Consider the following 57,671-nt stretch of genomic DNA (forward strand, 5'->3'; position numbering starts at 1 on the left):
GCTGCAGCTCAAAAAATGCCAATCACCGCAATTGTTTTGATCATTGAATTTACAGGGATCAATTTTAGCTTTTTCATTCCGATACTTTTTGCGGTTGCTGGATCAGTAAGCATGTTTAAATATTGTGACATGAAACATTTGGTTACTCTTATAAGTCGATAATTAAAACACTTGCCCTCTTAATACGTTCTTCAGTAACGCTACACTTTCTTTATACTTTGAGTCAAAACACTTCCATTTGAAAAATTAGGCATTATTCTTTTTCCTAGATCAAAATCTTTTCCACTGCGCAAATATATAGTCTTTTTTATGTTATCAGGAGTTGGTTGTTCTATTTTAGAAAAAATGCTTTTTAATAAAAAATCTAATGGCAAAGTCGCTAGATCATAACCCGGCTCATTAAAAGGGCTTTTTACCACAAAAAAAGCACTATAATTCTTGATAATATTCTCTGGTGTAAATTTATAGTTTAGTCTGATATCCGGTTCTTCTATTCGAGAACCATGATCACCGTGGATTACAATAATACTATTTTTAGTATTTTCATTTATCTCCAACGTTTTTAAAAATGTTCCAATTAATTTGTGTGTGCACTCCAATTGATCAAAATATGCCTTTGTCTTATTTTGACTTTCGCCAATATATTCACAATTTTTATTAAATACATAAGGAGCATGCGGCAAGAGTAAGTGAATAAAATAAGCATTATTTATTTGTACCGACTTTGCTAATTTCTCAACCTCGTTAAACGCTTGGTAAGTGGCTGTAGATGGAGTCAATATACTTTGATTTTCCGATTGTGGTAAATGAAGCATAGACCAGATTTTACTTTTCTTAAGTTTGGAAAAATCAAATCGCAATTTAGAAAATACTTGCTCCAATATTGCAATAGACTTTGTGCTAGAGCGAAGCGCAGGATTTACAGGTACAGGAGCGGTATGTTTATAAGTTATACAGTTTGCCAAATTAAAGTTTTCACTTTTTGCACACAAATCTAAATAGGAGCTTTGTATAACGTTGATATCATATCCCTTGTTTGAAAGAGTTTCAAAAAGTGCATTTTGGGTGAGAATATGCCTATCTTCCTCATAGTTATGTAGAATATAATCTTTTAAGTCATCAATGGGTTTGAAATTTAAAAAACTTGCAAATGAAGCGATAGAGCGAAAATCTCGGCTATAAGCTTTACCATATACTCTAAAACCTAGCTTGATATATTTATCCTTTAACACAGAGGCAAGATTATTCTGATCGTCTTTAGGAGATATTCCCTCCAGGCCAATATGCTCATCTAAAACAACTTCAATATAAGGAGGAAGTTTCAAATTTGCATGATTTTTTGTTTGACTAAAATTGTGTACTGTCACTAAAGGATGTTTGGAAATAAAAAAGCTTCCTACCCATAGTGTTCCAAAAAAGACAAACAATAGTTTGTCTAAATAATGACGTAAGCAATAGAAAATGCAAGCAATAAAAATTGCAGCCAAGAGTATTATATAACGGTATTTTAATCCATAAGGTAAAGCAGGAAAACTTTTTATTTGACTTATTATAAAAAAAAGCACAAGAAGCGTTGCAGCTAAAATTCGGATGTACACATTCGAAAAAACCATGATGCATCCGGGTATAAGACTTATTAGTATTAATATAAAATAACTAAATAATGCTTCGGAGCTTAGTATATTTATACTATTATCCGCTAAAAATGCGGTGAGTAAGGCTGTTAAAAAGAAAGTGGTTATGAATAAATAGCGCCAGTTTTTATATAAGGTATCTAACATTTATTTTTCTCATTGGGATAAAAGTGTTTCATTTCTATGTTCTAGTATTGTCCTATTCTGGCCAAAAAGTAATGCACTTAATTTAAACAGCAATTAAAAACGAGGGAGGTATCTTAACATATCCGGTAACAACTTTGTTGGGCTAAATATTTCAAAATTAATTAACCTACCCAGTCTACTCAAGGTTCTAGTAAAATAAAGCCAACCCATGCATAATAAGAGGCCCCCCTTAATTATGTACAAATTTATTTTCTGCAATTTGACACCAGATTGATATAAGTAGTGGCGGTGCTTACGGATATTATAATGTCATACAATTTATTGGATAATTTATGTTTCACGTCATAGTCCAAGTATTCTTTTTTACGATTTTTTTTCTTATTGCATTCCTAAGCGTACTTCCTTGGAGAGCATTATTTCATATTGTTGATACGGGCCGCAATAATGAACAATCCCTGGAAGGATTAAGAGGAATGGCTGCTTTGGCTGTAGTAGCATGTCATGTTAATCAATTTTTATTGTCTTACTTGCATATACCTGGAATTCCTCTTACAGGTAACCGAATAGGAGGACTTGGTGTTCAAATGTTTTTTGCTTTGACCGCCTATTTATTTACTAAAAAAGCCCTTCAAGGTGGAATTAATCCTGCAGTTTTTTATAAAAAACGTATTCTTAGAATTGTTCCTCTTTATATTTTCTTGTCCGTATGTACCATTTTATTAAGTTTGCATTACATGGGAACTCCTGTATTTATTTGGGATACTTTTATCCGATGTATCAATGTCCTAAGTTTCGGTTTCATTGGTCACAATACTGATTTGTATTTACCTAATTATGATCTCCTCGTTTTCCAAAAATACAATGCAATGGAATTGATTGGAATTGCATGGTCATTAAGCTATGAGTGGAGGTTTTATTTAGTTTTACCTGTCTTATACTATATATCTTTATACTCGACCAATAAGAGAATCGCCATACTGATTATTGTAATTATTTTGGCAATGCGCGATTTTTACATTTACAGTTCGTCTAAAGTGGTTTGGCCGTTTTTTATTGGGGGTAGTATTGCTGCTTTAATAGTACATTATTCTCCTAATCTTTCTGTTAATATCAAGTTATCGAAATTTTTCTCTTGTCTTTCATTGCCTTTGTTAATAGGCTCAATTTTTACCCCAGATGTTTATAATTACAAACATTTCCTTTTAACAAGTTCTCTTTTTATTTGTATTGTTTTAGGAAAGCCCAAACTATTGCAATCTAAAGCCTTAGTCGCATTAGGACAAATTAGCTATAGCCTTTATCTAATGCAATACTTAGTATTAAAACTGGTGAATAATGCAGTGTATCCTAATATTTTATATTCTGATCTTGTCCCTAAATTTTTAGTGAGCTTTTTAATGATAGGGCTTCTTATTCCAATCGCCTCATGTACTTATAAGTTTATTGAGCTACCAGGGATGCAGGGAGCATTTTTTAAACAATTCAATTTTGCCTTAAAGAAAGTTAAAAGATCATACTCTATACAAAGACAGTAGATTTCTGCCCAGAAAAATAAGGCATTGGATTATTTTAATATCTTAAAAGCACTTTTCTAGAGGAGTAAAATAAGCTGCCGCAGGTTTTTTCCCATAGACAGACAGCATAGGTGGCTCATTCTAAATCTCAAATATCAATGACAAGAATAATTTGATATGTCGAGAGTTACCTGATTATCTTCTTTTCATTAAAAAAATTGTCCGGCACGTTTCTAAAACAGGACATTCTTCTAAGATAAGGTAATAGCGTAAAAAGTATTTTTTAAATGAGTTGATCTCATATTGTGGAAAAATATCCTCTCTACTTGCTAAAAGACGCTGAACTTGAGAATCCTCTTTAGGGACAAACTCAATAATTAAATACTCACCTAAATTGGAAAAATACTCTGCAATACGCTCTAAAGGTACATTATTGGATATAGCTAAGTGATGTATAAGTGCTAATGCCATCACTAAATCAGCATTTGCTCTTTCTTGTAATCCGCCTCGCTCATTTTGTTCCCAGCCTAATGCAGGGCTTGGATTGGTTAAATCTTGTATGAGGGGTAAGAGAAGTCCACTCTTATCTTTTTTTACTTTTTGATAATTCGTTTCCACTGCAACTGGGTCGATATCGAAGCATATAGCATGTGCGCCCAAGCTTGAGGCGATTCGGCTATAATAACCATTATTACCTCCCAGATCCCAAACCAATTTTGCCTGAGTTTGTGCAATAAATCGTTCGATAATCTTGGCCTTATGCTTTGTTGCCGCATCAGAGTAATTCGTCTGATTATAGTAGTCTCCCCATTCTGTTTTAATAGGGGACCATTCTAATTTTTTAATTAATGAGTTCAGGTTCTCCAATAAGCCTAATAAACCTAATTTTGTTATTTTACGTTTGCTAATTTTAACAGTACTGATATCGCCATATTTCTGCTGTAATTTTGCATGCGCATGGATATGAGCAAATATAGAAGGAGAAAACTTACTTTTAAAAGGCAACATCTGGCTAGCGAAGTCAAGAGGGATGCCATCAATATACTGTTTCATCGATATGCCAAGTCGAATATCCACTTTTGCCATGAGCAACAAGGGAGCTAAAAAATGCTTACAAAATTGGTTGTAAGCGCTCCAAGGAGTCCCTTCCTCATAGAGTGTAAAAGAACCTGTATCAATGAAAATCGGCTTACCCTGATGAAACTGAATATTATAAGCACTTGCATCCTTTAGAATCATCCCATATTGAATGGCAATTTTTGCAACTGCAAGCGTCAACAACGCCGCATCTTTAAACTGTGAAAAAGACCATTCATAACAATAAGAAATGAATGCAATTTTATCGGGCTTTAAAACAACTAATGCGTGCTCATCTAAGGCAAAATCAATTGAAACTTCACGGTGTGGAATAAGATAGTTCAGTGACTGGAGTTTATCATAAAGTCCTGATTGCATTAATTGTTGGTAATCAGAGTATCCTGACTGATTAATTTGACGATAAATCTCATGGTTTATTTTATAAACCTGATTACCGGGATCGCGGAACGATGATTTATGCGCATTTTTTTTATAAACCTGCTCACTGCAATTATTCACCATCATTTGCATCTTTAGCTTTTTCCCTTTTTGAAAATAACTTTGCCTTCAGCTTATGCCAATATGTTTTTAGTATAAAAATCCCTCCAGCGATTGCGGCGATGGTTGACTGAATAAATAAACTGCCTGTTCCTGGATCTAAATATGCATAGGCATCAGTAAACCAGATGAGAAATGAGAATGCTAAAATAAATTGCATACTATGCACCTTTAATAAATCTTAATAAAATACGTAATGGTAACATCAAACCCATTATAAATCTTTAATTTTATTTTTCGCTGTTAGACCATCAGGCCCCTAATTTTTAGACCATACGGTACGATTGATGTAATCGATATAACTTAATACAATCCTAACTACCTGTTTCGATACGGCCCCTCTATCCTGGTAATCAGAAACTACAGGGATTATGCGCTGTGTGGAATCGTTTTGACTGGTGACTACGCGTACCGCATCCAAAACCTTGTCTTTTTTTAATCCACTCATAATCAATGTTCCAGCGTCCATTCCTTCCGGCCGCTCATGTGCATAACGAATCATTACTGCGGGTAAATTCAGCAGGGAAGATTCCTCAGTAATCGTGCCGCTATCGGACAAGATACAAAAAGCATTCATTTGTAACTTAATGTAATCAAGAAAGCCAAAAGGTTTAACAAAACGAATTAATTCATGATCCCTATAGTCACTAAAAGCCTCTAAGCGTTTCTGTGTGCGTGGATGGGTGGAAACAATAATTGGATATCTATAGGTTTCAGCAAGTGTTTTTAGGGTTTCAAGAAGATCATGTAAGTTTTCCGGAGTATCTACATTTTCCTCTCGATGTGCGCTCACAATAAAATATTTATTTTCTGTTAAACGCTCACGAACTAAAACATCTGAAGCCAGAATTTTGGACTTATAATGCTCCAATACCTCGTGCATATGGGAGCCGGTTTTAATTATAGTTTCTGGTCTGATGCCTTCAGAAATCAGATAACGGCGGGCATGTTCAGTCAAGACCATATTGATATCACTTAAATGATCAAGAACTTTTCGATTTAATTCCTCGGGAACTCGCTGATCAAAACAACGATTACCTGCTTCCATATGAAAGACGGGTATTTTTTTTCTTTTGGCAGCAATTACTGCCAAGCAGGTATTGGTATCCCCATAAAACAATACAGCATCGGGATTTTCTGCTGCTAACACATCATCTGCTTTAGAGATGACATCAGCAATTGCTTTGGCTGCAGTTTCACCTGTGACTCCCAAGAAATAATCTGGCTTACGTATTTCAAGGTCCTCAAAAAATATTTGATTTAATTCATAATCATAATTTTGACCTGAGTGAACTAATATGTGCTGAACTTGATTATCCAATTCTGCAATAACCCGACTCATTTTGATTAATTCAGGCCGTGTACCGACTATACTCATTACCTTTATCATAGAAGTTCATTCCTAACATAATCGAGCTGTAATAGCAGTTTCTTTATACCTTCTACATCCAATCTCTCAGTATTATGAGACGTGTAATCATCCGATTCAGAAATATGCTCTTCGCCTTCAACAAAGTATTTCTTATAATTCAAATCGCGATTATCAGCAGGGATGCGATAATAACGTTGTAAATCTTCTGCTTTGGCCATTTCTTCTCGTGAAACTAATGACTCATAAAGCTTTTCGCCATGGCGTGTACCAATAATCTTTATCGGCTTATCGTAATTAAATAATTCTTTTAATGCCTGAGCGAGCTCGCCGATTGTGGAAGCGGGTGATTTTTGTACAAAAATATCGCCTTGTTGGGCATATTGAAATGCATACAATACTAAATCCACAGAGTCTTCGAGTGACATCAGAAAACGAGTCATATTCGCATCAGTAATGGTTAAAGGTTCTCTGGATTTTATCTGATTAATAAAAAGAGGAATGACAGAGCCTCTGGACGCCATTACATTACCATAGCGGGTTGCACAAATGAGGGGGCCTGAGTCAGGTATCATCCGCGATTTCGCAATCATAATTTTTTCTGCAATTGCCTTGGACATTCCCATTGCATTAATTGGATATACTGCTTTATCTGTACTCAAAACCACCACACGTTTTACGCCATTTGCAATCGCTGAGTTTAGAACATTCTCAGTTCCAAGGACATTCGTTTTAACTGCTTCCATGGGGTAAAATTCACAAGAAGGAACCTGTTTTAATGCTGCAGCATGAAATATATAATCTACCCCTGCTGTCGCATGTCTCAAACTTTCATAATCACGTACATCACCAAGATAAAATTTGACTTTATCGTTGGATAAAGCAATGCGCATATCTTCTTGTTTTTTTTCATCTCGGCTAAAAACGCGAATTTCTTTTACATTTGTATCCAGGAAACGCTTAAGTACAGTATGCCCAAACGAACCCGTTCCCCCAGTAATCATTAATATTTTATTGTCAAACATGAGATTTATTATCCAAAATTTAAACTGTTAAAAGCCTTCATTTTCAAAATTAAATCCGGCCAAGAAGGAGGAATGTAGCCACTAGCCTCTTTAAAGCGCGTTGAATCAAGTGAGCGGTCAATACATAACTGCTCATCAGGTATAATATCAATTACTTTTCCGTAGGTCTCTGCTACTAATTTAAGTAAGGTATATTTGTCAATTGGATCTGCTGATACATGGTATAAACCTGAAAGGTTATTATTTGGCAGAACAAATTCAGCAATCACTTGAGCTAACTCGATTGTTGGTACACCAGAAAAAATTGCTTTTTTATATCCTTTTATGCTTCCCTGTTGCGATAAAAACCAATCAATTAATGCGTAATTACTATTTAATTCATGGCCAATGATGGATGTCCTAAGTGTAACGGCATTTGAAAAATCATTTAATTCGCCAATAAATTTAGATTTTCCATATAAATCTTCAGCATCAGACAAATCGGTTTCTTTATACATCCCTTTTTGTCCAGAAAAAACACAATCAGTACTTATATGGATTAAACGTGCGGCGGATAAAGTACATAATTTAACCAGGCGATGTGGCAATAATGCATTGATAGGTAGTGTTATTAATGGATCCTTTGCCGTAGCGTGTTGTTTAATTAAGCCAATGCAATTAATGACAACATCAGGATTAACTTTGGCAAAGACATCCATCAACGCATCATTATTAAGTACATCTACATTAGTTATGATGTGATCGTGTAATCCAGTTTCAAAAAAGCGTTTGTCGTGGGTATTACGCATTGTTGCGAATACTTGAAACTGTTGATTGGCACTTAAAAATCTAAATACAGCATTTCCCAGCATTCCTGTAGCGCCTAAAACTAAAATCTTTTTGTTCATCATTTTGCTGTTTTAATCCTCTCATTTAAAATCTCAATTAGCTTATTTGCTTGAGTTGGCATGTTAAAGTTCTCGAGAAAATAAGCTCTTCCTGACGCTCCCATTTCATTACGCGCTACTGAACTCAGCTTATAAATCGTCCGGATACATTGAGCAAGCCCTTGGGAATCTTCAGAAGGACAGGTCAAACCTGCTTTCGCTCTTTCAATAACACGTGCAGCCTCCCCATCCAGAGCTGCAATGATTGGCTTTCCTGCAGCCAAATAAGCCTGAATTTTACTTGGGATGGTATAAGAAAAGATTTCATCCTTTTTTAAACTTACAAGCAATGCTGCTGCACGACTGAATATATGCGGCATTTCCACGGCAGGAAATCTACCTGCTAGTATCATGTTATCTAGCTTTTTTTCTTTTTTTTGCTGACTGAGCCATTCAGACATACTACCGCTACCTACAAAAACCAAACGAAAATCGGGTAAATCCTGCAATTGCTCTGCTGCATCTACTAAAGTAGGCAATGACTGAGCAATTCCCAAGTTTCCTGCAAAAACAACACAAAATTTGGAGTTCAATTCGTCCGACAGATTTTCTGGTATTTGTGGTACGTCCTTTGTTGTACTACTGGGAGCATTATACGAGTTAGGATAATAAACTATTTTATTTTCTTTTGCATAGCGTGAAATAGGTGCTTTGAATGCGTGCGACTGGGCTAAAATCGTATCCGAACAAAAATAAATTGCGCGCACCAAGTGTCCAACAAGCCAAAGTAGAAATGGATTTCGAATAAAACCAGTGGCTTTTAAACTCTCTGGCCATAAATCTTGAATCCATACAGCAAGGTGACTTTTCAAACGCCATTTTAGGAAAATGGCGGGTATTATCGAGGTGATGGGGGATAAACCAAAAGCGAAAACAACATCGTATGATTCGCCTTTTATCGCAGAAGGAAAAAAACGCAATCCATTAATAACAAACGACAGGTAATTTAAAATAAGATTTTTTGCCCCGCCTTTACCGCGGCCTCGTAGTGGTACCCTAAATACGGTAACACCGGGTATAAAACTTTCAGAAACAATTCCTTTTTTTGTATATCCCTCAAAGATTTCTCCATTAGGATAATTTGGCTTGCCCGTTAATACCTTTATTGTATGACCTTGATGAGTTAAAGTTTCAACTAACTCATTGATAATAAATGTTTCAGGCCAAAAATATTGTGAAATTAATAATATCCTCATTAAATCACTTATCCAAATTTAATAAAAAGAAGCTATATAGAGCTCAATAAAGTAGGCACATACTAGAAATAAAACCATCAAAAAACAAGCCCTAACCTTTAAAATAGAAGCAGTCATAGCATACTATTTTTTGAACCCATAATAATCAAGGAAACATAACACGAGCTTTAATGTTGTAGTCATAGTGAGCACAATTCCCGTAAATTCTTTATTTATCCGCTTACAAAGATTTTTACTCATCAAAATTAACCCAAAGATACATTGTAAAGTGAAATACTTACTTGAACTATGGAGTCACTCAGTATACCCTATCCCCCTGTTTTCTGGGTAAAGAGATTTTTGATATATGGACCGTTTAAAAGGACGCGTTAAGTTTTACCTTTTTTTTCGTTCTTTTCTTGAAAGAGTTTTTTCTTTGTGCATCTTAATTCTATTAAGCCCTGTCTTTTTCATTATTTCTTTTATTATTTTAATTACTATGGGGCGTCCTATTTTCTTTATCCAAGACCGAATGGGTAGAGGCAATCAAGCCTTTAGAATGTATAAATTTAGAACGATGCGAAATGACAATCAAAAAGTCGTTTATGCCTCAAAAAATGACCCCAGGGTAACTAAGTTTGGCCAAATTATTCGCAAACATCGGCTTGATGAATTACCGCAGTTTTTAAATATATTAATAGGGAATATGAGCTTAATTGGCCCTAGACCTGAACCCATGCAACTTGCTGAAAAATATAATGAAACCATTGCAGATTATAATGTAAGACACCTCGTTAAACCCGGAATAACTGGTTATGCCCAAGTTAAAATGGGGTATGCGGATTCTGAAGATGCCACAAAAATTAAAGTATCTTACGATTTAGAATATGTGAAGAATTTGTCGCTTTTATTGGACGCTCAAATCATTTTAAAAACCATAAGAGTTATATTCACTGGTTTTGGAGCAAGATAATGAAAACAGTCATTATTGGACGAGGTAATCTTTCGAATGCATTACTAAAAAAATTAGGCAAAACTCATTGTGTGTTGCTTTCTTCAGCCGACATTGTAGCGACACCATTATTATTAATTGAGCATATTAATAACGCGGATCGTTGTAACGTCATTTTAAATTGTTTTCAAAAGTCAACGGAACTGTTCACAGTAAACGCCGAGACAATAGTAAAAAACTCCATTACACGCCTTGCAATTATTTTGGACATTCTTAGTGCCAATGCAGCAAAAATTAACAAAATAATTTATACAAGCAGCAGCTCCGTATATGGCGCTAATTCCAATGAAAATTGCCTTGAAACAATGTCTGTATCGCCTATGAATATACATGGCGCTTTAAAATTTGCTTGCGAACAATTAATTTCATTTTATTGCAACAAATATAAAATTGAATATACCATTGCGCGAATTTTCAATATATTCGGTGGGCAAGATGATACCTTTTCAATGATTTATCGCTTAATTGATGCCTACTTTTCAGAAAAGAAAATCACATTATTTAATAAAGGGCACGCCATACGTGATTATATTCATGTTGATGATATCGTTTGGGCTTATGCACGATTAGTTAGCGTAACGGGTATTCCTGTTTTAAATATTGCCAGCGGCCAAGGCATTTCAACAAGTACACTGATTGCAGCGTTACAAAGTAAAGGTATTTCTTTGAAAGTGGATTATGCTGATAATGTCAATGAAATAAGTGTTTCTGTAGCGAATGTTACGTTAGCGGAAAAATGTCTTGGACAACATCAATACATCTCAGCTTTTTCATATTTGGAACAGCAACTATTAAGTAAGGTTAGCTTATGCTAAAGAATAAGTTCCTTTTTAATTTTTCAGTCTCATATCTGGGCGGAGGGGTAAACAGGCTTGTCGCTTATGCAAAGTGGTTTAACCAAAATGGAGGCGCTTACTTTATCATTCATCCGCTCTGTCAGTATTTGGTGAAACAATTCCCTAATAATCAGTACATCATTATAAAACAATCAAAGTTGCAAAGGTTATTCAATGATTGTTTTTATTTAAAAGACTTTCAAAAACAAATAGGGACCCCAGAATTTTATTATTCATATGGTATTCCTATATATTATAAATTTGGAAAAATAAATTGGTTTCATTTAAGTAATATTTTACCTCTGTGCACGCGTAATATTCCATTATCTTTATTTGACAAATTGAAATTTACCTGCCTAGGTGCAAGGATTAAAAAGAATTTCGCACATGCGGATGTAATTTCTGCAGAATCAAATTTTTCTTTAAGTTTTATTGATGATAAATATTCATCAAGAAAGTTTTTATCCATGAATGGCAGTGATAAAGAGCTATCATTTTTAAATTTAAAAGAACTACCAAAAGAAAGAGACAACATTGCAACGGTTATTGGAACCTACCGCTATAAAGCGGTAGAAGATTCGTTCCATGTATATGAAAGCCTTAGAAAAAATAATCCTGAATTGAAATTGATAATAATTGGTGATGAAAAGTCTATTCCTGCCAGTCTGAAATCGAATAAGAATATTATCATCAAGGGTTTTGTACCAAGAGAAGAGGTGCTCAATAGTCTCTTGAAGACAAAGTATTACATTTCAACCACTCACATTGAGAACTCTTCTAACGGTGTATCAGAAGGAGTCTTCCTTGCCGATGAATCATATATTTCAGATATAGGTCCTCATAGAGAATTATTGAAGGGAATGAGTTTTGAAACGCTGTCTATTGAAAATTTGCAAAGAACAATGCTTCATATTAAAAAAGAGAATATTTCTGCTCGCCATTTAAAAACTTGGGATGAAGTTGTTGAAGAGATGTTATTTTGGGGAAAAAAACAGGATAATTCCCACGAAAATAACTGTGTTTAAAGAGGATTTCCTTGTAAACCACACTACAGGGGGATACCTATGATAGATTCCAAGAGATCGTAAGATGAAAGGTAAATTAGTCCAAACATCAATTTTATCGGGTGCTTCTACATTTATTAAAGTTCTCATCGGTGTTCTATCTTTGAAAATAGTGGCTCTTTATACTGGTCCAAAAGGGGTTGGTGTATTAGGGCAGTTTATGGCTATTGCTAATGTTATTTCAGTAGTGGCTGGAGGGGGGCTTACATTAGGAGTCATTAAATACGCCGCGGAGTATACTAATTTACCAGAAAAGTTTTATCCATTTTTATCTACAGCTTTTTGTTATACTCTACTTTGTTCCTGTCTGGTAATCGGCTCCACCCTTCTTTTTGGCTCTTCTCTTGCGCATCTATTTTTAGGGGCAACAAATTATCTCTATGTGTTTCAATGGTTATTGGTAGCGCAAGCTTTTACTGCAATGTATCTCTTGATAACGTCTGTTATTAATGGGTTGGGCAAAATAAAATTATTGGTTTGCGTCAATGTGTTAAGCAGTATTGTGAGTCTCATTCTAATTGCTTTCTTTACACACTATTATAAGCTAAAAGGGGCACTCGGTGCTTTTGTTTTATCTCAGGGCATAACTTTTCTTATTGCCTGTGCTTTTGTCTATCGTGAACAATGGTTTCGCTATTTATTTTCATTTCGCGTTGAAAAAGAACAGTTGGTCAAATTATTGAATTATTCGCTGATGACCATTGTAAGTACGCTAACTGTCCCATTATCCCAAGTATTTGTGCGTAACGACATTCATGCCTTATATGGATGGGATGCTGTTGGCATTTGGCAGTCCGTGCTCAGATTATCGGATGCTTATTTATTGTTTGTTACAACGATTCTCACGACTTATTATTTACCAAGATTGTCTCAATTAGAAGACAGTATTGTTTTAAAAGAAGAAATGCGGCGAGTTCAAAAGATATTGTTTTCCTTAATTGCAGTCATGCTGTCTATTATTTATATTTCCCGCAAAGTAATTCTCTTAATATTTTATGACGATACATTTATGCCTGCTGAGAATTTATTTTTGTATCAACTAATCGGTGATTTTTTTAAAATAGCAGGGTGGACCTATACGTACTTATTTCTTGCAAAATCTAAAACGAAAGAGTACATTGCTGGTGAATGCATCATTGGGTTAATATTTATACTTATTGGCCATATTTTTTTAAGACAATTTGGATTGGTAGGAGTGACTTACGCTTTTGCTCTAACCTATTTTATTTATTGGTTGTTTATGATGAGTATTTCTTTGTTTTATTTTAAGGGTAGGGAGAAATCATGGGTGATAATGCAGAACAGTTAGTTTCAATAGTTATACCTGCATACAATGCCATCCCTTATCTTGAAGCGGCAATAGAAAGTGTTTTAGCTCAAGATTATCCTAATATAGAACTGATTGTATTGGATGATGGTTCTACAGATGGAACAGCTGATTTTTTAAAAAAATATCATGGCCGATTCTTTTATGAAACGCATGAAAATATGGGACAAGCTCGAACCTTGAATAAAGGATGGGCAATGAGTAAAGGTTCCATTATTGGGTATTTGAGTGCCGATGATACGCTGGAGCCGAACGCAGTAAGTCTTTCAGTGCTTGAGTTCAATAAAGATTCAAACATAGTATTAACCTACGTTGATAATCTTTTGATTGATAATCAATCCAAGGTTATAAGAAAACTTACTACACCTGATTACGATTATTATCAAATGCTTATTCGTGGTGGAACCCCAATTGCTGTCGGATCTTTTTTTCTGAAATCTGCATTTAATAAAATTGGTGGTTGGGATAGTAATTACTCTTTGATTGGCGACTTTGAATATCATACAAGACTGGCGAAACTAGGAACTTTTAAAAGGCTGCCTATAGTTCTTGGATGTCATCGAGTGCATGAACAATCAGCAAGTTTTGCAAGTACCTCACTTGATCGCGCGAATGAGTTTGTAAAATTAATGTCAACTATTTTAAATGACACTACGGATAATAGATTGTTGGAGTTAGCGCCATTAATTCTAAGCCAGGCTTATTTAATTTCTGGAAGAACACATTGGCGATCAGGGAGATATAAATTGGGGATAAAGTATTTTTTGCAAGCTATAAAACTGGCTCCCCAGAAACTTACAAAAATAAATACATACCATATCATTTTTAATGCACTTTTTAATAAAAGTTTGCATCGATGTTTTAGGGTAATAAGAAATATATTTGATCAAGGCATAGGAAAATTGCTGTTAGCAAAGAAAACTGGAAACTGAGGTATAGAAACCCCGCAACAGTATATGACTTACATGGATATTCTGAAGATCGTGAGCGTGCGTGCAATACCAATATAAAATCATTTAAGGATTATTTCCTAGTTTCACTGACGCACTTCACGAAGTGAGATGGAGAGAAAAAATGCAAAGCAAATTGATATCAATGAAGTATTCAATCATTTTAATAATGGTTTTGTTTTTTTTCTCTTTATTTGGTGTTGCCAGTTACAAAGGGTCTGACTTTTATTATTTCGTATTTGACGTCATGTGGCTGACAGTATTAATTTCAAGCTTATCTCTTTCGCAAAGCTATATATTTTTCTACTTAAAAATCATGTTATTTTTGGGCGTTTGGCTGAAGTTAATGTTTTATTTAGTGCTAAGAGTGGAATTTGTAGAGCCTACCGGTTTTTGGAACGATGTTCATAACTTGGGATTATATTGGGACAATGCTTTAATGGTTGCAAGTTATGCAGCTTTAGGTATTCTTGCAGCCGATTTTGTTTTTTATCTCTACCGTCGCTTTTATAGCAATCATGGAATTCAGTCATTAAAAAACCAAGTAGAAGTGCCTGGATGGTATCTGAAGAGCCCCAAAAAAATTTGGATTTTATTACTTTCTATTAGTTTAGGAATAAGCTTCATTAATTTCAAAACTCATTTTTATATGATAGGCCTTTCGCCTGCGGTCATTTTTCCTTGCCATATAAATTTTCTGTTATCCTGGGCCTTAATCTTTTTTTTACCTTTATTGCTAGCCTATCTTATGGGTTTGGATGCTTTAGCACAAAATTATAGAAATTGGCATTATGCAATAATTATTGCATGTTTGATCTCAATAACTACTTTAAGCCGCTCTATTTTAATCATGTGGATAATTCCTTGCTTTTATATCTTATTTAAAGAGAATTTTTCGTCTCTATTCACCCAATATAAAAAACTAGTAATCACGTATTTTGTCCTCGCAATTATCTCATTGGGTGCTGTGAGCATGTTACGAAGTTATTATTTTTATAGCCCCTCATCGCATAAAACGACATCTACTGTCAAAAAAGCGAATAAATCAGAGAGAAATGGTAAAGCGAGTAAAAACGAGAACAGAAAAAGAGCAAGTAAGCCCAAGAAACGCTCTGATCAATTAACACTTAAAAAATTGATGGTACATAATAAATCAAATCTGAAATTCCAATTGCAACAACTAAAGTCCCTACCTATTAGCCGATGGGTAGGAATAGAAGGTATTTTAGCTACAACTGCTTATCCACATACTGGATGGGATTTGTTTAAAAAGGCAATTGTTCAAAAACCAACGCAAAAAGTCAGTCTTTATTCAAAAGTATCTCAGAGTTATCTGAATTTAAAGACAGGAACAAAGTTTTCTTCTTTACCTGGCTTGATAGGCCTTTTAAATTATTCTGATAGCTACCTGATAGTATGTTTGGGTACTTTTATTATTTGTTTATTGACGTGTTTTATACAGTTTTTCTATTATCGATTGGGATTAAATATTTATTTCTTATCACAGCAAGGTTTTTTGCTGGCATTTTTTCTGACAGAGTTAAATATCCCTTATTTAGGTGTAATTAACTTCTCTGAATTTATTTTAGCTTCATTATTGCTACTACTAATTCATAAGTATCATGTTTTGTTTCCCATCGCTACTGTTATGCGGCGAGGAGAACTAAAAATTGAGGCACAAAATAGCTGTTGAAAGCGTGTAAAGCCCGGCAATGGAGTTCGAATTCATGTTGGGCTGCACTGTGCTTAGCCCAATATGAATAATTTTGTATCACCCCAATTTTTGGGGCAAGTCAGTTAGAACGCGACTCCCAGTACAAAACATAGCGACTTTTAATTCATACTCAATTGTTTGCATACATAGGCTCACTTGTTCAGAAGATTCTAGGGCAGCTTCGAGCAAAGGCCGTGCATAGCCAACGCTTGTTGCACCAAGCGCAAAAAGCTTAGCGGCATTTAAGCCATTTACGACACCACCTGAACCCCAAATTTCGAAAGAAGGTTTTAGTGCTACAGCTTGTTTTACTGAAGTTACGGTATCAATTCCCCAGTTGCGAAAGGTAACTGCGGCGTGTTGACGAATTGGGTCATGAACGGCTCTCCGTCCCTCAATTCGTCCCCAGTGCGTTCCTCCCAGGCCGCCTACATCAATCGCAGCGATGCCGATCTCATTTAAGCGCATCATCGTTGCATGAGAAAAACCACAACCGGTTTCTTTAACGATGATCGGTCTGGGTAGTTTTTTAACTAAGTCTGCCAAGGCCTGCCAGCACCCTTTATAGGTAGTCGTGCCTTCGGGCTGCATGCATTCTTGTAGTGGATTACAGTGGATTATTAATGCATCGGCTTGCAAGGCATCCGTTAAGCGCTGAATCTCATTAATTGACGTAGTGATTAACTGTGCTATTCCTAAATTGCTGTACAAGCTCACTTGAGGGAAGTTCCTACGCAAATCTTGCCACTCAAATGCCGCTTTAGGATCAGTAAGTTCGCGTCGTTGTGAGCCTACCCCCATCGCCCAACCATTCAATGCACATGCCTCAATCAGGTTATGGTTGATGTGTTTTGCACGGCGATGGCCGGCAGTCATGGAGCTAATAAGAAAAGGTTTCTCAACTACTTGACCAAATCGGGAGCCTTTGATGCTGATTTCATCAAAATTCAAATCAGGCAAGGCATCATGAATAAGATTGATGCTATCAAAAGTACTCAGTTCTGTGGTTTGATTTTCAGGCATTAAGGCCAATTTGATGTGATCTTGTTTGCGTTGCTCAAACTGCTCATAGTTATTCGTCATCGGTTATATGCCTGTTTTACAATAGACTTAATGTTTGGTGCAATGAAATAGCGGCGTTGGCTACATCGACACCTTTATGCCCACCTTTCCCCCCTAGTCTGTCCCATGCCTGTTCTTCATTATCTGTGGTAAGTACGCCAAAAAGAACGGGAATATTATATTCCAATGAGACCTGCAAGCATCCTTGACTTACCATATTACATACCAGATCATAATGACTGGTTTCGCCACGAATCACTGCGCCTAAGGTAATAATTGATTGTACTGTTTTTTGCATGGCCAGGCGTTTTGCAACTAATGGAATCTCTACCGCTCCTGGAACTTCAAATGACTTGATGTCTCTTTCATTAAAGCCACGTTTTAAAAGCTGAGCTATTGCTCCTTCTTGCAAGGTTTTTGTAACGTGTCGATTAAAAACACTAGTGATGATCGCAATGGGAAAAGAACTTACAATGGATGTGTCCTCTGCGATCTCTGTATTTTGCATAATTTCTCTCTCTTATTTCTTGCTGTTAGCAGTAAGTAGTGCAATTTACCTCTTTATGTCCCTATTTTCCACCTATTTGCTTTGTGACGTTTCAACCCATGGGAAATAATTATACTGTTTTTAACGCGGAAAATATAATTAACTCTGTCATGGGGACAGTGAGTCGGCTAAAATAGTAGCATGATTTTATTTGCCAATTTTAGGATATACAGTTTTTAGCGTATCCTGGCCAAACGAATACTCAAGGCATGAAGGAATGCAGCATGAATGAGGATTTTTTTCGGTATAAAACACGATTTATCACGTTTGTTCTACTTCTTGGCTATGCCTATATGCATGTTAAGCTGACTGGAGTTTTTTATAAGGTTGAATTGGACAAGGTAGTTAGTTTTTCAGCCCCCATGCCTTTTGGGCAACGCTTACTTGTTCCGCTGTTGGTTAATTTTATAGCCTATTTTCTTCCTATTGAGCTGGAAAAATTATTTTTCTTAATCGAGTGGATGTTTACCGGTTTATTATATCTTTCCCTGTTGAAATTATTGCAATATGAATTTAGCCTGCGGCAATCGCAATTGCTTAGCTGGTTATTTCTTCTGTTATTACCCCTAACCACAGTGGTTAATTACCGGTATACTACAGATGGTCCCGCGACATTTTTCTTTTATTACGATACCCCCACTCTTTTTTTTCTCACTATGGGATTATATCTTTGTCTTCGTTCGAATTGGCTTTATTTTATTCCTTTACTATTCATAGCCACGATTAATCGTGAAAGCAGTCTTTTGTTGGTACTAATTATTCCGGTCCTGCATTGGAAAAACCTGCATTTGATTTATAAACAATTGATTTTTGCCCTCATAGCGTATGCTCTCGCTCGTTGGCTCGTCTTGTCCTTTTTGCATGGTACTCCAGGAGTACTGTTAGAATGGTACTTTAGATCGACTCATTATACCCATTTTCAAGTAAATTTGTTTTGGTTATTAAACTTGCAACATATTTTATTGTTTATGTTTTGTTTTGCAGGACTGCCTTTATTTTGGTTTGCCTTTTATGATTATATACCTCTTCAATTCAGGCCCTTACGCTATGTTTTATTGCTTTATTTTATAGCTTTACTCATGATAGGTAATTTTCCTGAGATACGCTTGTTTGGTGAAATTGTGCTATTACTCTACCTTCCGGTATGTATTGCGTTAAGGCGTTGGCTTTGTAATTTAAAACCAATTATTCCTGAAATAAGTTCTGGGGTTGTTTATTATATGGATCGATATGTTGTCTTCATTACCCTAATATTGATTATGATTTTTCGCCAGCCTTTAAATAAATGGGTTATTTGGTTATCTCATTTGTAAAATAGACCTTTTTTCCAAACTGGCTGGGGACGCGGAGCGGAGAAATGGGAGAGCGTACACAGTGCATGAGGATTTGAGCACCGCAGCGACGCAGCAATTCATCTCCTCAGTAGCGAGTGGGAAAGAAGCATAATGAGAATCCAGGCAAGCAGATACACCACTGAAGCTAAAATCAAGGTGATGCTGTAACCAAACATCATGGATGTTGCCATTGCAATGATTGATCCTAAAACCGAAAAGGCACAATTCAACGCCCAAAACCAGGGAATGCTTTTTGTGTTTTGATAACGAGCTAAGCGCATACCAGAAGGTAAGGCAATTCCCATGCATAGTCCTAAAGGAAAAAGAATGAGAACAAATAGAATTAATTTTAAATACCAGTTGTACCCAAAAGTAACCTGCATTAACCAATGAAGATAAAAAGGCAAAACCAGAGCTAAAAGTACTACCATAATTAAGCCTCTTTTTAAAACGCGATCAGTCTGTTTGGGCTGAGGAGAGTTAAATAAAATACTTCCTAGGCCGCCAAAAAATAACAAACAAAACAAGCCTACGGCCAGCCCATAGGTTGGTCCTCCTAGATAAACTGATCCAACTTGTAAGATAGGCATTTCTATTAACATAAAGCCTATGCCTAATGCCGAAAAATACAATCCCCATGAGAGAGGCGGCTTAGCCGAAGTATTAGATAACAACAGCGGCAAAAAATAGAATAATAGAACCAATATTGTAGAAGTAATGAGTAAAACAAAGACTATGCTTACTCCATAATAATTAAATATTTGGCCCGTGATTTTTTTCTCTGACAATAAGTCTTTAACCTTGGAAAAATAGAACATCTGAAAGAAAAACGGCCTATCATCGGTAGTTGGCCTAATATCATAGTAATAATTCTCTATAAACTGATTAAGATTTTTAGTGGTTAGTGCCGTTTGGAAGAGGGTTTCATTGTTATTCCCGGAAGGAAGATAAACAATGTCAAATGCTAATTTATGGGTAATTTCTTTAATCTCATTTATTTCTTGTGCCGTGAATGGCTCTTTTTTAGCCAATACTGTTGCTACATCAATATTATTATTTCCTTTATTTTTAACGATGACTATATTTTTTTCTGGAGAAGAAATACCGCTTTGTTCAAGGGCAACCCGAGCAAGTAAAACGATTTTGATTGTCTGATTGTCCGGATTAAAATAAAAGCGGGTAACGCTTAAGATGCCGGAAGGATTTAAAAATTTTAAATAGGTTTTAAATGCTTCAACAGTGTAAATGCTATTTTCTGCCATAGCAAAAGCACCTGCTACAGTGGCAGCCCAGCTATCAATTAAAGGGATTTGGATAATATCATAGGTTTTTTTCTCAACTTCGAGATAACTGCGGCCTTCTGAAACGGTAACGTGAACCTTATCCTTGTTATAAATGTTTCCAGCATATTGAGCATATTTATTTTTAATCAAATCAATCATTACTGGATGAATATCCACCCCTGTTATTTGTTTGTTATCAAAAGCTAGTGCGGTTAATACATCACGGCCACCACCTACGCCCAGGATAAATACATTTGCATTTTTTCTTAAATAATAAGGCAGGGAAGTTATATCATATTTTAAAAAGTCCACTTCCCTGTAATCACCATGAAAGGGAACAATTGGCGTACATGCGCTCGCATCTTGTTGAATCCACAATTGTTTAAATTCATGTTTGGGTTTATAGATACTGCTTAAGCCCCAACCGAAGGGTGACTCATCATGTAAGCCTCTAAAATATATTTCAGATGAGACTGTAATGCGGGACAGGGGGGACCACTTTTCATAAAGGTTAACGTATTGCAATTCTGAATAATTTTTGGTTTGCGTCACTTTAAATAAAGAATTGCCAATGAAAACAAGCAAAAAGCTGGCAACCAGAAGTACTAATGAATAACTACGAATTTTTGGCAATTCAAATAAAATGGCTGCAACAACACTGGTTAAGCTGGCAATCAATAAGACCTGTGGTGCTGTAAAATAACTAATCAATAGCACACAAGCAATGCAACCAATTGCCGCACCTTGTAAATCAAAACTGTAAATTATGTTTGCCTTATCGGGCAAATTTAAAAACAATAAGGAAAGGATCATGCTACTGAAGACAAAAGGTGCTGTGCATAATAAATACACACCTGTAAATTGCACTATGCTGTGCCAATTGATCGCCCTAGGTAAATGATAAGCAATGACAGCATACAGGCTTAAAATGATACTCAAGGAAAGAATAATGCTGAGGATGTATAAATTTTTTTTAATGGAGTATTTAAATGGTTCTTCTAAATGATAGACTAACATTCCTCCAAATCCCATACCAAACATTGCTAAAGAGATAACAAAATAAGAGTAGTGGTACCATAAGGTAACAGAAAATATCTTTGTTAAGGTGATTTCCAAGACCAATATGGAGAAGCTGATTAAGAACACACCAATTAAAGTAGGGTAATTAATTTGTTTCATACATGAATTCTTTTCCTGTTATTCCCTATTTTTTCATACGGGTAATTGGTGTTTGCATCATAATAGATCTTGGAAAAAATAAAAATGGGAGGAGATATAATGATTAAACTAACAATAAAGAATTGCTCAGTAAATGAATTATTAGGTTTTGTTGACATTTCCTAGTGGCTTCCTAGTTATATGAAATGTCAACAAACCTGAGCGAACTAGCTAGTCCTCAGTATCTGACTCAGTGGCGGCTAAATGAGGGTTTTGGCATACGACGCCTAACTGAGCTTTTGTCCAGGAATCAGGTTCACTACTTGTAGGTTTAGTGGTAAATGCGAAGTCACCAGGGTCGCCAATGCTTCCCACAACTAATTCTATATTTGAAGTACTTTGCGGACTTATATCACCTACGCAGCGGGCCATTCCTTCAAGGAAACTATTAGGGGCAAAGGCTTGAACTTTAAAGCCGGTATTACTACTGGTGTTACTAGATGCTTCATTGACAGCAGCTGCGGTCTTTCCAGGTGCATGGGCAAAAAGACCTATTTGTGTGCTTTTTGTGCAATTCGGTACATCTATTTTTAATGTATCGTTTTCCGGATATTTCCCATAAAATAGTAACGGTCCTCCAACCACTTCTTTAACATCAGGATTAGAGATATCTGTAACAATAATAATCCAATTTTTGAAATTAGCCCATTTCGTATTAAATTTTAAATTGAAAGTACATGTATCTGCAAAAACGGTCGAAGTAACTAGGAGACAGGAAGCCAATAATAATTTTTTCATAAAGCACCTCATTACATTGAAGGTCTAGTAACATACATTATGGATTTTAAATAGTACCTCATCCAACTTAAGGCTCTATTAACATACATTATGGCTTTTTAATTCTCATATTTCAAACCATTTATAAGCAGTTCCCGCCAAAAAACGAGCTTTCGGCTGTTGACAACTCAAAAAAAAATTGTGGAGACACTAACTCTTCATCGCTTTTTCTAGGCGCAACCCCCCAAAATAATTAATTGCGATGGCGTATTAAAAAGAGCTATATCATTTTTTATTCCTTAATTTAGAATGCTTAGAATAGGTTACGCTATACGTTTTGTGGACAATTAGCCTTTAGTATTCAACGCAACCCAATCTGCATAAGCTTCCATAAATTTTTGCAAGAACTTTCGGGTGTCTTCTTTTTTGATGTTTCCCTGCTCGTCAAACAAATCTGCTGCCATACCTATGTAGGTTTCAGGCTGTTGCAGGGTTGGAATATCCAGAAAGACAAATGATTGTCTTAAATGATTGTTTGCTCCAAATCCTCCAATAGCTCCAGGAGAAACGCTGATCACTGCACCAGGCAACTTGCTCCAAATACTTTTACCATAGGGGCGAGAGCCTACATCAACTGCGTTTTTAAGCACACCAGGAACTGAGCGATTGTATTCCGGAGTAACAAACAATACACCTTGATATGTTTTCATTTGCTCACGAAATTGCACCCAAGCAGCGGCAGGTCTGTTTTCATCATCCAGATCTTGGTTATATAGCGGCAAATCACCAATTTCCACAATTTGAGGATTTAACGACTTAGGGGCCAGGGAGATCAGCACTTTGGCCATTTTTCTGTTGTAAGATTCCTTGCGTAGGCTTCCAACAATAACCGCGATTTTTTTACTCATATCACGAACTCCTTGTATTTTAGGGGCCTTCATAGATCAGGCGCCAGATTCCTTATTCAAAATATCCCCGGGTTCTTTGCAAGAACTCTTCTGGGATTGGCTTATTACTTTGAACATAATTTTGCGGGCCAATGAGTTATAAGCCTCACTCACTTGATTGTTTTTTAATTTCACCTAATAACGCATTAATTTGTGTCATTTTATTATTACCTATTTTATTAATTATTCCAGTCACTTCAGCAACAGGATCACAAAAAATGTCCATGCAGCCAGCATGGTTTGTATTGTGTTCATCAAACAGAGGACGCATAAAGTTCACAAAGTGAATAGGGAATGAAAAAGAAGCAAATCTTAATGTATAGGATTGAGGGGCAATTTTTTGCCTGAGGACTTATTTTTATAAAATTATAAGTAAAAAACTCCTTATCCGCTTAAATACTGTCATATTTAAGCGAATAAGGAGTTTCAGCAAATGATTTAGACTACTTCAACTTCTTCAGCTTGAGGACCTTTTTGTCCGTTGCTTGGCTTGAACATTACTGTTGCACCTTCAGCAAGAGTTTTAAACCCGCTGCCTAGAATTGCACTGAAATGCACAAAATAATCTTTACCGCCACTTTCTAAAAAACCGAAACCTTTGGACTCATTGAACCACTTTACTGTACCACGAATTTTATCTGACATGTTAATTTCCTAAATTGTTACCAGGACATTGTAGCATTATTTTATTAATTGTGCTGTTTTTTTATTAAATATTTTAAAGTTTTTTTACATTTAATATGAAAACAGGAAAATAATGCCCTCATATCATAGGGTATTTTGTTTAAAAATTCTAATCTTTTGCAATCTTTTAGCCGTTTTCCTATAAAAGGAGACAGGGTGGGTCTTGAGGAGCTAAAGAAGTTATGGGAATCAATGTTCAGGGATTTCAATTAACTCAAGACCATCTTCTTTCTTTAGAAAAATAAAAATGATCCCTGAAAAAAAAGTAAGAATTCCAAGCATTAGAAACGCATCATGGAATATCTGGATGGATAAAACATGATCTTCAGAATACATATAGGTGAAAAGACTCAGTAAAATTGCTGATACTGCAACACCAAAGCTTTGGGCCAATTGTTGTGTCGTACTCATAATGCTGGTTGCTGCACTCATATTGCTTTCTGTAATGTTTGCATAAGCCAAAGAATTCATTCCCGTATACTGAAGTGCAATTAGAAATCCGTATGCAAAAGTCAAAAAGGCAATGCCATATATGGAGGAGTGTTGATTAATGGAAAAAAAAGACCAGAGGGAAATACTGACTAGCATTGTATTTAAGATTAATAAATTTTTGTAGCCAAACCAACGTAATATGTAAACTGATAAAGGTTTAACTAAAAAAACACCTAATGCAATAGGAGCGAGTAATAAACCAGATAGCTGTGGTGAATAGCCTAGCCCAATTTGTAATAACAGAGGCAATAAAAAAGGGACTCCCCCAAAACCTAGACGGGCTAATAAATTACCTATAACCGAGACAAAAAATGTACGTATGTGTAAAAGTTCTACTCTAACAATAGGATGTTTTCTTTTATAGGAGTGCTTGGTGTATCCGCCTAATAGAAGAAGTGCAACAAAAAAAGCAGAGACGATTTGTAACATCGTAACATTTGATTCGCTGACCATAGATAAACCAAAAGTTAAGGTGGCTAATCCACTGCCAAAAAGAAGAAAGCCCAATTTATCGAGCGGAGGAACCGTACGAGGAGGCATGTAAGGTAATAATTTGCTTGATAAAATTACGGCAAGTATCCCAAAAGGAATATTGACCCAAAAGATCCAACGCCAGGAAAAACGCTCGGTAATAATTCCACCTAGTAAAGGTCCAAGCATTAATCCCAAAGAGGCAACCATTACTACGATACTCATTTTTGCGATTAATTCATGTCGCTCACAAGTCCGTAAAATAATGAGGCGACCAATAGGCATGGTGAGGGAACCCCCCAAGCCCTGCATAATGCGTGCACATATTAATTCTTCCAAGCTATTAGTGAATCCACACCAAACAGAACTTAAGGTAAAAACAGAGATCGCCGTAATAAAAACGATTTTCATGCCAAATTTATCAGCGATCCAGCCGCTGATCGGAATAAAAATTGCCAAACTCATAAGATAGCTGATCAGTGCTAATTTCAAATCAACTGGATTGACGTTTAAACTCTGCGCCATAACAGGGATAGCAGTGTTAATAATGGTTGTATCAACTGCCTCCATAAACATGGCAAAAGAGACAATGAATAAAATGATATTTTTTTTCATAGATTCAGTATAGCAATCGGGAAGAGCCTCTGCATAGAGTTGTATTTTTAAGCCTGGTTGCTTGCAACCACGATATTTTCAGAATGTTCCCGTTAGTTTCCGGCTGGAAGTAGCCAGGCTACATAGGACAAGATCTACGGAAAAGTAGCACCCTGTGTTTTACCATGTTGTGTTGAAGTGTCATAATTTGTATCCCAGGTATTATGTTTCTTCACGATACCTTGAGTTGTACTTTCAATGGTCGATTGCAGTATCTGACAAGAAGACATAGGTGGGATCTGTAATAAGGCTTCTTCTATTTCAGTGGCCACTTCCTTACCATTATTTCCGTGCCCCTCTTCATGTTTACTCAAATTAGCAAGGTAAGTTTCCCACTTTAATTGAGACTCAGCACTTCCATGATCCTTGTCTTCCCATTCAGGCAAGATGGTCACAATATTCGCGCTTACATTGATTTCGGTAATATAACAAGGATTTTGCGTGGGATTATCATAATGCCATCGATAGCTCCAATTGATATGCCACGATGTTTTTGCATCGTAACGTTTATCTGTAGAAAAAGGCCCTAACTCATTAAGATGGTTACGCAATTCTTGTTCCGTTGTTCCGGTTACTTTATAAAAAGTCTGGGTAGTATAGATAGAAGGTGTTGCAAAGATTTTTGCATTAAAAATCATAAGCAGAAGTAAAACAAAGGTAAGTTTTTTCATTGTTTATTACCTTATAATCGAATGAGCGACCTTGTTGAGCCAATGCTCAACCTACAGAGCGAACGCACTACTTCGCAATACATTGTTCATTTATTGAGCAATTATAAATGATTATCCTTAAATTATTATTAATCAAAATAGCCCAACTGTGTGAGGGGTATTGCGTCATTCAATTCTGGCCTGTCATGAAAATCAAAATAACAAAGGGATTTAAACGGTACCCTGGGGGAAGCGCAGCGTAACCCAGGATTGAAAAGTTCATTCATGTCCATAACCCGGGTTTCGCTACGCTTCAACCAGTATCTACATTAAGCTCAAATCACGATTCACTCAACAAACTTTTCAATCCTGCTAAATGTGATTTAGCCAAGTTTTTTGATTGCTCTTCGGACCGTTCGCTGTTTTTACCAAACCATTCTAAATGTTCCGTAGGCAATTCATCTAAAAATCTGCTTGGCAAACAATCTTGCAGCTCACCAGCACGGCGTCTTTGCTTGGCTAAGGTAAAACACAATCCTTTTTGTGCTCGGGTAATTCCAACATACGCCAAGCGTCTTTCTTCTTCAATTTGATCTTCGTCAATGCTCACACGATGGGGTAATAACTCTTCTTCCATACCCACTAAATAAACGTAAGGAAACTCCAACCCCTTTGATGCATGTAACGTCATGAGTTGTAAGGACTCAGTATCATATTCATCTGCTTGCTCCAGAATATCGATTAAAATTAATTTATTAATTACTTCTGCTAAAGTCTGTTCTGAATTCTTTGCTAATAAACGCCCAATCCATTCTAACAACTCCCAGACATTGTCCATCTTCTTTTGCGCCTTTGCGGGAGTATCGCATTGTTCGTAAATGTAGGCTTCATAACCACTGTCTTCTACCATTTGTTTCAAATGCTCAATAATCGATCCTGTAGTTAATCGTTTTTTTATTTCTTCTATCCAGGATTTAAAAACAAGCAACGCCGCACGGGGTTTATCTGCAATACATTCACTAAGCGCCAGGTGGTCTGCTGCAGTGTAAAGGCTTACTCCTCTACTTTGAGCATAATGACCTAACGCATCAAGGCTGGCCTCGCCAATGCCGCGTTTGGGGGTGTTAATCACTCTTAAAAAAGCCGCATCATCTGCTTCATTGCACAGTAATTTCAGATAGGCAAATACATCTTTAACTTCAGTTTTGGCAAACCACGACTGGCCGCCGCTGATTGTATAAGGGATACTATAATGACGGAGTACTTTTTCAAATACGCGCGACTGATGATTGCCACGGTATAAAATTGCATAATCGCCATATTGGGTTCTTAAGCGCAATTTATGGCTGATTAAATCAGCAATTACTTGTTCCGCTTCATCATTTTCATCCTTGCAACGAATAACGCGTAAGAGTTCTCCTTGACCAAACTCGCTCCATAACTTTTTTTCAAACAGATGCGGATTGTTTGCAATAAGGTGGTTGGCAGTGTGTAAAATAATGTTAGTCGAACGGTAGTTTTGCTCTAACTTGATAATTTTTAACTGTGGGTAATCATGCTGTAATTGTTTCAAATTTTCAGGTTTTGCACCTCGCCAGGCGTAAATGGATTGATCATCATCACCCACTACAGTAAAGCGTGCTTGGATTCCGGTTAATTTTTTTACCAAGAGGTATTGGCTGGTATTCGAATCTTGATATTCATCTACCAATAAATGGCGAATTTTATTTTGCCAATACTCTAATACGGAAGGATGTTCATTCAATAGACTGACCGGAAGACGAATTAAATCATCAAAATCAATCGCATTATATGCCTTAAGTGCTTGCTGGTACCGTGGGTACAACAATGCAGCTTCTTCATAAAAAGGAGTGTCTGATTGATTTTTAATGACGTGCTCTGGGGTAAGAAGATCATTTTTCCAGCGCGAAATTTGTTGTTGAATCTGGAAAATAAACTCACGTTCAGTTGCTTTATTTGCAGGTAAAAAGCCACGTAAGATTTGCAAACAATCTTCACTGTCAAAAATAGAAAATCCTTTTTTCAGATCACATAAGTTATAATCACGCTTGATAATACTTAAGCCTAAGGTATGGAAGGTTGCTATTTTTAAACCGCGACGACTGGCTGCCGGCAGAACGGCGGCAACGCGAGTACGCATTTCATTGGCTGCTTTGTTAGTAAATGTAACTGCACATACTGTATTGGCGGTATAGCCGCACGTGTTAATTAGATAGCCTATTTTTTGCGTTATTACTCGTGTTTTACCGCTTCCAGCCCCAGCAAGTACTAATAAGGGTCCGTCTATATAACGTACTGCTGCCATTTGTTGGCCATTCAACATCTTAAAGATTTCTCACTCAAAAAAAGAGAGCGATTATTGCCTGCTTAGGTAGTATGAATCAACTATTAATTAATAGACCGTTCAACATCAAATTCTTCTTCTGTATCTATTTCAATAAAGTCAGGTTTGGTTTCTGGTTCTTTTGGTTCTTCAATACCAAAAAAGACTTTATCAATTGTTTTGAATAAAGGTGCAAGGATATTTTTATCGATCATGATTTAGTCCTTTAAGTTTTCAGAGGGATGTTTTAAAAGCATAGTTCAAGATAATTTTTTCTCCAGGAAAATTGCAAAAAAATTATGTTATACTTTACGCGCCACGAGATTTGCTTTGGGGGCTGTTTCTATGTCTGCTATCTAGGTCAAACTGTCCTGATTTTTTAGGCTCCGATACCCACATACATTATGTATACTGCGCTTCGGTGCTCAAAAATCAAACTATTTTGACTCAAGCGAGCGACATGGAAACAGTCCTTGGTTTTGCTGTAATTTTATATTGAGTCCATTATGAAAGAATCTGATACCCTTCAACGCTTTATTTTTGAACACGCCAACATTCGCGGTGAAATTGTTCATATCGAACATACTTACCAAGCCATTATGAACCAGCGGAACTACCCGCCAATGGTTAAAAATTTGTTGGGAGAAGCTATAGTTTCTTGTCTGCTTTTGGCATCCACTATTAAATTTCAAGGCAGTTTAAATTTACAATTTCAAGGCGATAAACGACTTCCTTTATTATTAGTACAATGTGATCATGAGTTTAATGTAAGAGGGTTTGCCCAATTTATTGAAAATCTGGAAACTGAAGAATACGCTTCTGCTTTTCTCAAAGGACAGATGGTTATTACCATTAACCAATACAATCAAACAAACTCATATCAAAGTATGGTTCCAATTCAATCAACATCCATGAGTGAGAATTTAATGAACTATTTTGCTCAATCCGAGCAAGTATCCACTCAAGTTTGGTTGGCAGTGAATGATTATGCTGCAGCCGGAATGTTACTGCAGTTAATGCCTGGTCAAGATACGGTACAAAGAGAGCAATTTTGGGAGTATGCCGTACACTTAGGACAAACGGTAAGTGGCCATGAGTTACTCACTTTAGATAATGAAACATTACTTTACCGCCTTTATCATGAAACGGAACTCAGAATATTTGATAGCCGTAAAACCCAATTTAAGTGCCGTTGCAGTTTAGAAAAAATGAAGCAAGTGTTAGCCGTTTTAGGTGAGGAAGAGGCAAAAGAATTATTAAAGGAGCAAGGTGAAGTGGCGATTCAGTGTGATTTTTGCAATAAGAAATATACTTTTGATCCTATTGATGTAACGATGCTATTTCATAAAGGATGAGAACCAGTAATCCCTGGGTATAGGCAAAAGCCATAACCTGAGGAGCATTATCCGCTCCACTACGGTAACCCAGGTTATAACAAGTTATTTATTGCAATGTAAATTTTATAGAAGATAAGATTTCCTGGTTGGATTGAATGAGTTCTACACATTCCCCACGCATTGCTTGTAATACTTGTCTTAATGTAAGAAATTGTTCGCTGAGTTGAATGTAGAGATCCGCTGTATGCTTTCCTTCTAACTCTCCGATTGTTAAATAAGCTGCTTGTCCCATTTCAGAAAAATAATCAAGACTGACATGGCGTCTCTTGGCAATTCCTGGAAATAGTCCACAAAAGAGCAAGCTTTTATCCCCTACATCGCGTAATAATTCCATTTGCAATGTTTTTGGCCTATGCATTGATTCAAGAAAATCGAGTGCAACGATAGATTCAATGAGTTTAGGCCCTTGGGAAAAGCGCATTAATAAAAATACTAAATAACTTTCAGTATTTTCCGTTAACATCAGCTGGGTTGCAGCTTGCGCCTCATTAACTAATGCATGCCATTGGCTAATGTCAGTGGGATGTAAAATTAGTTGTTTCATAGTTACTCCCTATTTTTAACCCCTCACTATTATTTTAGCAGCTAAAAAAATATCTTGTAGTCAACACCTTGCACCGCTGAGTCCGTTTCAGGATAGCTATCCAAAGTTGATACAAAATCACAGCACTGCAGGTAGACAAAAAAAGGTTATTTTATATCCAAAAAATAGATACATTCACCAGTTGAGGCCGAAGTTTGCTGTGCCACCCTCAGACTGGATCTGCTGCAATTGAAGTTTTGCTATACTAAAATACACGAAGCAGATAGGTTTTAGCTGTTTATTGATGTATAATGTCAAATCTATGTACAAATACTCTGCTTTTTCCTTCAAAGGTTATTTATGATTGATCAGATTCGCAATATCGCCATTATCGCCCACGTCGACCATGGTAAAACCACGCTAGTAGATAAATTACTCCAACAAACAGGTACTTTAAATGAGAGAGCGCCTAAAGTTGAACGCGTGATGGATTCCAATGCTTTAGAAAAAGAACGTGGCATTACTATTCTCGCCAAAAATACCTGTGTTTATTGGAAAAATCATCAAATTAATATTGTTGATACCCCAGGACATGCTGATTTCGGTGGCGAAGTAGAGCGTATTTTATCGATGGTTGATAGTGTATTGCTGCTGGTGGATGCAGTTGATGGACCTATGCCACAAACACGTTTTGTAACCCAAAAGGCATTTGCTCGTGGATTACATCCTATTGTTGTGATAAATAAAATTGATCGCCCCGGAGCAAGACCTCATTGGGTTATGGATCAAGTATTTGATCTTTTTGATAATTTGGGTGCAACTGATGCACAATTGGATTTTCCTGTGGTCTATACTTCTGCATTAAATGGCTATGCCAAGTTGAATTTGGAAGATGAAGCTACAGATATGAGTGCTTTATTGCAAACAATTATTGATGAAGTTGAAGCACCAAAAGTGGATGCGAATGGTCCTTTCCAGATGCAAATCAGTTCTTTGGACTACTCATCCTATGTTGGTACTATTGGAATTGGTCGAATCACTCGCGGACAAATTAGAGCAAAATCTGCCGTCAAGATTATAGATAAAGAGGGTAATATTCGCACGGGTCGATTATTGCAATTATTAGGTTTTAAAGGCCTTGAACGCGTCGAGATTGAAGAGGCGAGTGCGGGTAATATTATTGCGATTACCGGTATTGAAGGCATTAAAATTTCGGATACGATTTGTGATCCTAATGTTGTTGAAGCATTACCTGTACTTTCGGTGGATGAACCGACAATTAGTATGACCTTTCAAGTCAACGACTCACCTTTTGCCGGTCAGGAAGGAAAATTTGTGACCTCGCGAAAAATTCGTGAGCGTCTGGAAACAGAATTATTACATAATGTTGCTTTACGTGTTGAAGATTGTGAGGATCCCGATAAATTCCGAGTTTCTGGACGCGGGGAGCTCCATTTATCCATTTTAATTGAGACCATGCGTCGAGAAGGCTATGAATTAGCGATCAGCAAACCTGAAGTGATTATTCGCGAAGTCGATGGTGAGCAACAAGAGCCTTATGAGCATTTGACTGTTGATGTGGAAGAAAATCACCAGGGCACTATTATGGAAAAATTGGGTGAGCGTCGCGGGGAAATGCAAAATATGGTTCCCGATGGCAAAGGAAGAGTACGTCTTGACTATATGATTCCTACCCGAGGCCTGATTGGTTTTCATAATGAATTTTTGTCTTCTACCTCAGGTACCGGTTTAATGTATCATGTTTATGATCATTATGGTCCGGCAATTAAAGGACGAATAGGTAAGCGGGCAAACGGGGTACTGATTGCTAATTGTCAGGGTATGGCTCGTGCTTTTGCTTTGTTTAACTTGCAGGATCGTGGTAGGTTATTTGTTGAACCGCAAGCAGTGTGTTATGAAGGGATGATTGTTGGAATTCATGCTCGCGATAATGATTTAGTTGTGAATGTGACTAAAGAAAAGCAATTAACCAATATCCGTGCTTCAGGTTCTGACGAAAACATTATATTAACTCCTGCTGTAAAACTCACTTTGGAGCAGGCGTTGGAATTTATTGATGATGATGAGTTGGTTGAAGTAACTCCTGATTCGATTCGATTAAGAAAAAAATCATTGAAAGAACATGAAAGAAAAAAAGCATCAAGAACAGCAAACATTGAAGAATAAAGTTAAATTCAAACGGATCATCTTGTATGCGCGCCAGCACAGGGCAAATCAAGGGGTAAATGAAAGTTTATACCGTTTGGTCGATTTTCTTGAAAAACAAGAAGTGCAGATCTATCAAGATGAAGATACGTCGGCAGGATTTGATGTAAAAATTCCCGTATTATCCAGAGAGAGTATGGGTAAAAAAAATGATTTGATCATTGTGGTTGGGGGTGATGGGAGTTTGCTCTCTGCAGCACGTATGGCGATTCAAGTAGACACCCCGGTCATTGGAATTAACCGAGGGCGTTTGGGATTCCTCACCGATATTCTTCCTCATGAGCTGGAAACGCAATTGAGCGCTGTACTACGTGGCGATTATGAAGAAGAGCAGCGCTTCCTTTTACATACTCGCATTTACGATGAAGATCATACTTATTTTGAAGGTGATGCGCTCAACGATGTGGTATTAGGACGAGGGAAGGAAACGCATCTTATTGAGTTTTCAGTATACGTCAATCGACAATTAGTGAGTCATTATCGCTCTGATGGCATGATTTTATCGACTCCTACCGGATCTACTGCCTATGCTTTATCTGCGGGTGGACCTATCATGCATCCTCAATTAAATGCAATTGTTCTTGTGCCTATGTTTTCGCATAGCTTAAGCTCACGTCCATTGGTTATTGATGGAGAAGCTAAAATTGAGCTGCATATCAGTCAGTTCAATGAATCGGATTTACGAATAAGTTGTGATGGTCATGAATCCAGAATGGTCAAGCCGGGACAAAAAGTTACTGTGCAAAAAAATGGTCATCAATTACGTCTGTTACATCCTCTGGATTATCATTATTATGATACATTAAGATCAAAACTTGGTTGGGAATCCAAACATCAAGGATAGGATAGAACATGCTCACAACTTTGTGCATTGAACAGTTTGCGATTGTGCAACACCTGGAGTTAGATTTTACTCAGGGTATGACTGCCTTTACTGGTGAGACAGGAGCGGGTAAATCGATTATGATCGATGCCCTTATGCTGGCTTTAGGTGATAGAGCAGATGGTTCGGTTATCCGGCCTGGCCAAGAAAAATGTGACATCACCGCCGGATTTTTTGTCGGTCAGGGATCTGAACCTGCGCAATGGTTAGCAGAACACGATATTCCTTGTGATGATGGCGAGATATATTTGCGACGGGTGATATATGCAGAAGGTCGCTCCAAATCTTATATTAATGGCCAACCATTCCCATTACAAAAAATAAAAGAATTAAGCGAAAAACTGGTCCATATTCACGGACAGCATCAACATCAAACACTGATGCAGCATGTAACGCATCGTCAACAATTGGATCAATATGGCAAGAATCATGCGTTACTTGATGAGGTTGCTCGGGCCTATAAACAATGTCAGAAAATTCAACAGGAAATTGATGTATTACAGAGCCAGGAACAACAAGAAGACAGAATCGCATTATTGCAATTTCAAATTGAAGAATTATCCGCGTTAAATCTGCATGAAAATGAAATTGAAACTTTGTATCAAGAACATCAAATGTTACATCATGCAAGAGAGTATTTGCAAAAAAGTCAACAAATACATGGCTTATTAAATTCTGAGGATGAGCCCAATATTTGTACCAGCTTAAATCAGATTTTGCATTTACTGGGTCAATTGCCGCAAGAACAATCTCAAATTAAAAATACTTTTGAATTAATCAATGGTGCGCTGATTCAGTGTGAAGAAGCAATTGATGAAATGCAGCAATTTGCAGAGCGTGTTCATTTGGACCCAGAGCGTTTGCATGAAATAGAAACGCGTATGAGTGCGATACATCAACTTGCTCGAAAATACCATATCGATAGCAGCAAACTTCATGAGCATGCTCAAAATTTGCAAAAAGAACGAGACAATCTGCACGACAGTGAAAGCCGATTAGCTCAATTAAAAGTACAGCAGGGTCAATTGATTGCAACCTATGAAACCGCTGCTCTTAAATTGCGAGAGATACGAAAAATACAGGCAAAAAAACTGGCAAAAGAAATCACAGCAAGTATCCAACAACTTGGTATGCCTAAAGGGTGGGTGGAAATTGAACTATCTCCTCTCGAAAAAATGCACCCCCATGGAATGGATAAAGTGGAATATAAGGTGTGTACCAACCCAGGTATGGAGCTTGATTCATTAAATAAAGTGGCGTCAGGCGGTGAGCTTTCGCGAATTAGCTTGTCCATTCAGATGATTACTGCCCAACAGGGTACAACACCTACTCTATTGTTCGATGAAGTGGATGTAGGTATTGGTGGGGCTACCGCAGCCCTCGTAGGGCAAATGCTTCGTAAGTTGGGGGAGCGTTTGCAAGTATTTTGTGTAACGCACCAACCTCAGGTTGCTGCTGCTGCTAATAACCATTTTATGGTTGAAAAGCGAAGTAACAATCAAGAGACTTTTACCCATATTTCCTTACTGCAGCCTGCTGAAAAAATTGATGAAATAGCACGCATGCTTGGAGGATTAACAATAACTGAGCAAACGCGCTCTCATGCCCGGGAATTATTGCTGCAAAGTGATCAGGTCATTTTAACTCAAGATTGTGAAATATAAATAAAGTCTTCAATTTAAAAAATCGCTACAATCATTCATTACGCTTTAATGCGTCATTAAGCGAAATAAAATGATAGCCATGGTCTTCAAACATTTGCAGCAAATCATCTAAGAAATAAGCATTCAGCAAATTGACATGCAGAAGTAAGATTTGTTTTCCGGGGGTATTTCTTTCAGCAGTTAATGTGCGTTGCCAAACATATTCGAGATAACGCTTCTTTAAATCAGTTAATGATGCATTTGGATTTTGTCCTATTTGCATTATCAATTCTATATTAAATTCAAAATCTCTACTATCAATGGTGACTGGAGCGACAATGTAGCCATTATTACTCAAATAATGTCGAACAATACTTTTTCTCCATAATGTTCCTTCAGAAAGATAGGGGTAACGAAAAAATTTTGGCTGAGACATAAACGGCGAAAGAACTTTATCTGCCTTAATAATATCATTGATGTATTCTTCACACGAAACACGTTTTAAATTCAAATGAGAATAAGTATGGTTGCCTAACGCCAATCCATTTTGCTTAAATAACAGAAATTGTTGTATGGTTTCATTATTGACTCGGCTACCAATGACAAAACCGATTGCAGGAACTTGATGTTTCACGAAACTATGAACGATATTTTCAAACATCTCAAAGGGAAGTTCAATAAGAGGTAAGTCATCAATTGTAATTGAAATATCGCGTTGTTGTGCACCGCAGATACTACTAAACAGAAAAAATAAAGCTATAGTATGGAACAGTATTTTTTTCAATTATTCCTCCAAGATCTTCTATGGGGGCGAATATTTCTATAATCATATTGCAATGGTATATACACAAAAATTTTATGCTCTAATAATTTAGCTATTGTTTCTTATAACCAAAAAATATTTGCATGGAGAGAAAACTTATCTCAGTTTACCCGCAAAAAAGCTTTGTTCAAAATATAGAGGACCATTCATTTATTCGAATCGCAAAATTGAAATTTATAGAGGTATTATCAATGTTGTACCATGCTTATTTTCATAGAAAATAGTGATTAGACACCGAAAACTACTCCTGCCGTCCTCTATGTTTGTGTCGACGATTTTTTTGGGGAAATTGAATTAACGTTTTTCAAGTGATGCATCCCTATTCGCTTAGTAAATAGGGATGGGGAGATATTACTTATCAATAAAGTGCTTATTAAATTGCATTAACGCGTTCAGGTAATGCTTCAATAAATTCTTGGGTTGTAGTTGGCTCATCATCGTGCATAGCAAATAAACGATGTCGATTATAGACCGCATTATTTCTTGCTTCTGTAAGTACATCATTCACTGAAGAATCATTAGGAATGGTTTCGCGAACTTTGGTTTTTAATTGCTTTAGTTCTACTTTTTTGGCATCTGCTATTTCCTCGCCAAACCAGACCGCATCAAGGTGTTTTCGTTCATATTTTTCAATTAGAGAAACAGCATGCTCCACATTCCATGCTTTTGATGGATGTATTGCGTCTTTCGCTAATGCTACCTCTTCTTCTTCAGGTATGCTCAGTTGTTTATTCCATGCTTGTTTCAAAGAAAGTTTTCGGGGTTGAACAGTGGTTTCATCACCGGGGACTGAATTCTTTTTACTAGCCAGGCAATCCCAAGCGGCTGCAAGGAAGTATAAAGGTGAAGCTATCCATTTGAGAAGCTGGGATGGAATGTCTTCATTATGCTCTTCTTCAGAACCCAAACGTTCTTCCAATAATGTTTTTGTTTTGCTACTGGATCCAATGAAATAGTGCGCATCTTCGAAGCCCTCGCTGATAATTGCTACTAGAGCAGCTATTATTTGAGGCACCCCAGGCATACGATCTGAGGTCAGGGCAACGCTTACTAAATGACCAAGAAAAAGCAGAATACGTAATGGGGTAACCGTTAATTTTAACAGAATACGGAATGGGTTAATCATCTGCAGCCAATTTTCAGTATTCCATACATGAGTGAGCCCATCGGTAATGGCTTTGTAGGTGCGTTGAACTATATTCTCGGTATTGGCCTTGGGATCAGTGGCCTCATAGACCATTTCAAGAGATTCAGAAGAGTTTTGGATATTAAACGATATCGCGGATAATCCAGTGATGATGGGATTGATAATCCCCATAACAAAACTGGGTATTCTTTTCATCCATTCAAATAAAGGACGAGCGCTGGTTGCCACAGTCCACCAAGTACCTGCAGTACACACAGTAAGTGCGATTGCTAAGCCTACTAAAAATACGGCAGTGAGCGTCATCAATACATTGCGCGGTGTTATGTCTTGACTTAAGTCATTTTTGAGCTTGGTGTACCACTTTTTAATGGTGTCATTGTTGATGAGATCGGTGATCGTATTGTATGTCAACATACCATAAGCAGCTCCAGCAACTACTGCCATGGGAACAATGAGGATGGGCCAAAAAGCAAAGGGAATGGCGGCCATTAAAGGAATGACGCTAAACGCTTCCACAATGAGGTAGGTACTACCAAGCCCCATGAACACGCCAGCAACCAGACTGAAACCTTTAACAAAATTAAATGTTGATTGACGTTCTTCTAAGCGCTCTTGCCACTTCTTTTGTCCATTATCTTCAAGCCAATCCCTTAAGTATTTTGTATATTTGGATAGTTCTTCTTCTGCTTCACCCTTGTGCTTTTTTTTAGTTGCAAATAATTGCAAAGCGAACCATTTTTCCATGTCCGTCAGCGTTTTTTCTATTTGCTTTTTACGCTTTTTGCTTTCTTTATTAAGTTGTTTGTGGTTAAAGTCCTTCAGAAGATTAAGTTGGGCTTCATAATCTTTAAAAAATTGAGGACAATTTTCAGAATCAGTATTCTGGGGGAAATGTTCCAGCAAATATTCTTTAGCCAGGTGATTCTCTAAGTAATTGCTTTTAAATATTTTTTTAAAAGCTCCTTTAATATTTTGTAAGTAAACTTCACCCTCATAGGCTACAGAGAGGCCAAAAGCAGCAAATGCTAAAGGTAAGATAGGATACAATGCATACATCCCACCAAAACTTAGAAAGCCAAGAATTAAACTAGCGCCTACTGTAAGAGACCCTAGAGCAATATAACGAGGAATTTTTTTGAACCTTTTCTTATTTGCTGCCATTTATTTGCTCAACGAATGGATTGGGGTTCAAACTTTATCGCAAATGAAAATGATTATCAATAGCAAAAAGACCAAAAAAAAGGCATGTGGTTATTTTTTTATTGAATAAAACTTAAATTAAACAGTAGATCCAACTGCAGAATTTAGGTAAAGTGAGTTTTACGAGGTGAATACGTTTCGAATTTAATTTAACCTAGGAGTAGAAATGCGTTTGAATCAATGGATGACCTATATCGCAGTGGGCTCTTTGCTTGCTAGTACGAATGTTCTGGCGACCAGTTCCCCTGTTCATGAGCAGTTGCAAGTACCTCAATGTCTTGCAACGAAAATTGCTACTCCCTATGAGGTTTTGGCAGAAAATAAACAATTTAAAATTATTGATATTCCCGCAGCAGATGTGGATGCTCTAAGTCATCTGGCAGATCAAGTAAATTGCGGTCGTTTTGTGAATGTCAGCCACCACATACTCGGTTCTTTGCTCCCGGCAAAAAAACAATCTGCGCAAAGAATCCTGCAGAGAAAAACAGTTAAAGCGGCCCAACCCAAAAGCACTGTATATGAGCTGAAACATCAAGATGAAGTCAATGAGGCATTACAGAATGTGGTTCCCGATAATATTTGGAACACTTTGACGCAACTTACTTCATTCCATAATCGTTCAGCTACCAAAGATACAGGGGTAGATGCGGCAAAATGGTTGAAAAAAACTTTCGATGACATGGCTGCTGCAAGTGGTCGTACTGATACAGCAACCTTTTTCGTAAAAACAGGTAGTTATTATAAGCAGCCTTCGTTAGTAACGGTCATTGGCAAAGACATCAATGCGCCTGCAGTAGTAATTGGAGCACATATGGATACGCTTGATGGACGCATGCCAGGTGCTGGGGATGATGGAAGCGGTTCTTCATCGATTATGGAAATGGCGCGAATTTTGTTATCTTCCAAAACAACGTTTAAGCGTCCAATTTATATTATTTGGTATGCCGCTGAAGAACGAGGTTTAGTAGGCTCTCAGTATGTTGTTGAGCATTTTATGGATAACTCGATTCCGGTAAAAGCTGCCATTCAGTTTGATATGACAGGCTATCGCGTGAATCCTAAGGATCCAACAATGTGGGTATTTACCGATTATACAGACGAGAGTTTAAGTAATTTCGTAGCAGAATTAATTAGTAATTATGTGCAGGTTCCGGTTGCGTATTCAGAATGTGGCTATGGTTGCAGTGATCATGCTTCATGGGATGAAGTAGGTATTCCTGCAGCATTCCCATGTGAGTCTAATTTTGAAGATCACAACCCTTACATTCATAGTTCTAAAGATACTATGGACAGATTGAGCCTGGAACATATGACCAACTTCTCTAAATTGGCCTTGGCCTTTGCTATTGAAATGGCGTTAGAGTAATTTCCAAATGCCTCTTAGTTTATGGAGGCATTTTTTTCTTTTAAATAATACGGAAAATCACATGAATCAAAAAGCAGGGTTATTTCTAGGTCTATTTATTTGTTTTATGTTAAGCAGCGTGACTTCAATTGCCCATGCAGGGAACAAGATGCTTCTCCCCCCCTGGTATTTATTGAAAAATCAGTTGAGCGCTACCTTGAACGCCGATCCTTGTGTGCATGTAGGGGATTTGACTGGCGATGGACTGGAAATGGAAATCAAAATTACGGTATGTGATGAGGATAAAGCACGCGCGTTAGCCTCTTTTATTAATCGGGTTCATGATTTCGGTGATAATCTTGCTGTTACAGTAAAAGTGTACTCAATTGATTCAATTCCAGCGGAAGCAATTGTTCCCAGCACCCTCAAAGAAACAGTAGAACTATTGAATCTGGCGCTTAAAGGGAATAAATATTTTTTGAAAGCAAGACTTGGCACAAGACAGCAGGCCGGTGCGGCATATGCACTTTTTAAGCCTAAGGTTATTCAATATTATTCTGACGATATTAGTGATTGGTATCTCAATACAAACGAGGTAGCAGCCAAAGTTTTTGGTACAGTGTTTAACCTGGACCCCTATGCGGAAGGTGCTGTTAAAGTGTATGCAAGTACTGCCATTATTGAAGAAGATAAGCCAATAAAATAGTGTGATCGGGGTGTAGGGCGAATCCGTAACCCCGTTTTTGGATAAATATCCATTTCTTCCATAACCCGGGTTCCGCTTCGCTTCACCCAGCTACATGTATCGATGTGCAACAAGGAGGTCATAAGTACACAACCTGCACTCAAATCCAACCGTTCGAGTGTATGCAAGCGAAAATACATGAATTTAATTTTGGCTGTGAGCCAAAGGCGGACAATGATATTCTTCAGTGATCTCATTTTCGGAGTTTACTGCGTGTAAAACGATAGGAAATTTCCATAAAAAATAGAGATGTTTCAAAACATCGACTGTGGTTTGACCCAAAGGTACTCTATTTTGTTGGGTGTACCGTAAAGTCATTGAGCGATCACCTTGTAAGTCAACCGAATAAATTTGAATATCAGGTTCCAAATAACCTAGATTATATTGTCTTGACAATGCTTCTCTTATTTTTTGATATCCTGATTCATTATGAATTGCATTGATGTAAAGATCGGGGCTGCGATCGTCGTCTACGATATGAAATAATTTTAAATCACGAATTAATTTAGGTGATAAATATTGGGCAATAAAACTTTCATCTTTGAAATGACGCATTGCGTTATCCAGACTGCTTAACCAATCTGTATTGGCTAAATAAGGAAACCATGCTTTATCTTCGTCGGTAGGGTTTTCACAAATCCTCTTGATGTCTTGCATCATATGATATCCCAGGGTATAGGGATTAATACCACTATAATAGGGACTATTATAAGGTAGTTGCATGATGACGTTGGTATGGCTTTGCAAGATTTCGAGCATAAATTCATCGGTAACCAAGCCCTCATCGTACAGTGCATGCAAAAGGGTATAGTGCCAAAAGCACGCCCATCCTTCATTCATTACCTTAGTTTGACCTTGAGGATAAAAATATTGAGCCATTTTACGTACGATACGTACGATTTCTCGTTGCCAAGGTTCTAATAAAGGTGCATTTTTCTCAATAAAGTATAAAATATTTTCTTGCGGCTCATCCGGGAAACGTTTATTCTTAGCTTCTTCAGTAACATGTCTGCTTTGTGGAATGGTCCGCCATAATTCATTGACTTGAGATTGCATATAAATTTCGCGGTTTTGTTGGCGAATTTTTTCTTCCTGTATGGATAAAGGGGTAGGATGTTTATAGCGATCTACTCCGTAGTTCATCAGCGCATGACACGCGTCCAGAACGGCTTCTACTTCATTGATGCCATAGCGTTGTTCGCAATCACTGATATATTTTCGTGCAAATACTAAATAATCAATGATGGCATCAGCAGAGGTCCACATTTTAAATAAATAATTATTTTTAAAAAATGAGTTATGACCATAACAGGCATGAGCAATCACTAAGGCTTGCATGGCCATGGTATTTTCTTCCATGAGGTAGGAAATGCAAGGGTTTGAATTAATAACTAATTCATAGGCTAAGCCCATTTGTCCACGTTTATAACTTTTTTCAACACCGACAAAATGTTTGCCAAAAGACCAATGATGATAACCTATAGGCATACCTACTGAAGCATAAGCATCCATCATTTGTTCTGCGGTAATGACCTCTATTTGGTTAGGATAAGTATCTAACTTAAAATCTTTGGCGATGCGTGCAATTTCACGATCATAGTCTTGAATTAATTCAAAGGTCCATTCTGCACCCGTGGATAATGGCTTCTTCTTTTTCATGCAGTTTTCCTTTTAAATAGCTCATGAAAAACGGGATATATATCCGCCACTGTATCAATATTTTCCATAGCAAAATTAGGATAGCGCTCTTTTACCAGTTGATAGACTTCCCATAAACTTTGATGATGACGCGGCATGATTTCAATGTAAGCAAAATATTGTAATAAAGGCATGATTTTATCTTGCAGCAGCTCCTGACAATAAGGTGAATCCGCATTCCAGTTATCCCCATCTGATGCTTGCGCCACATAGATATTCCAAGCTTCTGGTGGATAGCGGTTTTCGATAATGGTACTCAGAAGTTCCAAGGCGCTGGAAACCACGGTGCCCCCGGTTTCACGAGAGTAAAAAAACTCCTCTTCATTCACTTCCTTAGCCGAAGTATGGTGCCGGATAAATACCAGATCAATTTTTTCATAATTTTTGGTGAGAAACATATAAAGCAAGATAAAGAAACGTTTTGCAATGTCTTTTTTAGCCTCATCCATTGAACCTGAGACGTCCATAACACAGAACATGACTGCTTGTGTGGAAGGTGAAGGAACACGAACGCGAAAGTTATAACGTAGATCAATGGTATCGATAAACGGTACCGTTTGTATTCTCTTCTTTAGATGCTCAATCTTTTTTTGCACGTTTTTCAGGGCTTCGGCATCTGGAACAGGTTGGGCTTGCAGTTGCTCTAACTCTTCTTCAGCTTCTTTTAATCGTCTTTTGTTGGGTGAGGCCAAAGCAACTCGGCGCCCGGTTGCTTGTTTCATTGAGCGAAGAACATTAATATTATTAGGAATGCCGCTCGTAGTCACTCCAGCTCTTACCGTTTTGAAGGTGCTAATGCGCGCCAATTCCTTTTTCACCAAATCCGGTAATTCCAAGTCTTCAAAGTACAGATCCAAAAACTCTTCCCGAGATAATTCAAAAACAAAATTATCTTCGCCTTCGCCGCTATCGCTGGCCTCTGAGCCATCCCCTCCGCCTCCCGAGCCTCCACTGGGTCTTCTTATCCTATCGCCAGCAACAAAGTTATCATTTCCTGGTAATATACGTTCTATGTGCCCACCTTGTCCCCGATGAAACATAGGTTCAGAAATGTCTTTGGCAGGAATTGTGATTTGTTCGCCCTGGTCAATTTCGGTAATACTTCGCTTTCCAACCGCATCGGAAACAGCACGTTTTATCTGATTTTTGTAACGGCGAAGAAAACGTTGGCGATTAACCGTACTTTTTTTTCCTGCGTTTTGTCGTCTATCAATCAATTGCGACATAATTTTAGCCCCACATAAAAACTTATTCTGCACCTATTTGTAGCTTGGGCTAAGGTAAAACCTTAACCAATGAAGCATTTACCGTAGATCCCGGGCTATGATTTATGCGTTCGCCCAAACTACACCAGTACTTAGCTTTCTCCCATAGGTGCGAGAGAAAGATTTTTATTATTGTGACTTCCGCACCCGCAAATACCATTCACAAAGCAAGCGTACTTGTTTGCGTGTATATCCTTTCTCAACCATTCGCGAAATAAACTCTTCATGTTTTTTCTTATCGTCTTCAGATGCTTTGGCATTGAAGGAGATAACGGGCAACAAATCCTCAGTATTGGTGAACATCTTCTTCTCAATTACTGATCTTAATTTTTCATAACTATTCCACACCGGATTTTTGCCGCGGTTATTCGCACGAGCACGTAAAACAAAATTCACCACTTCATTACGAAAATCTTTTGGATTCGATATCCCCGCTGGCTTTTCTATTTTTTCAAGCTCTTGATTTAACAAGGCTCGGTCAAAAATTTCACCGGTATCTGGATCGCGATAATCCTGATCTTGGATCCAGAAGTCGGCATAAGTGATGTAGCGGTCAAAGATATTTTGGCCATACTCAGAATACGATTCCAAATAGGCTGTTTGAATTTCTTTACCGATAAATTCAACATATTTGGGTGCCAGATATTCTTTGATAAAGCCCAAATAGGATTCCTGCACCTCTTGTGGGAATTGCTCTTGTTCGATTTGACGTTCCAACACATACATTAAATGTACAGGGTTTGCGGCTACTTCACTATGATCAAAATTAAACACTTTAGAAAGGATTTTGAAAGCGAAGCGTGTTGACACGCCACTCATTCCTTCATCAACACCGGCAAAATCGCGATATTCCTGATATGATTTTGCTTTGGGATCAGTATCTTTTAAACTTTCTCCATTATATACCCTCATTTTGGAATAAATGCTGGAGTTTTGCGGTTCTTTTAAACGAGTTAAGACTGAAAATTGCGCTAACATGTCCAAAGTGCCTGGAGCACATTGAGCATGAGTCAATGAGCTGTTATCAATAAGTTTTTGGTAAATTTTAATTTCTTCAGAAACGCGCAGACAATAAGGCACTTTGACTATGTTAATACGGTCTATAAATGCTTCATTGTTTTTGTTGTTTCTGAATGATTGCCATTCGGATTCATTCGAATGCGCTAAAATAATTCCCTCAAATGGAATGGAGGATAAACCTTCGGTCGCATTGTAATTCCCTTCCTGGGTAGCTGTTAATAAGGGATGCAATACCTTAATGGGTGCTTTAAACATTTCGACAAACTCTAAAAGACCGCGGTTTGCTCGGCATAATCCGCCAGAATAACTGTATGCATCAGGATCATCTTGAGAATGTTCTTCCAATTTACGAATATCTACTTTACCTACCAATGAAGAAATATCCTGATTGTTTTCATCGCCTGGCTCTGTTTTGGCAATGGCAATTTGTTTTAAACGTGAGGGTTTGACTTTAACCACTCTAAATTGACTAATGTCCCCATTATATTCATGTAAACGTTTAACTGCCCATGGTGACATCAAATAACGTAGGTATCGAGATGGAATCCCGAAACGCTCCCGGAGTAACTCCGCATCTTCAATTGGATTAAATAAGGATAAAGGGGATTCAAATACGGGTGAACCTTTAATGGCGTAAAAGGGTATTTTTTCCATTAGATCTTTTAATTTTTCAGCAATAGACGATTTACCACCCCCTACAGGTCCTAAGAGATAAAGAACTTGTTTGGTTTCTTCCAAGCCCTGGGCTGCATGTTTTAGAAAACCAACGATTTGCTCAATCGGCTCTTCCATGCCATAAAAATCTTGAAATACAGTATATCTTGGGATGATTTTGTTGGAAAAAATCCTTGATAAAACAGGGTCATGACGCGTATCGATCATTTCAGGCTCGCCTATGGCCATTAACAAGCGCTCCGCTGGATTGGCATAAGCTGAAGGGTCATTTTTACACAATTCCAGGTATTCTTCCAAACTCATCTCTTCTTCTTTGTTATCTACAAAGCGTTTGGTATAACTGGTTAAAAAATCTTGAGTATTCATATGCCATCCCCTTTTATCCTTGTGAAGGATATATTGTGTTTCTTTACATTTATTGCATTTTACTGGTAAAAGCAATAAATGAATTTCCAGCTAACTTCGTAATACTGATAAAGATTGACCGAAGAAGTTACCCCTTTATAATCATTATAGGCTAAACTAAGAAAATTTTTTATATAACTCAATAAACTTAATCGCATTTTTCATAGGATGTAATGATCATGCCTGACACAACCGTTTATTTAAAAAACTACCAGCCTCCTTTTTTTACAGTAGAGGCTGTGAATTTAAATTTTGACCTCTATGATGATCATGCTTTGGTACTTAGTGAGCTGAAATTAATCCGTCAACATGCCGGTCCGTTGCATTTATATGGCGATGAGCTGGAATTGGTTAGTGTACATATGAACGGCCAAAAACTGGAACCATCTGCCTATACCTTACAACCGGATGCACTCGTTATCGAAAATTGTCCCGATGAACTTACACTCAATGTAGTAACGCGTATTTACCCGCAAAATAATACACAATTATCTGGACTTTACCGCTCAAATCATCTGTTTTGTACCCAATGCGAGGCAGAGGGCTTCCGACGCATTACATATTTTCTGGACCGTCCTGATGTTTTAGCAACTTATACCACACGAATCTCAGCGGATAAAAAGCAATACCCTATTTTATTATCTAATGGAAATTTGCTCGAATCAGGCGCGACTGATGATGGACGTCATTGGGTAGTTTGGAATGATCCTTTCAAAAAGCCATCGTATTTATTCGCATTAGTTGCTGGAGATTTAGCGTGCATTAGCGATAAGTTTGTTACCTGTTCTGGCCGTACAATTGATTTACGTATTTATGTTGAGCCAGGAAATGAAGATAAGTGTAGCCATGCGATGGAGTCTTTGAAAAAATCCATGCGTTGGGACGAAGAAGTCTATGGCCGGGAATATGATCTGGATATTTTTATGATTGTAGCTGTTAGCGACTTCAATATGGGGGCTATGGAGAATAAAGGATTAAATATTTTTAACTCCAAATACATTCTTGCGCGCCCTGATACAGCAACGGATCAGGATTTTGCCGATGTTGAAGGTGTGGTTGCCCATGAATATTTTCACAATTGGACGGGTAATCGAATTACTTGCCGTGATTGGTTCCAATTAAGTTTGAAAGAAGGTTTAACTGTGTTTCGCGATCAGGAGTTTTCTCGTGATATGAATTCGCGGGATGTAAACCGAATTATGGATGTTAGGGTATTGCGAAGCGCTCAATTTCCTGAGGATTCCGGAGCAATGGCACATCCTGTGAGGCCAGAGTCTTATCAGGAAATAAATAATTTTTATACAGCCACAGTATATAATAAGGGAGCTGAAGTAATCCGCATGCAACATACCCTCTTAGGTAAAGCGGGTTTTAGACGAGGTATGGATTTATATTTTAAACGACATGATGGTCAGGCGGTCACTATTGATGATTTCGTTGCCGCAATGGAAGATGCCAATCAGGTTGAGCTCACTCAATTTAAACGATGGTACAGCCAAGCAGGTACTCCAGAGGTAACTGTTGCCAATGAGTATGCGCAGGGAAAACTGACCTTAAAAATGCAACAATATTGTCCACCAACTCCTGAGTGCCAGGATAAAAAGCCATTTCATATTCCTATTCGTATTGCATTATTTGATGCTCATGGGCATCAGATGGCGATTGATCACGATATTTTGGAGTTAAAAGAAGCAGAGCAGAGTTTTACTTTTACCGGTTTGAGTGAAAAACCGGTTGTTTCATTATTACGAGAGTTTTCTGCTCCGATTAAATTAAAATATGATTTGACTCAGGAGGAGTTGCTTTTCTTATTGCGGCATGAAGCGGATGGTTATGCCAAATGGGATGCAGCGCAAAATCTTGTGCTCAATTGCATTAAAGAATGTTTAATTCAACCATCCAGCACATGGCAAATTTCTTCTGCTTTAATTTCTGCATTGAAGCATGTACTGCTTGATGATTCACTTGATGCTGATTTGCGTGCGGAATTGCTGACTCCCCCAGGGTTTGAGGATATTGCTACAAGGCTGGAAATTGTGGATGTAAGTGCTATAGAAAACGTCCGTGATTTTTTCCACCAGCAATTAGGATGGTACTTGTATGAGACTGCCCAGTCACTTTATCAACAGTTATGGCAAAGCGAAGATCATCGGATGAATGGACCCGCTTACGGTCGTAGAAAATTACGTAATGTTTGTCTATGGCTTATGATGAAAGCTAAGGAAGTAACTGCTTTAGATGTATGTGAACAGCAGTTTATAGCGGCACAGACCATGACCGATCAAATCGCCAGTTTTTCTTTATTGGTCAATTGCACGAATCAGGGATTGCGAGAGCAAGCAATTGATGATTTTTATAAACAATGGTCTAAAAATGATTTGGTTTTAGATAAATGGTTCGCAATTCAAGCGGCCAGCGATTTACCGGACACTTTGACTCATGTAAAAGTATTATTAAAACATTCTGCTTTTAGTATTAAAAACCCCAATAAAGTCCGTGCGCTGATCGGCGCATTTTGTATGGGAAATCCACGCAATTTTCATGCCCTAGATGGAAGTGGTTATCAGTTCTTAGCCGAAATGTTAGTAACACTGGATAAAATTAATCCACAAATTGCAGCGCGTTTAGCGAACCCATTTACTCGCTGGAAACGTTATGACAAATCCAGACAAGCGTTAATGCGAGATCAATTGGAGCAATTGGCGAAACTGGATTTATCGCGTGATTTGGCGGAAGTAGTCTCTAAAAGTTTAATGGTTAATGCGAGCTAACGAGCAGTTGTAGCCTGGGTTAGGCGAAGCCGTAACCCGGGTTTCTCGATATAAATAACTTCATTATCCCTAGGTTCCGTGAACCAATTTTCTAGCGCATCCATATAAGCGCTCCGGCCAAATGTAAGAACCCGGAAAAAGCGGTCGTTGTTTTATCAAAACGAGAAAAAACACGCCGAAAGTGTTTGATTTTGGAGAAAAAAGCTTCAACTAAAAACCGCTCTTTGTACTGCTCTTTATCGATTTTTCTTGGGTTCTTCGCATTCTTTTTTGACGGAATGGTTGCAATACAGCCTTGACTCTCCAGTGTGTCAACAAGTGCCTGTGAATCATATCCTTTATCTGCAAGAACTATCGTGTCACGCTGCTCCTTCAATAGCTCTGCTGCTTGAGTAATATCGTTTCGATGTCCCCCGGTCAGGATAAACTTAATCGGATTCCCCAGTCCATCCACCAAAGCGTGAATTTTAGTGGTAAAACCTCCTTTACTGCGCCCCAATGCCTGAGCATCATTCCCTTCCTTGTCGTAACCAGATGCACACGCATGCGCGCGCACTATGGTGGCATCAATCATGACGGCTTGATCATCAACATCGCTAACTGAAGACATTAAGCCAGTCCAAATGCCGCGATCTGACCACATTTTATATCGCTTGTGAATTTTACGCCAATGTCCGTAATAGGGCGGGAGCAGGCGCCATTGACAGCCTGTACGTAATACATACCAGACTCCTTCCACAAAGCATCTTGTCTTCTCATTATTCTTAATGTGCAATCCTTTTACTCCTTGCAGAAAAGAATAAATTGTATCCCAGACTCGTTCTGATATATTATTATACATGTAGGCAGTTCCATTAGTGTTGTTAACGATCGCAATCGAATTTCACTATAAAAACTGCCTACTTTTCAAGTAATTAAAAAAATTGGTTCACGGAACCTAGGTTATGTTTTCGCCCAGGCCAATAGGACTTGGTTGCATCTAGATCTCATTATTAAAGTGCGACTTTAGTATTTTCAGCGGGAAGCGAACTTAAATTATTGCAAAAATCAGTGGGGTTTAAAGTGTAATAAAGCCCCAAACCTACTTCACATAAGAAAACGACAAGGACGAGCATACCAAAGAGGATGCAAATAAATTGTTTATTTTTCCTCTTTTTTTCTCGTATTTTATTTAAAATGGTTTCGTTACTGTGAAACAAGCGGTCGCTTATTATTTTTATTACTGATTCCACGATAGCATCATGACATTGATGATTTTCCAATGCATGTAATCGGCTTATAGAGGTTTGTAATACAACGGTGGCTTCAGTTGCGATCACAGTCAGCGCGCACGTGCGGTTTTGAATGACCCTCATTTCATCAAGTGTTTCACCCGGGCCCAGGGTATCGATCAATTCAGGGACGGCATTTTCATTTTCTTTTTTATAGAGTCCAACCGATCCTGAAACAATAATATAAAAATCATCATTTAGTTCCCCTTCCTTGAGCAAAATATCACCTTTTACGAAGGTAGATCGCGATGAAATTGCTATGAATGCTTGATAGTTTTCTTCAGATAAATGATTTAATAATGGGCTGTTTCTTAGGATATTTTTTTCATTTTCGGAAAAGTCGCTCATTGAATTTTCCCTTAACTCAAATAAGAGTAACTTGTTATGCTCTTTTGTATCAGTGAAATATTGAGGGACAAAAAAGCTCAGTTACTTAATTATTTGTAGAGAGGTACGTTTTTTTCAAGAAAAAATTTAAGGTACACTAACAATTCATCTGGCTTTCTAGGTCCGAGACGTACGGAATCCCTTTGGGATACCTTAAGTGTGCTAATTTATTTAATGTCTTCTTGCTTAATCAATATATTTTTTTATTATGGGCTAGGGCTAACATTACATAACCATTGGGGTTAGGAATAAATTTCGATGTACGAAGGTGTATTGGTTGCTGTTGCTTCGCCAATTCTCTTGTTTTTCTGATAATGGCAGGAATGGGTTGTGAGTTATGGTGTGTCAGATACAAGGTAATATGAAGAGGGTGAGGGCTTATTTAAGGTATAATCGGATACGTAGTAAATATTCTTTGTTCCGCCAGATGTTGATTAAACTCTTTGATAAGGGTTTGGATGTGGTTTTCTGGTTTTAATTTAAGATAACCGTTAATTGACAGACTTTTTGCTGTACTGATGTTGGCAACAAAGCAACCAATTAACCCAAATAGGAGAGTAAGGTGTCTCAGCGTTTTGCAGTTATTGGTAATCCCATTGTCCATAGTTTATCTCCTGTAATTCATCAGTGTTTTGCCAAACAAATGAATGTGCGACTGACTTACGAAAAAATTAAGGCAGATAATTCATCCTTTGAGAAACAAGTATCTGATTTTTTTTCTCAAGATGGTAAGGGAATGAATGTTACTTTACCGTTCAAGCAGCGAGCATTTACGATGGCGCAACAGCATAGTGCACGGTGTAAAAAAGCTGGGGCTGCAAATACGTTATGGATGCAAGCAAATCAATTACATGCTGACAATACCGATGGTGTTGGGTTAATTCGTGATTTGCATCGACATATCTTTGTAAAAGGTAAGCGTGTATTAATCTTAGGTGCTGGGGGAGCCGCACGCGGTATAGTTTATCCCTTATTGGAAAATCATCCTGCAGAACTGATTATCGCGAATCGTACTCCAGCCAAAGCGGAGGAGTTTCAACGTGCTTTCCCGCAAACTCGATGTTTAAGCCTGAATGAGATTGAGGGGCAGTTTGATATCGTAATTAATGCGACCTCTGCCAGTTTGGCAGGGGAGTTTGTTGCGTTACCCGCAGCATGTATGGCAGCAAAGCCATTTTGTTATGATTTATCTTATAAGCAAAACGGCATAACAGCTTTTGTCCAATATGCTAGAGAATTAGATTGTGAGGCAGTAGATGGCTTAGGAATGTTGGTGGAACAAGCTGCTGAGGCTTTTTTTATTTGGCATGGCATGATGCCTGAAACGCAAGAGATACTGACATTTTTGCGTGCATCAGCATAGCATGCTGAGGAAGCATTGATTTTGGTAAGTCCCGTTCCATAAAAATCACTTAAATTAATTAATTAATTGATTCAAATCCGATACTAAAGTTTTTACTTGAAGAGGATGATAAAAATAAGCTTGTACCTTTGCTTCTGGATTAATGAACAAAATTTCTGTTCCGTGACTCATCGGTGCGGTTGAGACTGTAATATGCAACTGTTTTTGTAAGGCATTTATTGCCGACATTTCGCCTCTAAGCGCTATAAAATGCGGGTTAAATTGATGGATAAATTGATTTAATCTCGGCAAGGAATCATGCTCAGGATCAACCGAAATGAAAATAATTTGTGGTCTTTTTGTTTTAACGAGGCTTTCATAAGCTTGATTCAGCGTTTGCATAGTCAGTGGACAAATCATTGGACACGAACTAAAGCCAAAAAATAGCAAAGACCAATGACCTTTTAAATTTGTTTCTGTAAATAAATTCCCATGATTATCAATCAGTTCAAAATGTGTGATGGCTTGAGGTTGATTGACATAAATTCCACTTTCGAGCTGAACCGAACTGCGATAAAAAACAATGTACGCAATGAGAATCGCTGCGAGAATTAAATAAAAAAAGATTATTGAGGTAATTTTATTCAGGTTGTTCACTATTTAATGTAAATGCCGTGCTACACTTAAACAAAATATAAAGAGTATCAAGGGAAATGTATACTGGCTTCTTTCAAGTGGATGCCTTACCAACGAATCAATTAATAGGAATTTATGATTCCAAATTAGTCGTCCTCTCTTTTTTAGTGGCGGTGATGGCTTCTTATATTGCTCTTGATTTAACTGGACGCTTAAGAGATCACAATAATACAAAAAAAGATGCCAGGCTTTGGTTACTGGGTGGCGCCATAGCGATGGGCTCAGGAATTTGGTCTATGCATTTTATAGGGATGCTCTCATTCACAATTCCAGGCCTTGTTTTAGAATATGATTTGTTATGGACTATTCTTTCACTTGTTGTTGCCATTTTTGCTTCTGGTTTTGCCTTATTCTTATTAAAAAAATCAATAATTAATATAATTCATCTTATTGCGGGAGGGTTAATTTTAGGATTAGCAATTGCTTCCATGCATTATACTGGCATGACCGCAATGCTTATTTCCTTAAATATTGCTTACCTGCCTAGCTTATTTTTACTATCGATTCTCGTAGCAATTCTTGCTTCAGAAGCAGCGATTTGGTTTGCTTTGAAAAGCAATACGGTCATCTTAAAATTAAGAAACAAGATTAAAAGTTTATCGGCAATAACGATGGGGTTGGCGATTTGTGGGATGCACTATACTGGCATGGCCGCATCAGTGTTTACTCCTCTATGTACTCCCATCAATATAAATAATTATCAAGGGCTTAATCAAACTTTCTTGGCAATTATAATTGCTGGGGTAACGATGGTGATCTTAGGCATTGCTTTTTTAGCGTCTTCGTATAAAGAAGCTAAAAATCAGCATCAATTTGAAAAAGCACGTGAATTAGGTATGGCGGAAATTGCTGCGTCAGTTTTGCATAATGTGGGGAATGTTCTTAATTCGGTTAATATTTCAGTTGAGACAATAATTGCATGTCAGAAAACTTCACCCTTAAAAGAAATAAAAAAATTAGCAGATCTATTTAATACCCATAAAGACGATTTAGCGCAATTTCTTACCAAAGATCCGCATGGCATTCATGTTGCAGCGTATATTAACGAATTAGCTCGGTGTTGGAGCAAGGAACATGAGCTGGAGGTCAGCGAATTAGAAGAAATTTCTAAAAATGTAGGACTTATCAAAAGCATCATATCCACCCAGCAAAATGTGATTAAAGTGAATGATTTTGAGCAGATTATTTCCATTAGTGATCTGATTGATGAGACTCTTCTCTTATCAGGCATTTACCTAAAAAATGAAATTAAGGTTATGAAAGAATATGGGGACATCAAGCCCATTATGGTTGATAAGATTAAATTGTTCCAGGTCTTAGGTAATCTCATGTCTAATGCAAAGGACGCTTTACTTGAATCGACAAATCCAAATAAAACGCTAATTATTAAAACAGGATTGGCAAATAATAAAGACAAAATTGAAATCCATTTCTCTGATAATGGCATTGGTATTTCAAAAACTAATTTAGATAAAATTTTTATTTTTGGTTTTACAACTAAAAAGTCGGGTCATGGATTCGGTCTTCATGCCTCTGCTCTTGCTATCAATGAGTTGGGGGGGGAAATTCATGCGTACAGTGAAGGCCTTGAAAAAGGGGCTACTTTTACCATTTATTTACCTAATCGCAAAGCAAGTTTTCTGAAAAGATGAGAGGAGCATAGTTATGGATAAACAAAACGATTTTAAGATCTTAATCATTGATGATAATCCCGCTATTCATCTTGACTTTCAAAAAATCTTAAAAATGAGAGAATCAACTTCGGGACTTAACAAACTCAACCAACTGGTTTTTGGGGATAAGTTGGAAGAGGATTTGGAAAAATCGGAGTCTGATGAAATCGATTTTCCTGGCTTTCAAATAGACTGTGTTTCTCAAGGAGAGGAAGGGGTTCAATATATTCAACAGGCTTTAGAGGAGGGGGCTCCTTATGCCTTGGCTTTTGTTGATATTCGCATGCCTCCTGGATTAGATGGGGTTGAAACCATTAAACGCATTTGGGCCTTAGATCAGGAAATACAGATTGTAATTTGCACTGCATACTCCGATTATACTTGGGAGGAAACTGTAGAAGAATTAGGGTTAAGTGACAATTTATTAATTCTCAAAAAACCTTTTGATAGTATTTCTGTACGACAATTAGCTTGTTCTTTAACCAAAAAATGGCGATTAATGCAAGAATCAAAAAATCGTGAAGAAATTTTGGAAAAAACGGTTGAAGAACGTACAGACTCCTTACAAAAAACATTAACTGTACTTGAATATCAATCAACTCATGACAGCTTGACCAACTTACCGAATCGATCTTTGCTCGTGGATAGAATTAAGCAGGAAATTTCGCGGGCGAAGAGACATAACTCAATGTTTGCTGTGATTTTTATCGATCTTGATCGATTCAAGCTAATCAACGACAGTTTTAATCATGAGTCAGGTGATATGTTACTGAAACAAATAGCTAAGCGCCTGTCTGAGGTTACGAGAGAAGAGGACATCATTGCACGTTTAAGTGGCGATGAATTTATTTGTATTTCTGTTTCAGCAGAAGTACATGAAATTGAACATGTGGCGCATATTGCAAAAAAAATTTTAGATACAATCAATAAAAATCTACATATTGGCCAGCGAGATATTATCATTTCTGCAAGCCTCGGGATCAGTATTTATCCCCAAGATGGCACGACTGTTGAAGAACTTTTACATAATGCTGATCTAGCGATGTATCGGGCAAAGGCTTTAGGCGGCAACCAATTTCAATTATATACACCTGAATTACAAGAAAAATGCATCGTCCGTTTGGAAAACGAATCCGACCTTCGACGTGGACTAATTGAAAATGAGTTTTTTTTAGAGTATCAACCACAATACGACAATAAGAGTCAGAAGCTAATTGGAGTTGAAGCTCTGATTCGTTGGAGACATCCAAAAAAGGGCATTGTATTACCTATGGATTTTATACCCGTTGCGGAAGAAACGGGGCTTATTGTACCGATAGGAGAATGGGTTATTAAAACTGCTTGCTCTCAAAACAAAGCTTGGCAAGATAAAGGAATTAAACCCTTTCCTATTTCAGTAAATATTGCCACAAAACAATTCATACAACCTAATTTTGTTACCATGATTAAAGATATATTAAAAACCAGCAAACTGGATCCTAAATATCTGAAAGTAGAAGTCACTGAAAATGTCATTATCAATGCAGCAAATGTGATTGAATCAATTCATGAATTGAAGAAACTCGGTGTGAGTATTGTACTTGATGATTTTGGTGTAGGTAATTCAGGGTTTAATTATCTGAATAAACTCCCGATTGATCAATTAAAAATTGATCAATCATTTATAAAGAATATTAATTTTAACCGATCAGATGAAGTGATTCTGCAAGCAATTATTGATATGGCGGATAAGTTACACTTGGATGTAGTTGTTGAAGGCGTTGAAACCTCCAGTCAAGTGAAATATTTAGAATCACATAATTGCCATAAATTCCAAGGGTTTTATTTTAATAAACCGATGTCAGCCGAACAACTCGAACATTATCTAAAAACTTGACCCTGAATTGTTTCCAGGGGGATCATGCTCTGATGAATGGTATCATATTAGCTGCCAGAGCGTCTGCTGTCCGATAATTTGCTGACTACAAAAATTATTCAAAAAAAGCCGTAACTTCCTTGGCATTATTAATCGTATCTTGAAAACCAAGCTCAAATAATTCTCTAGTATAGTCACGTTCGAAAAGGACAAAACTTAAAAGATCGCCTGAATGCTTTTTTTCCCCCAAAAAATTGAGGAGGTATCGAAGCAGTGTAGGCAAGGCTTTAAAATGTATTTGAGCCAAAGGAGCCAAGTCCTTGCTGGGACGTAAATGTAACGTAGTAATGGGACGCCATGGTGAGCGGCGTTTTTTCCATATCGACAGAAGCATAGCAATTTCGTTCATTCGATTGACCATTTCAATATCGCGATCAAGATTGTCCAAAAAAAGCGCATTTAACATGTTCCCAAAAATATGAGAAAAGGGAATGTCATCATGATTACGTAAATTTTCTTGGTCTACAAATGTAGGTAATGCTCGAGTTCCTAAAATTAGAATTTTATCGACTTCAAAACGAATGGAGCCCCGAAGAGGAGCAGCCAGGCCTACACTGCCATCGCCATAATGAAACCCATCGAGCAAAACTGTTGGAAAAAATAAAGGCAAGGCACTGGATGCCAAAATATGTTCTGCCTCGAAGCGAACGCGTTTGCTGCCGTGCCGCGGATAATTCCAGTCTGTGAATTCGGAATTGTTGTGTTCGTAAAAAGAAATAGTCTGGCGCGTTTCATAACAACTACTGATGATTTCCAGTGTATTCAGATATCCATTGCTTATATTTAGCGCAATTTTGGTGAAATCAAGACCATTTTCGATCATTTCTTTCAAGGGGGTGGTATCAAGTAGATGAGCTGCCTGTCGCTGCTTGAGCATCATTGTGCTCATATTACGCATAACGGATTTGCTTAATGCAAAGTTACTGGCTTTATAGACTTGTTGACAATGAATTTCGCTCCAAATGGTTTCGAGTTTATCAAGTGCCGTTGGGAAATCATCTGCATTTTCTGCAAGTACTGCTGCATTGATACTTCCCACGCTAACGCCGCTCACCATTTCAAAGGGTAATGTTTTAACTTGCAAAATATGACCAATTGCTTTCAGAACACCAGCTTGGTAGGCGCCTCGAGCGCCACCACCTGCCAAATAAAGGGCTTTTTTAGACATAAGGATTATTTTTATCGCATTTATTTAGTATCTATGTGGAAATATAGTTGAATTTATGCTGAATTAGCAAGTTCTCGTTTGCATTGTAAAAATCTTCACCAAAAGTGTAAAGAAAGTGGTATATTATATGCTTTTACACAGAATGATCGATCGGTGAGCAATGTGAGAGAATTTGAGATTGCAAATACTCTATTCGAGGCAACTGAAATACTTGAAGAAATACAGCGTCCAATTGATTATGATTTAGAACTCTCTACGAGGAAAAAATCTAAGAAGTTCTTAAAAAAAATATTATTTTTATCACAAATTATCAAAACTACGGGTGATTCAGGTAAGGCAATGATGCAGATTGGATCTTCCGTCAGAACCTTCAATAACATCAAACCTACGGAATCACTAACACATGGATTGAATATTGGAACAATTATCTTTGCTGCATTAGATTTTTTGCTTATCCCTTTTATTTATCTTACTGCGTACCTGCTGGATGGAAAAGCTCCTGTTAATCGGAGTAATAATGCTAGGTGGCTTTTTTCTGCAATAGTGTTAGCACTGACAATAACCTCAATATGTGTTCCTGCTATAGCATTAGCAATGGCTTTTACTATAGCTTCAACCTCATTGGTTTTGAGTCTATTTTTATTAGGCCAGACACTATATGAATGCTATCAATTAAGTAAGGAACGAAGAGCAATTAGAAAATTAATTGCCGGTGGCGAATC

General features: G+C 37.4%; 48 protein-coding genes (2 of these 48 cut by a window edge). 20 read left to right on the forward strand and 28 right to left on the reverse strand.

What is annotated here, in order from left to right:
- Positions 1-162 carry the 3' portion of a chloride channel protein gene (locus FOLKNPGA_RS00780; RefSeq protein ID WP_182351304.1) on the forward strand. 1,119 nt of this gene lie to the left of the window's left edge, so 162 of the gene's 1,281 nt are visible here — the last part of the coding sequence; the start codon falls outside the window, past its left edge; its stop codon occupies positions 160-162.
- 38 nt (positions 163-200) lie between these two features.
- Here FOLKNPGA_RS00780 and FOLKNPGA_RS00785 read toward each other — a convergent pair whose 3' ends face one another.
- Entirely contained in the window at positions 201-1,781 is a 1,581-nt protein-coding gene (locus tag FOLKNPGA_RS00785; RefSeq protein WP_182351305.1) for a sulfatase-like hydrolase/transferase, read from the reverse strand.
- A 332-nt stretch (positions 1,782-2,113) separates the two neighbouring features.
- Here FOLKNPGA_RS00785 and FOLKNPGA_RS00790 point away from each other — a divergent pair, with 332 nt between their 5' ends.
- Positions 2,114-3,316 (forward strand): acyltransferase, encoded by a 1,203-nt coding sequence (locus tag FOLKNPGA_RS00790; RefSeq protein WP_182351306.1) that lies wholly within the window; start codon positions 2,114-2,116, stop codon positions 3,314-3,316.
- Between the two features lie 174 nt (positions 3,317-3,490).
- On the opposite strand, the gene FOLKNPGA_RS00795 is transcribed toward FOLKNPGA_RS00790, so the two are convergent.
- From FOLKNPGA_RS00795 to FOLKNPGA_RS00820, 6 genes are all read right to left on the reverse strand, one after another.
- Positions 3,491-4,897, reverse strand: coding sequence for an SAM-dependent methyltransferase (locus FOLKNPGA_RS00795; RefSeq protein ID WP_182351307.1), 1,407 nt, complete (start codon positions 4,895-4,897; stop codon positions 3,491-3,493).
- Positions 4,884-5,090, reverse strand: a complete 207-nt coding sequence (locus FOLKNPGA_RS00800) for a hypothetical protein (RefSeq protein ID WP_182351308.1) — start codon at positions 5,088-5,090, stop codon at positions 4,884-4,886. Before FOLKNPGA_RS00800 ends, FOLKNPGA_RS00795 begins: the two co-directional genes overlap by 14 nt.
- 99 nt (positions 5,091-5,189) lie before the next feature.
- Positions 5,190-6,320 carry a non-hydrolyzing UDP-N-acetylglucosamine 2-epimerase gene (wecB, locus tag FOLKNPGA_RS00805; protein WP_182351309.1) on the reverse strand — a complete coding sequence of 377 codons (1,131 nt, stop codon included), beginning with the start codon at positions 6,318-6,320 and terminating at the stop codon, positions 5,190-5,192.
- On the reverse strand, positions 6,317-7,324 hold the full coding sequence (locus tag FOLKNPGA_RS00810; protein WP_182351310.1) for a polysaccharide biosynthesis protein: 1,008 nt from the start codon (positions 7,322-7,324) through the stop codon (positions 6,317-6,319). The genes wecB and FOLKNPGA_RS00810 overlap by 4 nt, the downstream gene beginning before the upstream one ends.
- 8 nt (positions 7,325-7,332) lie before the next feature.
- Positions 7,333-8,214, reverse strand: a complete 882-nt coding sequence (locus tag FOLKNPGA_RS00815) for an SDR family oxidoreductase (protein ID WP_232890380.1) — start codon at positions 8,212-8,214, stop codon at positions 7,333-7,335.
- On the reverse strand, positions 8,211-9,446 hold the full coding sequence (locus FOLKNPGA_RS00820) for a glycosyltransferase family 4 protein (protein ID WP_182351311.1): 1,236 nt from the start codon (positions 9,444-9,446) through the stop codon (positions 8,211-8,213). The genes FOLKNPGA_RS00815 and FOLKNPGA_RS00820 overlap by 4 nt, the downstream gene beginning before the upstream one ends.
- 346 nt (positions 9,447-9,792) lie before the next feature.
- Here FOLKNPGA_RS00820 and FOLKNPGA_RS00825 point away from each other — a divergent pair, with 346 nt between their 5' ends.
- The 6 genes from FOLKNPGA_RS00825 to FOLKNPGA_RS00850 all read left to right on the forward strand — a co-directional run bounded on the left by FOLKNPGA_RS00825 (position 9,793) and on the right by FOLKNPGA_RS00850 (position 16,307).
- A complete protein-coding gene (locus FOLKNPGA_RS00825) occupies positions 9,793-10,398 on the forward strand; it encodes a sugar transferase (protein ID WP_182351312.1) in 606 nt (201 codons plus the stop codon).
- The gene (locus FOLKNPGA_RS00830) at positions 10,398-11,252 is read left to right on the forward strand and encodes an NAD(P)-dependent oxidoreductase (protein ID WP_182351313.1); all 855 of its coding nucleotides are present in this window, start codon (positions 10,398-10,400) and stop codon (positions 11,250-11,252) included. Before FOLKNPGA_RS00825 ends, FOLKNPGA_RS00830 begins: the two co-directional genes overlap by 1 nt.
- On the forward strand, positions 11,246-12,298 hold the full coding sequence (locus FOLKNPGA_RS00835; RefSeq protein WP_182351314.1) for a glycosyltransferase: 1,053 nt from the start codon (positions 11,246-11,248) through the stop codon (positions 12,296-12,298). Before FOLKNPGA_RS00830 ends, FOLKNPGA_RS00835 begins: the two co-directional genes overlap by 7 nt.
- Positions 12,299-12,362: 64 nt before the next feature.
- The gene (locus FOLKNPGA_RS00840; protein WP_182351315.1) at positions 12,363-13,646 is read left to right on the forward strand and encodes an O-antigen translocase; all 1,284 of its coding nucleotides are present in this window, start codon (positions 12,363-12,365) and stop codon (positions 13,644-13,646) included.
- On the forward strand, positions 13,622-14,596 hold the full coding sequence (locus tag FOLKNPGA_RS00845) for a glycosyltransferase (protein ID WP_182351316.1): 975 nt from the start codon (positions 13,622-13,624) through the stop codon (positions 14,594-14,596). The genes FOLKNPGA_RS00840 and FOLKNPGA_RS00845 overlap by 25 nt, the downstream gene beginning before the upstream one ends.
- Before the next feature lie 142 nt (positions 14,597-14,738).
- The gene (locus FOLKNPGA_RS00850) at positions 14,739-16,307 is read left to right on the forward strand and encodes a hypothetical protein (protein WP_182351317.1); all 1,569 of its coding nucleotides are present in this window, start codon (positions 14,739-14,741) and stop codon (positions 16,305-16,307) included.
- Positions 16,308-16,385: 78 nt separating this feature from the next.
- Here the strand turns inward: FOLKNPGA_RS00850 and fni are convergent, their stop codons facing one another.
- Together fni and ribH are read right to left on the reverse strand one after the other, a co-directional pair.
- Complete coding sequence (gene fni / locus FOLKNPGA_RS00855; protein ID WP_182351318.1) at positions 16,386-17,411, reverse strand: type 2 isopentenyl-diphosphate Delta-isomerase; 1,026 nt, start codon at positions 17,409-17,411, stop codon at positions 16,386-16,388.
- Between the two features lie 16 nt (positions 17,412-17,427).
- A complete protein-coding gene (gene ribH / locus FOLKNPGA_RS00860; RefSeq protein ID WP_182351319.1) occupies positions 17,428-17,898 on the reverse strand; it encodes a 6,7-dimethyl-8-ribityllumazine synthase in 471 nt (156 codons plus the stop codon).
- A 263-nt stretch (positions 17,899-18,161) separates the two neighbouring features.
- Here ribH and FOLKNPGA_RS00865 point away from each other — a divergent pair, with 263 nt between their 5' ends.
- Entirely contained in the window at positions 18,162-19,250 is a 1,089-nt protein-coding gene (locus FOLKNPGA_RS00865) for a hypothetical protein (protein WP_182351320.1), read from the forward strand.
- Positions 19,251-19,348: 98 nt separating this feature from the next.
- On the opposite strand, the gene FOLKNPGA_RS00870 is transcribed toward FOLKNPGA_RS00865, so the two are convergent.
- The 9 genes from FOLKNPGA_RS00870 to FOLKNPGA_RS00910 all read right to left on the reverse strand — a co-directional run bounded on the left by FOLKNPGA_RS00870 (position 19,349) and on the right by FOLKNPGA_RS00910 (position 28,946).
- The gene (locus tag FOLKNPGA_RS00870; protein WP_182351321.1) at positions 19,349-21,733 is read right to left on the reverse strand and encodes a class I SAM-dependent methyltransferase; all 2,385 of its coding nucleotides are present in this window, start codon (positions 21,731-21,733) and stop codon (positions 19,349-19,351) included.
- A gap of 210 nt (positions 21,734-21,943) precedes the next feature.
- A complete protein-coding gene (locus tag FOLKNPGA_RS00875; RefSeq protein ID WP_182351322.1) occupies positions 21,944-22,510 on the reverse strand; it encodes a hypothetical protein in 567 nt (188 codons plus the stop codon).
- A 326-nt stretch (positions 22,511-22,836) separates the two neighbouring features.
- A complete protein-coding gene (locus FOLKNPGA_RS00880) occupies positions 22,837-23,397 on the reverse strand; it encodes an NADPH-dependent FMN reductase (protein WP_182351323.1) in 561 nt (186 codons plus the stop codon).
- Between the two features lie 145 nt (positions 23,398-23,542).
- Positions 23,543-23,707: a hypothetical protein gene (locus FOLKNPGA_RS00885; RefSeq protein ID WP_182351324.1), complete on the reverse strand. Its 165-nt coding sequence runs from the start codon at positions 23,705-23,707 to the stop codon at positions 23,543-23,545.
- A 167-nt stretch (positions 23,708-23,874) separates the two neighbouring features.
- Positions 23,875-24,081 carry a cold-shock protein gene (locus tag FOLKNPGA_RS00890; protein WP_058516528.1) on the reverse strand — a complete coding sequence of 69 codons (207 nt, stop codon included), beginning with the start codon at positions 24,079-24,081 and terminating at the stop codon, positions 23,875-23,877.
- Positions 24,082-24,309: 228 nt separating this feature from the next.
- A complete protein-coding gene (locus FOLKNPGA_RS00895; RefSeq protein ID WP_182351325.1) occupies positions 24,310-25,698 on the reverse strand; it encodes a DHA2 family efflux MFS transporter permease subunit in 1,389 nt (462 codons plus the stop codon).
- A 134-nt stretch (positions 25,699-25,832) separates the two neighbouring features.
- Positions 25,833-26,408 carry a DUF922 domain-containing Zn-dependent protease gene (locus FOLKNPGA_RS00900; protein WP_182351326.1) on the reverse strand — a complete coding sequence of 192 codons (576 nt, stop codon included), beginning with the start codon at positions 26,406-26,408 and terminating at the stop codon, positions 25,833-25,835.
- A gap of 319 nt (positions 26,409-26,727) precedes the next feature.
- The gene (locus FOLKNPGA_RS00905) at positions 26,728-28,731 is read right to left on the reverse strand and encodes a UvrD-helicase domain-containing protein (protein ID WP_182351327.1); all 2,004 of its coding nucleotides are present in this window, start codon (positions 28,729-28,731) and stop codon (positions 26,728-26,730) included.
- Positions 28,732-28,796: 65 nt separating this feature from the next.
- On the reverse strand, positions 28,797-28,946 hold the full coding sequence (locus tag FOLKNPGA_RS00910) for a hypothetical protein (protein ID WP_182351328.1): 150 nt from the start codon (positions 28,944-28,946) through the stop codon (positions 28,797-28,799).
- A gap of 291 nt (positions 28,947-29,237) precedes the next feature.
- Between FOLKNPGA_RS00910 and hslO the strand changes: the two genes are divergently transcribed.
- Complete coding sequence (gene hslO / locus FOLKNPGA_RS00915; protein ID WP_182351329.1) at positions 29,238-30,086, forward strand: Hsp33 family molecular chaperone HslO; 849 nt, start codon at positions 29,238-29,240, stop codon at positions 30,084-30,086.
- Between the two features lie 88 nt (positions 30,087-30,174).
- Here hslO and FOLKNPGA_RS00920 read toward each other — a convergent pair whose 3' ends face one another.
- Entirely contained in the window at positions 30,175-30,672 is a 498-nt protein-coding gene (locus tag FOLKNPGA_RS00920; RefSeq protein WP_182351330.1) for a hypothetical protein, read from the reverse strand.
- A gap of 339 nt (positions 30,673-31,011) precedes the next feature.
- On the opposite strand from FOLKNPGA_RS00920, the gene typA reads away from it, so the two are divergent.
- From typA to recN, 3 genes are read left to right on the forward strand one after another with little or no spacing between them, the layout of a single operon-like run.
- A complete protein-coding gene (gene typA / locus FOLKNPGA_RS00925; RefSeq protein WP_182351331.1) occupies positions 31,012-32,838 on the forward strand; it encodes a translational GTPase TypA in 1,827 nt (608 codons plus the stop codon).
- Complete coding sequence (locus tag FOLKNPGA_RS00930) at positions 32,795-33,721, forward strand: NAD(+) kinase (RefSeq protein WP_182351332.1); 927 nt, start codon at positions 32,795-32,797, stop codon at positions 33,719-33,721. Before typA ends, FOLKNPGA_RS00930 begins: the two co-directional genes overlap by 44 nt.
- 8 nt (positions 33,722-33,729) lie before the next feature.
- On the forward strand, positions 33,730-35,424 hold the full coding sequence (gene recN, locus FOLKNPGA_RS00935) for a DNA repair protein RecN (RefSeq protein ID WP_182351333.1): 1,695 nt from the start codon (positions 33,730-33,732) through the stop codon (positions 35,422-35,424).
- A gap of 31 nt (positions 35,425-35,455) precedes the next feature.
- Here recN and FOLKNPGA_RS00940 read toward each other — a convergent pair whose 3' ends face one another.
- Together FOLKNPGA_RS00940 and FOLKNPGA_RS00945 are read right to left on the reverse strand one after the other, a co-directional pair.
- Positions 35,456-36,187 carry a polysaccharide deacetylase family protein gene (locus tag FOLKNPGA_RS00940; RefSeq protein ID WP_182351334.1) on the reverse strand — a complete coding sequence of 244 codons (732 nt, stop codon included), beginning with the start codon at positions 36,185-36,187 and terminating at the stop codon, positions 35,456-35,458.
- A 412-nt stretch (positions 36,188-36,599) separates the two neighbouring features.
- A complete protein-coding gene (locus FOLKNPGA_RS00945) occupies positions 36,600-38,534 on the reverse strand; it encodes a hypothetical protein (protein ID WP_182351335.1) in 1,935 nt (644 codons plus the stop codon).
- A gap of 205 nt (positions 38,535-38,739) precedes the next feature.
- Here FOLKNPGA_RS00945 and lapA point away from each other — a divergent pair, with 205 nt between their 5' ends.
- Positions 38,740-39,939, forward strand: a complete 1,200-nt coding sequence (gene lapA / locus FOLKNPGA_RS00950) for an aminopeptidase LapA (RefSeq protein ID WP_182351336.1) — start codon at positions 38,740-38,742, stop codon at positions 39,937-39,939.
- Positions 39,940-40,000: 61 nt separating this feature from the next.
- Complete coding sequence (locus FOLKNPGA_RS00955) at positions 40,001-40,624, forward strand: group-specific protein (protein WP_182351337.1); 624 nt, start codon at positions 40,001-40,003, stop codon at positions 40,622-40,624.
- 183 nt (positions 40,625-40,807) lie between these two features.
- Here FOLKNPGA_RS00955 and FOLKNPGA_RS00960 read toward each other — a convergent pair whose 3' ends face one another.
- The 3 genes from FOLKNPGA_RS00960 to FOLKNPGA_RS00970 form a co-directional block, all read right to left on the reverse strand.
- The gene (locus tag FOLKNPGA_RS00960) at positions 40,808-42,322 is read right to left on the reverse strand and encodes a SpoVR family protein (protein WP_182351338.1); all 1,515 of its coding nucleotides are present in this window, start codon (positions 42,320-42,322) and stop codon (positions 40,808-40,810) included.
- Positions 42,319-43,587: a YeaH/YhbH family protein gene (locus tag FOLKNPGA_RS00965; RefSeq protein WP_182351339.1), complete on the reverse strand. Its 1,269-nt coding sequence runs from the start codon at positions 43,585-43,587 to the stop codon at positions 42,319-42,321. Before FOLKNPGA_RS00965 ends, FOLKNPGA_RS00960 begins: the two co-directional genes overlap by 4 nt.
- A 168-nt stretch (positions 43,588-43,755) precedes the next feature.
- Positions 43,756-45,687 carry a PrkA family serine protein kinase gene (locus tag FOLKNPGA_RS00970; protein WP_182351340.1) on the reverse strand — a complete coding sequence of 644 codons (1,932 nt, stop codon included), beginning with the start codon at positions 45,685-45,687 and terminating at the stop codon, positions 43,756-43,758.
- A 218-nt stretch (positions 45,688-45,905) separates the two neighbouring features.
- On the opposite strand from FOLKNPGA_RS00970, the gene pepN reads away from it, so the two are divergent.
- Positions 45,906-48,497, forward strand: coding sequence for an aminopeptidase N (gene pepN, locus FOLKNPGA_RS00975; RefSeq protein WP_182351341.1), 2,592 nt, complete (start codon positions 45,906-45,908; stop codon positions 48,495-48,497).
- Positions 48,498-48,588: 91 nt separating this feature from the next.
- Here pepN and FOLKNPGA_RS00980 read toward each other — a convergent pair whose 3' ends face one another.
- Both FOLKNPGA_RS00980 and FOLKNPGA_RS00985 read right to left on the reverse strand, forming a co-directional pair.
- A complete protein-coding gene (locus FOLKNPGA_RS00980; RefSeq protein ID WP_058441825.1) occupies positions 48,589-49,338 on the reverse strand; it encodes an IS5 family transposase in 750 nt (249 codons plus the stop codon).
- A gap of 151 nt (positions 49,339-49,489) precedes the next feature.
- On the reverse strand, positions 49,490-50,116 hold the full coding sequence (locus tag FOLKNPGA_RS00985; protein ID WP_182351342.1) for a Crp/Fnr family transcriptional regulator: 627 nt from the start codon (positions 50,114-50,116) through the stop codon (positions 49,490-49,492).
- Positions 50,117-50,717: 601 nt separating this feature from the next.
- On the opposite strand from FOLKNPGA_RS00985, the gene aroE reads away from it, so the two are divergent.
- Positions 50,718-51,518, forward strand: a complete 801-nt coding sequence (aroE, locus tag FOLKNPGA_RS00990; RefSeq protein WP_182351343.1) for a shikimate dehydrogenase — start codon at positions 50,718-50,720, stop codon at positions 51,516-51,518.
- 54 nt (positions 51,519-51,572) lie between these two features.
- Here the strand turns inward: aroE and FOLKNPGA_RS00995 are convergent, their stop codons facing one another.
- The gene (locus FOLKNPGA_RS00995; protein WP_182351344.1) at positions 51,573-52,154 is read right to left on the reverse strand and encodes an SCO family protein; all 582 of its coding nucleotides are present in this window, start codon (positions 52,152-52,154) and stop codon (positions 51,573-51,575) included.
- 56 nt (positions 52,155-52,210) lie between these two features.
- On the opposite strand from FOLKNPGA_RS00995, the gene FOLKNPGA_RS01000 reads away from it, so the two are divergent.
- Both FOLKNPGA_RS01000 and FOLKNPGA_RS01005 read left to right on the forward strand, forming a co-directional pair.
- On the forward strand, positions 52,211-53,845 hold the full coding sequence (locus FOLKNPGA_RS01000) for an MHYT domain-containing protein (protein ID WP_182351345.1): 1,635 nt from the start codon (positions 52,211-52,213) through the stop codon (positions 53,843-53,845).
- 13 nt (positions 53,846-53,858) lie between these two features.
- Entirely contained in the window at positions 53,859-55,742 is a 1,884-nt protein-coding gene (locus FOLKNPGA_RS01005; protein ID WP_220471045.1) for an EAL domain-containing protein, read from the forward strand.
- Between the two features lie 94 nt (positions 55,743-55,836).
- On the opposite strand, the gene FOLKNPGA_RS01010 is transcribed toward FOLKNPGA_RS01005, so the two are convergent.
- Positions 55,837-56,949: a patatin-like phospholipase family protein gene (locus tag FOLKNPGA_RS01010; protein ID WP_182351346.1), complete on the reverse strand. Its 1,113-nt coding sequence runs from the start codon at positions 56,947-56,949 to the stop codon at positions 55,837-55,839.
- A gap of 153 nt (positions 56,950-57,102) precedes the next feature.
- On the opposite strand from FOLKNPGA_RS01010, the gene FOLKNPGA_RS01015 reads away from it, so the two are divergent.
- Positions 57,103-57,671, forward strand: partial view of a hypothetical protein gene (locus tag FOLKNPGA_RS01015; protein ID WP_182351347.1) — the 5' portion only. It continues 640 nt past the right edge of the window; only the first 569 of its 1,209 coding nucleotides appear in the window; its start codon is at positions 57,103-57,105; its stop codon lies off the right edge, out of view.

The sequence above is a fragment of the Legionella sp. PC1000 genome (assembly GCF_014109805.1).
GTDB lineage: Bacteria > Pseudomonadota > Gammaproteobacteria > Legionellales > Legionellaceae > Legionella > Legionella resiliens.

Excerpts from the sequence above, each read along its gene's own strand:
- FOLKNPGA_RS00785 (WP_182351305.1), bottom strand. The coding sequence starts at position 1,781 with ATGTTAGATACCTTATATAAAAACTGGCGCTATTTATTCATAACCACT.
- FOLKNPGA_RS00790 (WP_182351306.1), top strand. The coding sequence starts at position 2,114 with ATGTTTCACGTCATAGTCCAAGTATTCTTTTTTACGATTTTTTTTCTT.
- FOLKNPGA_RS00795 (WP_182351307.1), bottom strand. The coding sequence starts at position 4,897 with ATGATGGTGAATAATTGCAGTGAGCAGGTTTATAAAAAAAATGCGCAT.
- FOLKNPGA_RS00800 (WP_182351308.1), bottom strand. The coding sequence starts at position 5,090 with ATGCAATTTATTTTAGCATTCTCATTTCTCATCTGGTTTACTGATGCC.
- wecB (WP_182351309.1), bottom strand. The coding sequence starts at position 6,320 with ATGATAAAGGTAATGAGTATAGTCGGTACACGGCCTGAATTAATCAAA.
- FOLKNPGA_RS00810 (WP_182351310.1), bottom strand. The coding sequence starts at position 7,324 with ATGTTTGACAATAAAATATTAATGATTACTGGGGGAACGGGTTCGTTT.
- FOLKNPGA_RS00815 (WP_232890380.1), bottom strand. The coding sequence starts at position 8,214 with ATGATGAACAAAAAGATTTTAGTTTTAGGCGCTACAGGAATGCTGGGA.
- FOLKNPGA_RS00820 (WP_182351311.1), bottom strand. The coding sequence starts at position 9,446 with ATGAGGATATTATTAATTTCACAATATTTTTGGCCTGAAACATTTATT.
- FOLKNPGA_RS00825 (WP_182351312.1), top strand. The coding sequence starts at position 9,793 with ATGGACCGTTTAAAAGGACGCGTTAAGTTTTACCTTTTTTTTCGTTCT.
- FOLKNPGA_RS00830 (WP_182351313.1), top strand. The coding sequence starts at position 10,398 with ATGAAAACAGTCATTATTGGACGAGGTAATCTTTCGAATGCATTACTA.
- FOLKNPGA_RS00835 (WP_182351314.1), top strand. The coding sequence starts at position 11,246 with ATGCTAAAGAATAAGTTCCTTTTTAATTTTTCAGTCTCATATCTGGGC.
- FOLKNPGA_RS00840 (WP_182351315.1), top strand. The coding sequence starts at position 12,363 with ATGAAAGGTAAATTAGTCCAAACATCAATTTTATCGGGTGCTTCTACA.
- FOLKNPGA_RS00845 (WP_182351316.1), top strand. The coding sequence starts at position 13,622 with ATGGGTGATAATGCAGAACAGTTAGTTTCAATAGTTATACCTGCATAC.
- FOLKNPGA_RS00850 (WP_182351317.1), top strand. The coding sequence starts at position 14,739 with ATGCAAAGCAAATTGATATCAATGAAGTATTCAATCATTTTAATAATG.
- fni (WP_182351318.1), bottom strand. The coding sequence starts at position 17,411 with ATGACGAATAACTATGAGCAGTTTGAGCAACGCAAACAAGATCACATC.
- ribH (WP_182351319.1), bottom strand. The coding sequence starts at position 17,898 with ATGCAAAATACAGAGATCGCAGAGGACACATCCATTGTAAGTTCTTTT.
- FOLKNPGA_RS00865 (WP_182351320.1), top strand. The coding sequence starts at position 18,162 with ATGAATGAGGATTTTTTTCGGTATAAAACACGATTTATCACGTTTGTT.
- FOLKNPGA_RS00870 (WP_182351321.1), bottom strand. The coding sequence starts at position 21,733 with ATGAAACAAATTAATTACCCTACTTTAATTGGTGTGTTCTTAATCAGC.
- FOLKNPGA_RS00875 (WP_182351322.1), bottom strand. The coding sequence starts at position 22,510 with ATGAAAAAATTATTATTGGCTTCCTGTCTCCTAGTTACTTCGACCGTT.
- FOLKNPGA_RS00880 (WP_182351323.1), bottom strand. The coding sequence starts at position 23,397 with ATGAGTAAAAAAATCGCGGTTATTGTTGGAAGCCTACGCAAGGAATCT.
- FOLKNPGA_RS00885 (WP_182351324.1), bottom strand. The coding sequence starts at position 23,707 with ATGCGTCCTCTGTTTGATGAACACAATACAAACCATGCTGGCTGCATG.
- FOLKNPGA_RS00890 (WP_058516528.1), bottom strand. The coding sequence starts at position 24,081 with ATGTCAGATAAAATTCGTGGTACAGTAAAGTGGTTCAATGAGTCCAAA.
- FOLKNPGA_RS00895 (WP_182351325.1), bottom strand. The coding sequence starts at position 25,698 with ATGAAAAAAAATATCATTTTATTCATTGTCTCTTTTGCCATGTTTATG.
- FOLKNPGA_RS00900 (WP_182351326.1), bottom strand. The coding sequence starts at position 26,408 with ATGAAAAAACTTACCTTTGTTTTACTTCTGCTTATGATTTTTAATGCA.
- FOLKNPGA_RS00905 (WP_182351327.1), bottom strand. The coding sequence starts at position 28,731 with ATGTTGAATGGCCAACAAATGGCAGCAGTACGTTATATAGACGGACCC.
- FOLKNPGA_RS00910 (WP_182351328.1), bottom strand. The coding sequence starts at position 28,946 with ATGATCGATAAAAATATCCTTGCACCTTTATTCAAAACAATTGATAAA.
- hslO (WP_182351329.1), top strand. The coding sequence starts at position 29,238 with ATGAAAGAATCTGATACCCTTCAACGCTTTATTTTTGAACACGCCAAC.
- FOLKNPGA_RS00920 (WP_182351330.1), bottom strand. The coding sequence starts at position 30,672 with ATGAAACAACTAATTTTACATCCCACTGACATTAGCCAATGGCATGCA.
- typA (WP_182351331.1), top strand. The coding sequence starts at position 31,012 with ATGATTGATCAGATTCGCAATATCGCCATTATCGCCCACGTCGACCAT.
- FOLKNPGA_RS00930 (WP_182351332.1), top strand. The coding sequence starts at position 32,795 with ATGAAAGAAAAAAAGCATCAAGAACAGCAAACATTGAAGAATAAAGTT.
- recN (WP_182351333.1), top strand. The coding sequence starts at position 33,730 with ATGCTCACAACTTTGTGCATTGAACAGTTTGCGATTGTGCAACACCTG.
- FOLKNPGA_RS00945 (WP_182351335.1), bottom strand. The coding sequence starts at position 38,534 with ATGGCAGCAAATAAGAAAAGGTTCAAAAAAATTCCTCGTTATATTGCT.
- lapA (WP_182351336.1), top strand. The coding sequence starts at position 38,740 with ATGCGTTTGAATCAATGGATGACCTATATCGCAGTGGGCTCTTTGCTT.
- FOLKNPGA_RS00955 (WP_182351337.1), top strand. The coding sequence starts at position 40,001 with ATGAATCAAAAAGCAGGGTTATTTCTAGGTCTATTTATTTGTTTTATG.
- FOLKNPGA_RS00960 (WP_182351338.1), bottom strand. The coding sequence starts at position 42,322 with ATGAAAAAGAAGAAGCCATTATCCACGGGTGCAGAATGGACCTTTGAA.
- FOLKNPGA_RS00965 (WP_182351339.1), bottom strand. The coding sequence starts at position 43,587 with ATGTCGCAATTGATTGATAGACGACAAAACGCAGGAAAAAAAAGTACG.
- FOLKNPGA_RS00970 (WP_182351340.1), bottom strand. The coding sequence starts at position 45,687 with ATGAATACTCAAGATTTTTTAACCAGTTATACCAAACGCTTTGTAGAT.
- pepN (WP_182351341.1), top strand. The coding sequence starts at position 45,906 with ATGCCTGACACAACCGTTTATTTAAAAAACTACCAGCCTCCTTTTTTT.
- FOLKNPGA_RS00980 (WP_058441825.1), bottom strand. The coding sequence starts at position 49,338 with ATGTATAATAATATATCAGAACGAGTCTGGGATACAATTTATTCTTTT.
- FOLKNPGA_RS00985 (WP_182351342.1), bottom strand. The coding sequence starts at position 50,116 with ATGAGCGACTTTTCCGAAAATGAAAAAAATATCCTAAGAAACAGCCCA.
- FOLKNPGA_RS01000 (WP_182351345.1), top strand. The coding sequence starts at position 52,211 with ATGTATACTGGCTTCTTTCAAGTGGATGCCTTACCAACGAATCAATTA.
- FOLKNPGA_RS01005 (WP_220471045.1), top strand. The coding sequence starts at position 53,859 with ATGGATAAACAAAACGATTTTAAGATCTTAATCATTGATGATAATCCC.
- FOLKNPGA_RS01010 (WP_182351346.1), bottom strand. The coding sequence starts at position 56,949 with ATGTCTAAAAAAGCCCTTTATTTGGCAGGTGGTGGCGCTCGAGGCGCC.